General features: G+C 68.7%; 46 protein-coding genes, 1 tRNA gene and 3 pseudogenes. 12 read left to right on the top strand and 38 right to left on the bottom strand.

Annotation, left to right across the window (positions count from 1 at the left end; all coding sequences use genetic code 11):
• The first annotated feature begins 387 nt into the window (after nt 1-387).
• Nucleotides 388-924: an RICIN domain-containing protein gene (locus tag KBX43_RS17915; protein WP_209960850.1), complete on the top strand. Its 537-nt coding sequence runs from the start codon at nt 388-390 to the stop codon at nt 922-924.
• A gap of 256 nt (nt 925-1,180) precedes the next feature.
• Here KBX43_RS17915 and KBX43_RS17920 read toward each other — a convergent pair whose 3' ends face one another.
• Nucleotides 1,181-1,657: a DUF6326 family protein gene (locus tag KBX43_RS17920; protein ID WP_209960849.1), complete on the bottom strand. Its 477-nt coding sequence runs from the start codon at nt 1,655-1,657 to the stop codon at nt 1,181-1,183.
• Between the two features lie 274 nt (nt 1,658-1,931).
• Between KBX43_RS17920 and KBX43_RS17925 the strand changes: the two genes are divergently transcribed.
• Together KBX43_RS17925 and KBX43_RS17930 are read left to right on the top strand one after the other, a co-directional pair.
• Complete coding sequence (locus KBX43_RS17925) at nt 1,932-2,978, top strand: histidine kinase (RefSeq protein WP_307851549.1); 1,047 nt, start codon at nt 1,932-1,934, stop codon at nt 2,976-2,978.
• Entirely contained in the window at nt 2,975-3,631 is a 657-nt protein-coding gene (locus KBX43_RS17930) for a response regulator transcription factor (protein ID WP_209960845.1), read from the top strand. The genes KBX43_RS17925 and KBX43_RS17930 overlap by 4 nt, the downstream gene beginning before the upstream one ends.
• A 56-nt stretch (nt 3,632-3,687) precedes the next feature.
• Here KBX43_RS17930 and KBX43_RS17935 read toward each other — a convergent pair.
• Together KBX43_RS17935 and KBX43_RS17940 are read right to left on the bottom strand one after the other, a co-directional pair.
• Nucleotides 3,688-4,407 (bottom strand): annotated as a pseudogene (locus KBX43_RS17935) (hypothetical protein); the annotation flags it as partial.
• A gap of 353 nt (nt 4,408-4,760) precedes the next feature.
• Nucleotides 4,761-5,660 (bottom strand): hydroxymethylglutaryl-CoA lyase, encoded by a 900-nt coding sequence (locus KBX43_RS17940; RefSeq protein WP_245255153.1) that lies wholly within the window; start codon nt 5,658-5,660, stop codon nt 4,761-4,763.
• Between the two features lie 78 nt (nt 5,661-5,738).
• Between KBX43_RS17940 and KBX43_RS17945 the strand changes: the two genes are divergently transcribed.
• Nucleotides 5,739-6,395: a GntR family transcriptional regulator gene (locus KBX43_RS17945; RefSeq protein WP_043325395.1), complete on the top strand. Its 657-nt coding sequence runs from the start codon at nt 5,739-5,741 to the stop codon at nt 6,393-6,395.
• Nucleotides 6,396-6,475: 80 nt separating this feature from the next.
• Here the strand turns inward: KBX43_RS17945 and KBX43_RS17950 are convergent, their stop codons facing one another.
• From KBX43_RS17950 to hydA, 18 genes are all read right to left on the bottom strand, one after another.
• Entirely contained in the window at nt 6,476-7,435 is a 960-nt protein-coding gene (locus tag KBX43_RS17950) for an ABC transporter ATP-binding protein (protein WP_209960843.1), read from the bottom strand.
• Nucleotides 7,432-8,463 carry an ABC transporter ATP-binding protein gene (locus KBX43_RS17955; protein ID WP_104114752.1) on the bottom strand — a complete coding sequence of 344 codons (1,032 nt, stop codon included), beginning with the start codon at nt 8,461-8,463 and terminating at the stop codon, nt 7,432-7,434. The genes KBX43_RS17950 and KBX43_RS17955 overlap by 4 nt, the downstream gene beginning before the upstream one ends.
• Entirely contained in the window at nt 8,460-9,326 is an 867-nt protein-coding gene (locus KBX43_RS17960; protein WP_073827217.1) for an ABC transporter permease, read from the bottom strand. The genes KBX43_RS17955 and KBX43_RS17960 overlap by 4 nt, the downstream gene beginning before the upstream one ends.
• A complete protein-coding gene (locus tag KBX43_RS17965; RefSeq protein WP_210885683.1) occupies nt 9,319-10,332 on the bottom strand; it encodes an ABC transporter permease in 1,014 nt (337 codons plus the stop codon). Before KBX43_RS17965 ends, KBX43_RS17960 begins: the two co-directional genes overlap by 8 nt.
• Entirely contained in the window at nt 10,332-10,967 is a 636-nt protein-coding gene (locus tag KBX43_RS17970; RefSeq protein ID WP_210885695.1) for an isochorismatase family protein, read from the bottom strand. The genes KBX43_RS17965 and KBX43_RS17970 overlap by 1 nt, the downstream gene beginning before the upstream one ends.
• A gap of 11 nt (nt 10,968-10,978) precedes the next feature.
• A complete protein-coding gene (locus KBX43_RS17975) occupies nt 10,979-12,190 on the bottom strand; it encodes a CaiB/BaiF CoA-transferase family protein (protein WP_043330443.1) in 1,212 nt (403 codons plus the stop codon).
• 155 nt (nt 12,191-12,345) lie between these two features.
• On the bottom strand, nt 12,346-13,767 hold the full coding sequence (locus KBX43_RS17980; RefSeq protein ID WP_073827215.1) for an FAD-dependent oxidoreductase: 1,422 nt from the start codon (nt 13,765-13,767) through the stop codon (nt 12,346-12,348).
• Nucleotides 13,764-14,570 (bottom strand): alpha/beta fold hydrolase, encoded by an 807-nt coding sequence (locus KBX43_RS17985; protein WP_210885697.1) that lies wholly within the window; start codon nt 14,568-14,570, stop codon nt 13,764-13,766. Before KBX43_RS17985 ends, KBX43_RS17980 begins: the two co-directional genes overlap by 4 nt.
• 1 nt (nt 14,571) lies before the next feature.
• Nucleotides 14,572-15,093 carry a BMC domain-containing protein gene (locus tag KBX43_RS31600; RefSeq protein ID WP_307851550.1) on the bottom strand — a complete coding sequence of 174 codons (522 nt, stop codon included), beginning with the start codon at nt 15,091-15,093 and terminating at the stop codon, nt 14,572-14,574.
• A 1-nt stretch (nt 15,094) separates the two neighbouring features.
• Complete coding sequence (locus KBX43_RS17995) at nt 15,095-15,382, bottom strand: EutN/CcmL family microcompartment protein (RefSeq protein ID WP_043325403.1); 288 nt, start codon at nt 15,380-15,382, stop codon at nt 15,095-15,097.
• Nucleotides 15,383-15,402: 20 nt separating this feature from the next.
• Complete coding sequence (locus KBX43_RS18000) at nt 15,403-16,035, bottom strand: hypothetical protein (protein ID WP_043325405.1); 633 nt, start codon at nt 16,033-16,035, stop codon at nt 15,403-15,405.
• 1 nt (nt 16,036) lies between these two features.
• Entirely contained in the window at nt 16,037-17,197 is a 1,161-nt protein-coding gene (locus tag KBX43_RS32105) for a class I SAM-dependent methyltransferase (protein WP_051611136.1), read from the bottom strand.
• The gene (locus tag KBX43_RS18010; protein WP_051611138.1) at nt 17,194-17,961 is read right to left on the bottom strand and encodes a hypothetical protein; all 768 of its coding nucleotides are present in this window, start codon (nt 17,959-17,961) and stop codon (nt 17,194-17,196) included. The genes KBX43_RS32105 and KBX43_RS18010 overlap by 4 nt, the downstream gene beginning before the upstream one ends.
• Nucleotides 17,962-17,995: 34 nt before the next feature.
• On the bottom strand, nt 17,996-18,295 hold the full coding sequence (eutM, locus tag KBX43_RS18015; protein WP_104114777.1) for an ethanolamine utilization microcompartment protein EutM: 300 nt from the start codon (nt 18,293-18,295) through the stop codon (nt 17,996-17,998).
• Between the two features lie 90 nt (nt 18,296-18,385).
• Complete coding sequence (locus tag KBX43_RS18020; protein ID WP_210885700.1) at nt 18,386-20,407, bottom strand: hydantoinase B/oxoprolinase family protein; 2,022 nt, start codon at nt 20,405-20,407, stop codon at nt 18,386-18,388.
• Nucleotides 20,404-22,464 carry a hydantoinase/oxoprolinase family protein gene (locus KBX43_RS18025; RefSeq protein WP_198033292.1) on the bottom strand — a complete coding sequence of 687 codons (2,061 nt, stop codon included), beginning with the start codon at nt 22,462-22,464 and terminating at the stop codon, nt 20,404-20,406. Before KBX43_RS18025 ends, KBX43_RS18020 begins: the two co-directional genes overlap by 4 nt.
• 134 nt (nt 22,465-22,598) lie before the next feature.
• Nucleotides 22,599-24,212 carry an ABC transporter substrate-binding protein gene (locus tag KBX43_RS18030; protein WP_083664652.1) on the bottom strand — a complete coding sequence of 538 codons (1,614 nt, stop codon included), beginning with the start codon at nt 24,210-24,212 and terminating at the stop codon, nt 22,599-22,601.
• A gap of 146 nt (nt 24,213-24,358) precedes the next feature.
• Nucleotides 24,359-25,738, bottom strand: coding sequence for a dihydropyrimidinase (gene hydA, locus KBX43_RS18035; protein ID WP_245254710.1), 1,380 nt, complete (start codon nt 25,736-25,738; stop codon nt 24,359-24,361).
• A gap of 292 nt (nt 25,739-26,030) precedes the next feature.
• On the opposite strand from hydA, the gene KBX43_RS18040 reads away from it, so the two are divergent.
• Together KBX43_RS18040 and KBX43_RS18045 are read left to right on the top strand one after the other, a co-directional pair.
• The gene (locus tag KBX43_RS18040; protein WP_043325411.1) at nt 26,031-26,819 is read left to right on the top strand and encodes a cupin domain-containing protein; all 789 of its coding nucleotides are present in this window, start codon (nt 26,031-26,033) and stop codon (nt 26,817-26,819) included.
• Nucleotides 26,816-27,274: a dimethylsulfonioproprionate lyase family protein gene (locus tag KBX43_RS18045; protein ID WP_209960831.1), complete on the top strand. Its 459-nt coding sequence runs from the start codon at nt 26,816-26,818 to the stop codon at nt 27,272-27,274. The genes KBX43_RS18040 and KBX43_RS18045 overlap by 4 nt, the downstream gene beginning before the upstream one ends.
• 40 nt (nt 27,275-27,314) lie before the next feature.
• On the opposite strand, the gene KBX43_RS18050 is transcribed toward KBX43_RS18045, so the two are convergent.
• From KBX43_RS18050 to KBX43_RS32115, 10 genes and pseudogenes are all read right to left on the bottom strand, one after another.
• Nucleotides 27,315-27,698, bottom strand: a complete 384-nt coding sequence (locus tag KBX43_RS18050) for a hypothetical protein (RefSeq protein ID WP_187692762.1) — start codon at nt 27,696-27,698, stop codon at nt 27,315-27,317.
• A 101-nt stretch (nt 27,699-27,799) separates the two neighbouring features.
• Nucleotides 27,800-29,089, bottom strand: a complete 1,290-nt coding sequence (locus KBX43_RS18055; RefSeq protein WP_210885715.1) for a signal peptidase I — start codon at nt 29,087-29,089, stop codon at nt 27,800-27,802.
• A gap of 14 nt (nt 29,090-29,103) precedes the next feature.
• A complete protein-coding gene (locus KBX43_RS18060; RefSeq protein ID WP_307851551.1) occupies nt 29,104-29,745 on the bottom strand; it encodes a SipW-dependent-type signal peptide-containing protein in 642 nt (213 codons plus the stop codon).
• Nucleotides 29,746-30,363, bottom strand: coding sequence for a SipW-dependent-type signal peptide-containing protein (locus KBX43_RS18065; RefSeq protein WP_209960825.1), 618 nt, complete (start codon nt 30,361-30,363; stop codon nt 29,746-29,748).
• Between the two features lie 417 nt (nt 30,364-30,780).
• A complete protein-coding gene (locus tag KBX43_RS18070) occupies nt 30,781-31,107 on the bottom strand; it encodes a hypothetical protein (RefSeq protein WP_209960823.1) in 327 nt (108 codons plus the stop codon).
• Nucleotides 31,104-31,442 carry a hypothetical protein gene (locus tag KBX43_RS32110; protein WP_280841851.1) on the bottom strand — a complete coding sequence of 113 codons (339 nt, stop codon included), beginning with the start codon at nt 31,440-31,442 and terminating at the stop codon, nt 31,104-31,106. The genes KBX43_RS18070 and KBX43_RS32110 overlap by 4 nt, the downstream gene beginning before the upstream one ends.
• Before the next feature lie 177 nt (nt 31,443-31,619).
• Nucleotides 31,620-32,815 (bottom strand): annotated as a pseudogene (locus KBX43_RS18075) (helix-turn-helix domain-containing protein).
• Nucleotides 32,816-33,104: 289 nt separating this feature from the next.
• Nucleotides 33,105-33,560, bottom strand: a complete 456-nt coding sequence (locus KBX43_RS18080) for a hypothetical protein (protein WP_210885718.1) — start codon at nt 33,558-33,560, stop codon at nt 33,105-33,107.
• A 410-nt stretch (nt 33,561-33,970) separates the two neighbouring features.
• Nucleotides 33,971-34,144: a hypothetical protein gene (locus tag KBX43_RS18085; RefSeq protein ID WP_210885721.1), complete on the bottom strand. Its 174-nt coding sequence runs from the start codon at nt 34,142-34,144 to the stop codon at nt 33,971-33,973.
• Nucleotides 34,141-34,359, bottom strand: a complete 219-nt coding sequence (locus KBX43_RS32115) for a flavin reductase (RefSeq protein WP_307851552.1) — start codon at nt 34,357-34,359, stop codon at nt 34,141-34,143. The genes KBX43_RS18085 and KBX43_RS32115 overlap by 4 nt, the downstream gene beginning before the upstream one ends.
• A 418-nt stretch (nt 34,360-34,777) precedes the next feature.
• Between KBX43_RS32115 and KBX43_RS18090 the strand changes: the two genes are divergently transcribed.
• The gene (locus tag KBX43_RS18090; protein ID WP_210885724.1) at nt 34,778-35,017 is read left to right on the top strand and encodes a GntR family transcriptional regulator; all 240 of its coding nucleotides are present in this window, start codon (nt 34,778-34,780) and stop codon (nt 35,015-35,017) included.
• A 601-nt stretch (nt 35,018-35,618) separates the two neighbouring features.
• On the opposite strand, the gene KBX43_RS18095 is transcribed toward KBX43_RS18090, so the two are convergent.
• Genes KBX43_RS18095 through KBX43_RS18110 form a run of 4 tightly spaced genes read right to left on the bottom strand, consistent with a single transcriptional unit; the run spans nt 35,619 to nt 43,393 of the window.
• Entirely contained in the window at nt 35,619-36,743 is a 1,125-nt protein-coding gene (locus KBX43_RS18095) for a winged helix-turn-helix domain-containing protein (protein WP_210885726.1), read from the bottom strand.
• 20 nt (nt 36,744-36,763) lie between these two features.
• On the bottom strand, nt 36,764-39,733 hold the full coding sequence (locus KBX43_RS18100; RefSeq protein WP_210885741.1) for a type I restriction endonuclease subunit R: 2,970 nt from the start codon (nt 39,731-39,733) through the stop codon (nt 36,764-36,766).
• A gap of 5 nt (nt 39,734-39,738) precedes the next feature.
• Nucleotides 39,739-41,127 (bottom strand): restriction endonuclease subunit S, encoded by a 1,389-nt coding sequence (locus tag KBX43_RS18105; RefSeq protein ID WP_210885744.1) that lies wholly within the window; start codon nt 41,125-41,127, stop codon nt 39,739-39,741.
• A complete protein-coding gene (locus KBX43_RS18110) occupies nt 41,120-43,393 on the bottom strand; it encodes a class I SAM-dependent DNA methyltransferase (protein ID WP_210885749.1) in 2,274 nt (757 codons plus the stop codon). The genes KBX43_RS18105 and KBX43_RS18110 overlap by 8 nt, the downstream gene beginning before the upstream one ends.
• A 729-nt stretch (nt 43,394-44,122) precedes the next feature.
• Here KBX43_RS18110 and KBX43_RS18115 point away from each other — a divergent pair.
• From KBX43_RS18115 to KBX43_RS18130, 4 genes and pseudogenes are all read left to right on the top strand, one after another.
• Entirely contained in the window at nt 44,123-44,485 is a 363-nt protein-coding gene (locus KBX43_RS18115; protein WP_210885751.1) for a nuclear transport factor 2 family protein, read from the top strand.
• A gap of 563 nt (nt 44,486-45,048) precedes the next feature.
• Nucleotides 45,049-46,671, top strand: a complete 1,623-nt coding sequence (locus KBX43_RS18120) for a replication initiator (RefSeq protein ID WP_247677488.1) — start codon at nt 45,049-45,051, stop codon at nt 46,669-46,671.
• On the top strand, nt 46,668-46,865 hold the full coding sequence (locus KBX43_RS18125) for an excisionase family DNA-binding protein (RefSeq protein WP_210885754.1): 198 nt from the start codon (nt 46,668-46,670) through the stop codon (nt 46,863-46,865). Before KBX43_RS18120 ends, KBX43_RS18125 begins: the two co-directional genes overlap by 4 nt.
• A pseudogene (locus tag KBX43_RS18130) lies at nt 46,865-48,077 on the top strand (tyrosine-type recombinase/integrase). The gene KBX43_RS18125 and the pseudogene KBX43_RS18130 overlap by 1 nt, the downstream one beginning before the upstream one ends.
• Before the next feature lie 78 nt (nt 48,078-48,155).
• Here the strand turns inward: KBX43_RS18130 and KBX43_RS18135 are convergent.
• Both KBX43_RS18135 and KBX43_RS18140 read right to left on the bottom strand, forming a co-directional pair.
• Nucleotides 48,156-48,227, bottom strand: a tRNA-Val gene (locus KBX43_RS18135).
• 50 nt (nt 48,228-48,277) lie between these two features.
• Nucleotides 48,278-48,817: a TIGR02611 family protein gene (locus tag KBX43_RS18140; RefSeq protein ID WP_210885757.1), complete on the bottom strand. Its 540-nt coding sequence runs from the start codon at nt 48,815-48,817 to the stop codon at nt 48,278-48,280.
• Between the two features lie 274 nt (nt 48,818-49,091).
• Between KBX43_RS18140 and KBX43_RS18145 the strand changes: the two genes are divergently transcribed.
• Nucleotides 49,092-49,523, top strand: coding sequence for an SsgA family sporulation/cell division regulator (locus tag KBX43_RS18145; protein ID WP_007457244.1), 432 nt, complete (start codon nt 49,092-49,094; stop codon nt 49,521-49,523).
• A 22-nt stretch (nt 49,524-49,545) separates the two neighbouring features.
• On the opposite strand, the gene KBX43_RS18150 is transcribed toward KBX43_RS18145, so the two are convergent.
• The coding region (locus KBX43_RS18150; protein WP_210885818.1) for an SDR family oxidoreductase at nt 49,546-49,658 on the bottom strand (113 nt) is incomplete at its 5' end.

Genomic DNA, 49,658 nt, shown 5'->3' on the forward strand with positions numbered 1-49,658 from the left:
CGGGGCCCATCCCACCGGCTTATCCGCCGCGGGCCTGCGCGACCGTCGCCCGGCATCGGCATCGGCCCTCGCGACTCCGGATCCTCGGCAAGGGCACCGGCAGCCTCGGTCCACCCGAGCCGGGTGACCCCAGAACGACAGGCGGTACGGACGGCCTGAGGACCGGTGTCGGCGACGAGCAAGGTCGCAGGGTCCCAACCGCGCTCCTACGCGTACTCATATCCAGGTTTCCGCTTGCTTCGACCGTCGCCGGCCGTCACGACACCGCCAGCCGCACCTTGAAGGCAAGCCTGAAACGTCTGGCCGGCGCCTGCCGGGGCGTCTCAGGATGGCGTCATACGCGGTGCCGAGGCCCGCACCGTCCCGACCCGAGATGGAGTGCCGAAGATGCGTACCCGAAAGGTTTTCAAAGCCATTGCCGCCTGCCTCGTCGTGTTGGCGACCGTGTTCGCCATGCCCACGCCCGCCAGCGCAGCGGTCAACACGTACATCAGCGTGCTGCCGCAGAACGGCCCCAAGATGGTGCTCGACGTGCTGAACGGCAATGCCGCGAACGGGACCCCGGTCCAGTTGTGGCGACTGAACTACAACACCCAGCAGTACTGGACCATCCACCACGTCGCCTACTACAACGGCTTCGATGTCTACGAGTTCCACAGCAACATCGCCGACAAATGTCTCGACATGGCCACCGACGGTTCCGTGGGCAATGGCACCCGCGTGCAGACTTGGTCGTGCAGCCACGCGTCCAACCAGAGGTGGTACGCGGAGCCCGTCCAGGAGAACGCGAACTGGCGCCCGCTCCACAACATGCGGAACAAGGAGCTGTGCCTCGACGTCCTCAACGCTCAGTACAGCGACGGCGCGAGGCTGCAGGTCTTCACGTGCAACAACAAATGGAACCAGCGCTTCAACGTCTACTGACGAAGCCACTCCATATGAGGTCGGGCCCGAGGCGCATCAGCGGCCTCGGGCCTGTCTCGCTAACGGCACCTCTCTGTGTCAAGGCGTCGGCAGCAGAGGGGTTCCCCGTTCGCTGGTAATAGTCACGGCCCGGGGTCGCTCGTTGGCTGTTGCCATGGCGTGCGGGGCGTAGTTCAGATGCCGGTCGCCGGCGCGCGAAAGGCGGTGGCGTTGGACGTCACCGGATGATCCCCGCCGACGGGGCGTGCCTCGAGCGTCACACCGGGACCTGGGCGAGGTCGCGGCCGGCGGTGGCTCGAACGGCCCGGGGCCAGGTCCATGCGGTGCGCAGGATGAAGGCCAGGAGCAGCAGTTCGAGCCCGATGGAGAAGCCGTAGAAGTAGAGGTAGGCCCAGGACTCGCCGTCCGCGTTGTACGCCGTGACGGGGATGTAGAGCGTTGCCACGACGAGGTTGGTGGCGCGGTTGACACGGGCGGGGAGCGTCGTGGAGAGCAGGATCATGAGGATCGGGACGGCCATGAGTGTGAGCGCGAGGGCGACGAAGGTCGGGCCCGTGTCGAACCCGTGCACGGCGCCGGCCAGGATGTCGTCGATGAAGCCGGGCTTGTACAGGGCGAGGTAGTCGACGTAAATGTAGAGGAACATGAAGCTGGCCCAGGCCGCGGCGAGCTTCGCCTGGACCGGGAGGTGCGCTTCCTGGAGCGCACCGGCCCGTCTGTCGGTTCTGGTCATCACGTCTCCTGTCTGCTGGCGTCAGCCGGGTCGGCTCACTCGATGTCTCCACACTGACCAGCGTCGGCGGGCGTCACATCCGCTTGCGGGCTCGGGCTGTCCTGGCCCCGGGCGCGGGAAACTCGCCGTACTTTCGGCTGATCCGCCCGAGGGGCGGCCCCCTTACGTTCTCGGAAAAGGGGGAAGCATGCTTGCTGGGATCTGGGCTGAGCCTCGCCCCACAGGTGCGCCGGTACGTCTGTGGCGGGACTGGGCGCTGTCCTCGGCTCTTGTCGTGATCTCGGTCGTCGAGATGCTGCTGCGCGACGACAGGGCATGGGCGCCGCTGCTGGTCGGTGTCAGCGTCGTGGTCGCGGCGTGCCTGCTGTATCGACGCACGCGACCGCTGGCCGCGGTAAGCGTTGCCTTCGGAGCCGTTCTCCTCTTCGACATCGCGAGGATCGCGGTCATCGACGCCACCGGTCTGCTGGGCATCGCAGGGCTGCTCGTGTTGCCCTACGCCCTGCTGCGCTGGGGAGCAGGTCGTGAGGCTGCCCTCGGACTCGGCATCATCCTCATCTGGCTACCCGTCACCCTCGTCGCGGAGTCGACCTCACCCGCGGAGAAGGTCGCCGGTTACGGCTTCTTCCTGTGCTCTGCCGCGCTCGGAGCGGCAGTGCGCTACCGCACCAGAAGCCACGAGCGCGACGTCGAGCAGGTCCGGCTCCACCAGCGCAACGAACTCGCCCGCGAGCTGCACGACACGGTCGGCCATCACGTCTCGGCCATCGCCGTCCAGGCACAGGCAGGTCGCGCGCTGGCCGCCGCAGATCCGGAGCGCGCGCTGGCCACCCTGGTCACCATCGAGGAAGAGGCGTCCCGGACGCTCAGGGAGATGCGAGCCCTCGTGGGCGTGCTGCGCGACGGTACGGACGCCGATCTCACCCCTCGGCGAGGAGTGGCGGACATCGAGCGACTCACTCGTCCCGGCGGCGAGGTGCTGGGCGTCCGCGTGCAGGTCTCCGGTGACGCCGAGGCCGTTGAGCCGGCAGTCGGCACCGCCCTCTACCTGATCGCCGCCGAGGCGGTCACCAACGCGACCCGCCACGCCCGCGGCGCCACCGGAGTCACCGTCGACGTCACCGCATCCCGCGACCAGGTGCACCTGCGGGTACGCGATGACGGCGAGGCGACCACGACCAGCTCTTCGCACGCCGGCTACGGGCTGCGCGGCATGGCCGAGCGGGCGAGCCTGCTCGGCGGCACCCTCCGGGCGGGACCTGCCGCGGACGGCGGCTGGAGCGTCGACGCCTCGCTGCCTCGGACAGCGCGCACGTCATGACCATCCGCGTGCTGGTCGCTGACGACCAGGACATCGTCAGGGCAGGGCTCTGCATGATCCTGAACGCCCAACCGGGCATCGCCGTCGTCGGCGACGCCGCCGACGGCCGCCGGGCGATCTCCATGGCCCGTTCGCTGCGTCCCGATGTGTGCCTGCTGGACATCCGCATGCCCGAGGTCGACGGGATCGAAGCCACCCGCCGGCTCGCCGGGGCCGACGTCGCCGATCCTCTGGCCGTCGTCGTCATCACCACCTTCGACCTCGATGAGTACATCTACGGCGCGCTCAAGGCAGGCGCCCGCGGCTTCCTCCTCAAGGACGCCGGCGCCGAGATGCTCACCCAGGCCGTCCATGCCGCGGCCCGCGGCGACGCCCTGATCGCACCGAACATCACCGCGAGGCTCCTGTCCTCCTTCGCGAACAGCCGCCCGCGCTCGGTGCCACCTGAGCCTGTCGAGCCGCTGACCGCTCGCGAAGAACAGGTTCTGCTGGCTGCCGCTCGCGGGCGGACCAACAGCGAGATCGGCGATGAGCTGTCCATCAGCCTCAGCACCGTCAAGACCCACATCGCCGCCCTGATGCGCAAGCTCAACGCCCGCAACCGCGTCGAGATCGTGATGTGGGCCTACGAGACACGCCGCGTCGGCACCTGACCGACGCCCGCAGGCCCGGGTCGCGGAACCAACGCCGACCGCTTCGGTGTGAGCTGTCGGCACCAGTTCGACGGCACCACTCGCCCGGATGCCACGGCCTGCGCCCCGAGCGCAACCGCTTCGTCCGGCTGACCGGCGGCGACGAGAGCAAGTCCGAGGTCGAGGCCGCGCTCTCCCGTCACCGCGCGGATCCAGATCGGCCAGTACGGCCCGCGCCACCTGCGGCAAATTCGCCGCCAATCAAGGTCACGAGCAGCTCGCAGCTGAGCAGCCGCAGCATTTCGCTGCCGCAGGTCGATGTGAACCGTGGCCCGCAGCACCGCCGACCAACCGCCGGCAACCAACAGCCGACGCTGTTGAGCAACTGTTACCCGTCAGTGCAGCAACCGCACCACATAGGAGAGGTGCCGTCGCACCAACGGCAACAGATCCGCCGGGGCCATTGTCGGATAGGAGCTGGCGAGGTCGTCGACGCCCTGCTCGATCCGTTCGAGCATGTCGTTGCTGACATCACTGGCGGCGACTCTCGCCCGCAACTCGCCTGCCTCGACCGGCATGGTCGATCGGCGCATCCACCTGCCGAGCGAGCACTCCCCCGGCGTCAGGGATCCGGTCCAGGTGGCGGGCTGTGTCGACCGTCGGAGCTTTTAGCCCTGCCCTCCAACTTTGTGGAGATGGCTCTTGCTCCGGTGAGCGAGTTGCCCGAGAGACCGAAGCGACAGGCCACGCCGCTCCCGGCTCAAGGGGCCTGGCGAATCAGCCGGCCGCCACCCCATCGACGGTACCTAGACTCTTCACACGTGGATCTCCCATGCTCCTCACTTCTCGGTGAAGTGGCCTTGGACCTACCCCGGTCGACCTCGGACTCGTCACCGGTTCACCCCACTGACGCAGTGTGACGCGCGGGGCGGGGCGTGGGGTTCGGCCCGGCTGACTTTCCGCCCCGGCGCCGTGGGCAGCCGGGGTGGTCGCTTCATCCGTAATCGCATCGACGGCGACAGGTGCGGGCGGCACCTGCGCCGGGATGAAGACCTCGTCCACCTGGTCGAACTTCCAGCGGAACAGCGCTCGCCCGGCGACCGCGTCGAGTAGTGAAGGGCGGGCCGGCCCACAGCCGGTCCCGATGACCTCAGGCCGGCTCGTCCGGGAACCAGCCGGCCCGGCCGAGGGCACCCGGCAGGCTGGCCTTGCCGAGCCGGTCACCGATCCAGGCCGCCGTCTCGATCACCGCACGCGGGTCGAGGCCGGTCTGGTGGCCGGAGCGGTGCAGGGCGTAGACCAGGTCCTCCGTGGCGACGTTGCCGGTGGCCGCCGGGGCGAAGGGGCAGCCACCGATGCCGCCGACGCTCGCGTCGAGCACGCTCACGCCGGCCTCGACAGCAGCCAGAGCGTTGGCGATTGCGGTGTTGCGGGTGTCATGCAGGTGCAGGCGCAGCGGTACGCCCGGCGCGGCCGCGCCGGCTGCGGCCACCAGGTGCCGCACCTGGGCGGGCACTCCCACACCGATGGTGTCGGCCAGAGCGATCTCGTCCGGCTCGCCCTCAGCGAGCCGGGCGACGAGCTCACCGACCGTCGACGGGGCGACGTCGCCCTCGAAAGGGCAGCCGAACGCCGCAGCGACGGTGACGCTGGCCCGACGGCCGGCGGCGTGGGCGGCTGCGGCAATGTCGGACCAGGCCTGGACCATGGTGTCGACCGAGGCGCCCTGGTTTCGCCGGCTGAACGTCTCGGTGGCGACCACGACGCAGTTCACCTCGTCCACCCCGGCGGCGAGGGCACGGTCGAGCCCGCGTCGGTTGAGCACCAGACCGATGTACGATACGTCGCTGCGGCGCGGCACCTCGGCCATGACGGCTTCCGCGTCGGCCATCTGGGGCACCCGGTCGGCGCGGACGAACGACACCGCCTCGACCCGCCGCGCTCCGGCCTCGACGCAGCGCCGGATCAGCTCGATCTTGCTCGCTGTCGGGAGGACCTCGGACTCGTTCTGCAACCCGTCCCGGGGGGACACTTCCACCACGCGCACCATCATCTGTATACAATCTCAGAGCGGCAGGCGGTCGGCAAGGTACCGGTCGCGACATCGCTTCAGACCACGGAGGCACGGGTGACCAATGCCGGGCAGGACGCCTACGAGGCGTTGCGGAGCGCGATCCTGAACGGATCCATCCGCCCGGGGGAGCGGCTGGGCGAGGTGGAGTTGTCCTCGCAGTTCGGGGTGAGTCGGACCCCGATCCGGGAGGCCCTGCGCCGGCTCACCGCCGAGGGCCTGGTCGTCTTCCAGCCCAACCGGGGGGCCCGGGTGGCCGAGTGGTCGCTCAGCGATCTGGAGGACACCTACGAGATCCGGGCCCGGCTGGAGAGCTACGGCGCGGCCCTGGCCGCCCAGCGCATCGACGCCGACTGCCTGCCGAGGCTGAGCCTGCTCTGCGACGAGATGGATCAGCGGGCGCAGCGGATGACCCCGCAGGATCTGGACGACATCGCCGACCTCAACGCCGAACTGCACGGTCTGGTCATCGGCGCTGCCGACAGCCCTCGACTGACCTCCCTGCTCTCGGCGGTGGTGGAGGTCCCGCTCGTGGTTCGGGCGTTCCGTCTCTACACCCCGGAAGCGCTGGCCCGCAGCATGGCCCACCACCGTGACCTGGTGGCAGCCCTCCGCGCCCGCGACGCCGAATGGGCGTCGAGCACGATGCGCGCGCACGTGCTGGCCGCCCGGCGAGTGCTGCTGGACGCCATGTCCGACAACCCGGATCTCTGAGCGCTCGGGGCGCGCCGTTCCGACCGCGGTCCAGCCTCCGGGCCCGGTGGCCCGGAGGCTGGACGGGCCTCCGGGCCCGGTCAGCTCCCGGGTGCGCCCGGCTTGATGCAGGCCACCGCGCGGTCGGCGTCGAAGGGGGTCAGGCGCACCTCGTTTTGTACACACCGGTCCTCGCCGACCGGGCACCGACCGTAGAGGACGCAGCCGCTCACCTTCTCCGTCGGGCTCACCGGGTCGCCGACCAGGCGGGCCGGCGGCAGCTCCTGGTCGGGGTCGACGGGCAGCGCTGCGGCCAGCAGAGCGCGCGTGTAGGGGTGCTGCGGGTCGGCGAACACCCGCTCCGACGGGCCGGTCTCCACCACCCGTCCCCGGTACATGACCGCGATCCGGTCGCTGACGTAGCGAACGGTGTGGATGTCATGGGAGATGAACAGATACCCCATGCCGAGTTCGGTCTGCAGGTCGGCCAGGAGTTGCAGGATCTGGGCGCGGACCGACAGGTCGAGCGAGGAGGTGGGTTCGTCGAGGACGATCAGGGAGGGCTCGGTGACGATGGCCCGCGCGATGCCGACCCGTTGCTGCTGTCCCCCGCTGAGTTCACCGGGAAATCGGCGGGCCATCTCGGGTGCCAGCCCCACCTGCTCGATGACCCTGGCGACCCGGCTCCGGCGGTCGGCCGCCGGGGTCTTCGGCTGGTGGATGGCGAGTGGCTCGCCGACGATGTCGGCCACCCGCATACGCGGGTTCAGCGACTCGAACGGTTCCTGAAAGATGATCTGCGCCTTGGCGCGCAGCTGGCGCAGTCCGGCTGCGGGCAGCGCGAGCATGTCGGTGCCCTGGAAGTGCACCGAGCCCCGGGTCGGCTCGATCAGGCGTAGGGCCAGCCGGCCCAACGTCGACTTGCCCGACCCGCTCTCGCCGATGACGGCCAGTGTCTCGCCGGCGTTCACGGTCAGCGACACGTCGTCGAGGGCGTAGACCGTGGTGGTCCCGCCGACGGAGAACTCCTTGCTGACGTTGGTCAGCTCCAGCAGGCTCACCGAGCGGCCTCCCTCTCCTGCGACAGGTGACACCAGTACGTCCGGCCCGACGCAGAGGTCGTCGGCTCCGGGAACACCTGCCCGCAGGGCTCGAAGGCGTGCGGGCAGCGGGCCTGGAAGGGGCAGCCGGCCGGATAGTCGACGAGATCCGGCAGCCTCCCGGTGAGGTGCACCAACGGATGGCCCGGCCGGGGAACGGCCCGGACCAGCGCCTGCGTGTACGGGTGCTGCGGGCTGGTGAGCACGTCACGGACCGAGCCGTGCTCGATCACCTTGCCGGCATACATCACGACCACCCGGTCGCAGTACTGGGCCACCACGCCGAGGTCGTGGGTGACCAGCAGCATCGAACGGCCGTGCTGCTGGACCAGGCCCCGGATGAGGTCGAGGATCTGCCGTTGCACGGTCAGGTCGAGGCCCGTGGTCGGCTCGTCGGCGATGACGAAGGCCGGGTTGAGCAGCATGGCCATGGCGATGACGACGCGCTGGGCCATCCCGCCGCTGAGCTGGTGGGCGTAACCGTCGAGGACCCGGTCCGGGCCCGCGATGCCGACGTCGGCCAGCGCGTCGCGGGCCCGGTCCCGGGCGATGGCGTCGGAGCGGATGCCGTGCGCAGCGAGGATGTTGGCGAACTGCCGGTGGATGCGCATCACCGGATTCAGCGCGCTGAACGGGTTCTGCGCGATGAAGCCGATCTCGGCGCCGCGCAGCCGGCGCAGTTCGGCCGCACGCAGACCGAGCAGGTCGACCCCGTTGAATCGGGCGGTGCCCTCGACCACCCGCCCCGGGGGACGGACCAGGCCGAGAATCGACCGGATCGTCACCGACTTGCCGCATCCGCTTTCGCCGACCACACCGACGATCTCGGCCCGGTCGACGTGGAAGTCGACGCCGTTGACCGCGTGTACCAGCCCGTCGGGGGTGTCGAAGCGGGTGGTGAGGCCGCTGACCTCCAGCAGGCGGGGCTCCCGGTCCGCGCCCTGGCCGGTGTTGGTGGGGCGGCTCAGCGCCTGGCGGGGGGCGCTCATCGCTGCCTCGCCCGTCCGAAGGAGTCCTGCAGCTCGTCGCTGATGGCGTTGAAGCAGAGCACGGTCAGGAAGATGGCGAGTCCGGGGAAGACCGATACCCACCACTGGCCGGTCGTCATGTTCTGCGCTCCTGTCTGGATCATCGCTCCCCAGCTGGCGTCGGCGGCGTTGATGCCGATGCCGAGGAAGGACAGCGAGGCGATCACCACGATCGAGTGGGCCACCGCCAGCGACGCCTGGGCCAGGATGATGCCGGTCATGTTCGGCAGCACGTGACGGAACATGACCCGCGGCCCGGTCGCGCCGATGGCGTGGGCGGCCTCGACGTAGCGGCTCTCCCGGATGGTCAGCCCTTCGCTGCGGACCAGACGGACGAACCGGGGGACGTTGATGATGGCGATGGCCACCACGACGTTCTCGATGTTGTTGCCCATCAGGGCGACCAGTGCGATGGCGAGGACCAGCAGGGGGAAGGCCTGGAAGACGTCCAGCGCGCGGACCACGCGCTCTCCCCACGGCCCTCGGTGCAGGGCGGCCAGCCCGAGCAGTACGCCGACCACCAGCGAGATCAGCATGCCGGCGAGGGCCAGCGGGATGTCCACTCCGGCCGAGGCCACCAGGCGGCTGAAGACGTCGATGCCGAACTTGTCGGTGCCCATCCAGTGCTCGCCGTCGGGTGCGGCGAGGGTGTCGGGCAGCGGCTCGGCCGGGTCGTAGGGCAGCGGCGCGAGGTAGGCCGCCGCCAGCATGCCGGCGAGGATGCCGCTGGGCACCCACAGGCGCAGGCGGCGACGGCCACGGCGGGGCTTGCGACCCTTCGGCGCGGTGACCGTGGTGGGATCGGCGGCCAAGGTTTCAGTCATAGCGCACCCTCGGATCGAGCACCGCGACCAGGATGTCCAGTGCGGTGAAGGCCAACAGGGTTCCCAGGCCGGCGGCGAGGATGAAGCCCTGCACGGCCGGCATGTCGAGCTGGAGGATGGAGTCGATCGCCCACTCCCCGAAGCCACCCCACGAGAAGATCGTCTCGATGATCGCCGCTCCGCCGAGCAGAGCGGCCAGCAGGATGCCGCCGTAGGTGAGGATCGGGGTGCGGGCCTGACGGAAGGCGTAGGCCAGCACGGTCCGCTCGGGCAGACCGCAGGCCCGGGCGAATTCGACCTGCTTGGACTCCAGGGCGGGCACCAGTGAGGCGTAGGTGCTGCGGGCGAAGTACGCCGAGTAGTAGATGCCCAGGGTCAGCACCGGCAGCATCGAGTGCGCCACCGCCGAACGGAAAACCGTCATGTCACCGGCGATCAGCGAGTCGACCAGCAGTGCCCCGGTCACCGCTGGCGGCGGCTCGTCCATCAGACCGAGCCGGCCGACCGGGGCGGGAGCCCACCCGGCGAGATAGAAGCAGAGGTAGATCAACAGGAGGGCGAGGAAGAAGTCGGGGATCGACTGGAAGGTGGTGACCACAAATCGGGAGCCCCGGTCGGCCAGCCTGCCCTTGTGGTACGCGCCCAGGGTGCCCAGGCCCACACCGAGCGCCGCGGCCACGATGAGCGAGAGGATCACCAACTCCAGGGTGGCCGGGGCGAAGCGCAGGATCTCCGACAGGATCGGCCGGTCGGTGTAGTACGACGATCCGAGGTCGCCGCGGACCAGGCCGCCGAGGTAGTCGACGAACCGCTCCCACAGTGGCCGGTCCAGACCGAGGCGTCGCTCGATCTCGGCCAGTTCCTCCGGGCCGGCGGCCGGCCCGGCGATGACCCCGACCGGGTTGCCCGGCAACGCGTTGACCAGGAGGAAGGCCAGCACGACGACCGAGAGCAGCCCCACGGGCAGGAAGAGCACCCGCCGTCGGGCGTAGCCGAGGACCCGCATCACAAACCTCCCGGTCCGAGCAGCGCCGTGGCTTCGTCCAGAGCCAGCACTTCGGCGTACTTGGCACCGAGGTCGAACAGGGCGGCCTGGTGCGGTCGCGGGTCGCGGTCCAGGCATGCCTCGGCGACGACGAGGGGGACGAAGCCGTGCTGCAGGGCGTCCACCGCGCTGGCCCGGACACAGCCGCTGGTCGACGCGCCGCCGATGACGAGGGCGTCCACCCCCAGGACACGCAGGGTGCTGGCCAGGCTGGTGCCGAAGAAGGCGCTGGCGTACTGCTTGGTCACCACCGTCTCGCCGGGCGCCGGGGCCAGGCTCGGCGGGGCGTCGGCGAACGCGCTGCCGTGTTCGAAGACCCGCAGGGCGGGCACCTTGCGGGCGAAGAGGCCACCGTCTGCCCCGCCCGGGCTCAGTTCCACCCGGGTGTGGATCACCGGCACGCCGTGGCGGCGCGCGGTGTCGAGCAGTGTGGCGCAGGCCCGCAGGGCCGGTGGGTCGGTGTCGCCGGCGTAGAGCGGTGAGGCCGGGTCGAGGTAGGCCCGGACGAGGTCGACCAGGAGCAGTGCTCGACGTGATCCGCGACCCAGGTCCCCGCCGAAGCCGGCCCTGCGGTAGTCGCCCTGGAGGTCATCCACCGTGTCCACCCCTAGATGACGCCGCTGGTTCGCAGCGCGTCGATCTCGGCGGACTCCAACCCGACGATGTCGGTGAGCACCTCGTCGGTGTGTTCCCCGAGCCGCGGCCCGGCCCACTTGATCCGCCCCGGGGTCGCCGACAGTCTCGGTACGACGTTCTGCATGGGGAACTCGCCGAACTCGGGGTGGGCGACCCGGACGATGGCTTCCCGGGCGGCGAAGTGCTCGTCCTCCAGCATCTCCGGGGCGCGGTAGACCCGGCCGACCGGGACGTCGTGCTTGACCATCGTGGCCATCAGGTGCTCGGTGTCGTGCTGCGCCGACCAGGTCGCGATGATGGCGTCCAGTTCGACCTGGTGGCGGCCCCGGGCGGAGTGCGTGGCGAAGCGCTCGTCGGTGCCGAGTTCGGCCATGTCCATGGCTGCGGCCAGCCGCCGGAAGACGGTGTCCTGGTTGGCCGCGATGAGCACCAGCCCGTCGTCGCGTGTGGGATAGACGTTGGAGGGGGCGATGTTGGGCAGGATGGCACCGGTGCGTTCGCGCACGTGACCGGCCAGGGCGTACTCCGGCAGCAGCGACTCCATCATCGCCAGCACCGCCTCGTAGATCGCCGAGTCGACCATCTGGCCCCGGCCGGTGCGGTCGCGGACCCGCAGCGCGAGCAGGGCCCCCAGAGCGGCGAAGGTGCCGGCCAGGGAGTCGCCGAGGCTGATGCCGACCCGGCTGGGCGGCGTCTGCGGGTCGCCGACGACGTAGCGCAGGCCACCCATGGCCTCGCCGACGGAGCCGTAGCCGGGGCGGGCGGAGTAGGGACCGTTCTGACCGAAGCCGGAGACCTGGACCATGACCAGCCCGGGATTGGTTTCGGACATCTGCTCGTAGCCCAGGCCCCAGCGCTGCATGGTGCCGGGCCGGAAGTTCTCCACCACCACGTCGCACTGGGCGATCAGCCGCTGGGCCACCGATTGGCCCTCGGGGGTGCGCAGGTCCACGGTGATGGACTTCTTGTTGCGCGCCACGATCGGCCACCACAGCGACTTGCCGTACGGCTTCTCCCGGCCCCACTCGCGCATCGGGTCGCCCTGGCGCGGGGGTTCGCACTTGATGACCTCGGCGCCGAAGTCGGCCAGGAGTTGGCTGCAGAACGGCCCCGCGAGCAGGGAGCCGAACTCGACCACGCGTACGCCGTGCAGCGGTCCCTCATGGTGCAGATCGCTAGACATGAACACCTCTCATAGCAGCCACTCAGTGGTCGTTGTATACAACAGGGAGTCGGGACTCGCTGTCAACAGCAGTTTGGGCCGATCAGCCGCGCGCCAGCGCGCCCACATTCCCACGTTTCTGCATACAGAAGCGGCCCGGGCGGCCCCGACGCCTGTCACGCCCGTGCGCCCAGCCGACGGCCGAGCAGCCGCCCGAACGCCAGCGCCGGCGTCACCGCCATCCCCCCGCAGAACGCCGCGCCACTGGTGGCCCCCATGCCGATGGCCTCGCCGACGGCGTACAGCCCGGGCACTATTGCGCCACCGGGCCGCCGGACCCGCAATTCGGTGTCCACGTCCAGTCCGCCGAAGCTGCACAGCAGCGCGGCCACCGAGCGAAGCGCGTAGTAGGGCGGCCGGACCAGGGGATGCGCGGGAGCCCGGCGGCCCAGCGGGTCCACCCCTTGCCGCACCGCGAGGTTGTAGGACCGCACGGTGTCGACCAGCCCTTGCGCGTCGATGCCCGCCCGGCGGGCCAGTCCAGGAAGGTCGTCGGCGACCCAGGCCACGTCCCCCCGCTGCGCCTCGACCCGGAACCGCTCGTGCCCCCAGGCCGGTACCAGAGGCGGCCCCGCCGCCAGGGCTTCGGAGTCGCAGACGATCCAGAACTCGCCCCCCGGCTGCTCCTGCACGGCCCGCTCGTGTCCGGTGACGTCGTCGAGGTCCTCGGCGACGAACCGTTGCCCGGCCGCGTTGACCCAGATCTCCCGGGGCGGGCGCTCGACCGGTGCGAGGTGCGCCAACTCCGACCAGAAGTCCACCCGCCCCGGCTGGGAGCGGCGTTCGAGCAGGCCGAGCCGGGGCGTGTGCAGATCAGCGAAGCGGACCTCGGCCCCCAGGGGCCTGGCCATCTCGATCGCGGCGCCGGTGGAGGTCGGCACCGCGTTGGTCACCAGCCGAGGGCCGCCCGGGGTCAGCGCGCGGAACAGCTCCGGGTTGGCGCCGTACCCGCCGCAGGCCAGCACCGTGACCCCGGCGCGGACCTCGCGGGGGCCCTCGGGGGTGTCCAGGAGCGCGCCGGTGACCGTGCCTGCGGCGCTGGTCAGCCGGGTGGCCCGCGAGCGCAGCCGCAGGGCGACCCGGCCCGCGGCCACCTGCTTGTCCAGCAGTGGACGCAGCGTCTCTCGGATCGACCGACCGTGCCCGATCCCCCAGTAGGTCCGCGGCCGGGAGTACGGGGAGTGCCCGTGGTAGACCACAGGTGTGCCCGGGGCGAACGGGAAACCATGCTCGTCGAGCCAGTCCACGACGCCGGCCGCCTCGTCGACCGCCAGCCGGATCAGCGCCGGGTCGCCGCGGTGATGACCGATGCGCAGCACGTCGGCGTAGTGCCGGTCCGGGTCGTCGTCGATACCCGCCTGGCGCTGCCGGCGGGTGCCCGCGGCGCTCATGTGCCCGGCCGAGACACTCAGCGTGCCACCGATGTCGGTGCCCCCGTCGACCAGCTCGACGCGGAGCCCGGCCCGCGCCGCCTCGATCGCGCAGGGCAGGCCGGCGGTGCCGGCCCCGATCACCAGCAGGTCGACCTCGCCGCTCATCGCGCGCTTGCCCGGTCGGATCCCAGCCGGCCCGTGGTGACGAAGGACGACAGCACCGCGGCGAACTCCTCGGGCACCCGCCAGGGCAACTGGCCGGTGGTGTCGGTCAGCCGCACGGCGACGGCGTCCGGACGGATTGCCTGCGCCAACGCGTCGCCGTCGGCCAACATGTCCCGGGCGGCGGTCAGCAGCAGCACCGGGCAGGGCAGGGCGCGCAGCGGCTCGGTCGGGTCGTAGGCGAACGCGGCCCGGTACGCCCAGTTGTACCGTTCGAAGACCGAGGCGATGTTGGCCACCGCGAGGTTCACCAACTCCGGAGGCCCCTCCCAGATGTCGAGGTAGCGGGCCCAGAGATCCTGCAGGTGCCGGCCGGCCGGGTCGATCGGCTTGTCCGGCGCCCAGGAGGCGCCGAGGCGCTCCCGCTCGGCCTGGTCCAGCACCAGCCCCGACAGGATGGCGTGAGTGACCCGGTCCGGCCCGGCGAGTTGGGCGACCGCCAGGGCCAGCGAGGCTCCGGTGTGCTGTCCGGCGACGGCGAACTCGGTGATACCGAGGGCGTCGACGGCGTCGAGCAGCAGGCGCGCGTAGCCGGGGATCTCCAGTGGGTCGCGGGGCGGGTCGGACAGCCCGTACCCGGGGGTGTCGAAGGCGAAGGCGCGCAGTGTGCGGCCAAGGGCGGGCAGGGCCGGGGCGAAGACATTCGATGCCTGCGGCGACTCGTGGAACAGCACCAGGGCAGGCCCGCCGGTGCCGGCGGTGCGGTAGTGGATCTGCCCGCCGGGCGGGCCGACGTATCCGCGCATGTCACTTTCCTCGGGCTCGGGGGGCGGGGGGTTCGGGTGGTGGCTCGTACGGCCCGGCGGCGGGCGGACGCCGTTTCGGGGCGGTCGAGCGCGCGGCGCGCCGGGTGGGGCTCCCGCCGGCCTTTTCGGCCGATCGGCGGGCGGGCACGGCGGGCGGCGCCGTGGCGGGTCCGGGCTCCAACTCGGCCCCGGCCGCGGCGGACGGTGGAGCGGTGGCCGGTGGCTTCGGCGCCCCGCCTGTCCGGGGCTCACGCAGCAGGTCCGTCGGCACGGTCGGTCGACCGATCACGGTCGTCACGACAGTCCCGCCGATCGCAGCCACGGCCTGCCGGGCGCTCTCCACCGCGGACGTGACCGAGGCCATGTCGCCGACGAGGGAGACCGTGACAATTCCATCGCCGATGCGTTGCACGCCGATCAGCCGTACCTCGGCCGCCTTGCCCATCACGTCGACGGCGACGATCGAGGCGGTCAGCCCTTGTGTCTCGACCATGCCGAGCGCACCCGCATCCCACAGATCCACGTCAGTCCTTCACGTAGTTGAGCCACGCCTCGGTCTCCAGCCGGTCGACGATCGCGACGATGCTGGAGTCCACGGGCGCCTGACCGGGTTGCCGCAGCGCCAGCCGCGCGGCGCCACCCGTGGCGACCAGGACGACCTCTCCCCTGCCGGCGCCGACGGTGTCGACGGCGACGTAGGGCTCTCCGGCGGGCGCATCGCCCAGCGGCGCGACGACGAGCAGCTTGGCCCCGGTCAGCGCCTCCGACTTGACGGTGCTGACCACCGAGCCGATCACGCGGGCGACACGCATGCCGACACCACCTCGTTTCTCTAGCGTCGGTGCGACCAGGGCTTCGTCTCGAACGCTCGACGGACCGCGTCGCGCGCCGCCTCCACCTCCGAGTGCAGTCCGGAGATCCACAACCTGCCGAACTGGCCCACGCCCCGGACGTCGATGATCTTCACACTGGCGGACTTCTCCACCTCGTTGCCGACAGCGGAGATGTAGGCGGCGGGCTGACACTCGACCACCAGCATCGACTCGCCGGCCACCAGCAGGGAGCCCTTGCGGGAACGGTTGACCAGCTGCGCCTGGTAGGCGTCGATGTTGGAGACGACCTTCGCCGAGACCAGCTCCGCCGGCTGCGCGTCGGCCTCGGTGATCCCGAGCAGGTCCAGGATGGTCTGACCGGCCTGGCGCACCGCGTCCTGCGACATCGAGTGCAACTCGGTCATGCCGTACTGCCGCTCGACGACCTGAGAGCCGGGGCGCACCCCGGTGGCCTTGACGGCGGCGTCGACCAGGGCGTACACGTCGCTGCCCGGGGAGATCTCCAGGTAGAGCTCGGACATCCCCTCGACCACCGGGTCACCCGACATCACGCTGCCGAGCAGGGCGGCCATCTGCGGTTGGAGTCGGTCGACGAACGCGAAGGTACGCAACTCGACGTCGTTGTGGGCCATGTCAGCGCCGGCCCACGAGCAGCGCGAGGGTGCCGCTGCTGCGCCGCTCACCGCTCTGCAGCACCCGGCCGGTGGGGGTGGAGACCTCCTCGACGCACTCCCGCTTGCAGGACAGTTCGGTGCAGTCGCCGGTGAATCCGGCGTCCCGGGCGGCCTGGACCAGGTCCATGTCCCGCATCGGGCCCCAGAACGGCTCGTTGTTGTTCCAGGTGTCCCAGTCGATGAGGAACTGCACCAGCGGGTCCAACCCGGCGTAGCCCGGGAAATCCGCGTGGATCATCATCCCGCCCGGGGCGAGCAGCCGGTGGCATTCCCGCAGGACGGCGCGGACCGCCTCCGGTGGCATCTCGTGCAGCAGGATGTGCGAGACGACCAGGTCGAAGTGCCCCGACGGGAAGCCCGTGTCCTCGCCGTTGCGCTGCGCGAAGTGCACCTTGCGGCCCAGGGACTCCGCCCGGCCGTGGGCGTAGCGCAACAGAGCGGCACCGACGTCGATGCCGTGCACCTCCGCCTCGGGATAGGCGTCGACGTAGGGCAGCGTGGAGTTGCCGACTCCGCAGCCGATCTCCAGGATCCGCCTGGGGCGGAAGTCCTTGTGCACGGTCTTGAGGTAGTTGTTCACCACCGACTGGCCGTAGTCGTCGTTGAGCTCGCCCATCTGGCCCATGGCGTAGACGTAGACGCCGCGGTCGTAGAGCGCCCCGGCGGTGACGTCGCCGGGGACGTACTCGCCCCGGTAGCCGCCGGGCATGGCGTGGATGTCGATGCCCCAGAAATACCAGGGCAGGACGAAGTCGGGATCCAGCTCCAGCGAGCCGAGGGTACGGCCGGTCCGTTCCGCCCTGGCCCGCAGGTCGTCCAGTTGCCGGCCGATGCTGTCGGCCACCACGTTCCAGAGCAGGTCCTGGCTCGCCCGCCGCACCGAGCTCCAGAGCTGGTAGTACGGCTCGGGCTCCATCGCCCGGCGGACCGTCTCCCGGTCCCGGGGCGGGACGCCCATCTCCTGCTGGTACCTGGGCAGGACGCGGTGCGCGTACAGCTCCCGTACCCCCGGGGTCACCTCGGTGGAGATGTGCGACTTCAGGGCCCGGACGAACGTCTCCCGGGCCAGTTCGTCGTGGTTCTCCGTCGGCAACAGGCCGTGTCGCTGCTGCTGTTTCACTTGTCCTCCCCCACCTGTGCGAAGGCCCGCCGGATGACCTCCCGGTAGGACTCCGGGGTCTCCTCCCGCACGATCTCCTCACGCCACTCGTAGAAGACCCGCAGCACCCGGGCGACGAACGCCGCCGCCTCGGCGTCTCTGGTCTCGGCGTCCTCGGCGGAGAGCGTGAAGCCGTCCACCGCGCCCCCCTCCACAACCCGCCGGTCGGCCAGCAGTTGTTCCAGGGTCATCACCCGCTCACGCAGCACCCACACCTCCGAGGTGAGGGTCACCATCGTCGAGACCAGGGCCTCCATACCCGGCTCAGCGAAGAACTGAGGGCGGGCGCCCTTGGCCTTCTTGGGCAGCAACTGTCCGGGCAGCGGTTGGGCCTGCTCGGGGCTGCCCACCCCGGGCCCGCCGTAGGCGCCGAGCGCCCGCAGCGTCTCGGTGGCGACAGTGGAGGCGTCCGCGTCGGGGTTGGCCGACACGACCGCGGCGGCGATGGTACGGATGGTCCGCTCCGCCTCCTCCGCGGCCTCGCAGCCACACGAGCAGCCGTCGGCGTCGTCGCAGCCGCCCTGGGGCTCGCCCCCGCCGGGGCCGGCCCCGGCGGGGGCGGCCGGCGCCGGTGCCGCCGACCCGCGCCGGACGTCGATGCCCAGCCCTTGGGCGATGTCCTGGGCGTGCGGGGAGATCAGGTCGCCCGGGCCCAGCAGGACTTCGCGCGGTCCGTCCGACCGGGCGATGTCTTCGATATCGACTGCAGTCCACACCCGACTCATGTCTCAGCTCCTTCGATGAGCACGCGGGCTCCGGTCAGGACTTCGTTCCGCCTCGACTCGAACCGGTCGGCAGGATCGCCTCGACCTCGTTGTGCGGGCGCGGGATGACGTGCACCGAGACGACCTCACCGAGCCGGGAGGCGCTGGCCGCACCGGCGTCGGTGGCGGCCTTGACCGCGCCGACGTCGCCACGGACGACGACGGTGACCAGGCCACCGCCGATGTACTCGGTGCCCACCAGGACGACCGTGGCGGCCTTGACCATGGCGTCGGCGGCCTCGACCGCCGCGACCAGGCCCCGGGTCTCGATCATGCCCAGCGCGGACATCTGCAGGTCAGCCATGACAGTTCTCCTTTGCGAGTTGGTTGGCGTGCGGGTGCCCGCCGTTGCCCAGGACCGTGGTGGTCTGGAAGTGGGGTGGTCTCATCGCACGGTCACCTGCCGAGCGATGTGGTGCACGAGCGCCTCCAGCGGGGACTGCGCCGGTTGCTGGGCGCGGGCGGGCCGGTCGCTGCCGCCTGCGGGCCCGGCGTCGCGATGGCGGGCCGGCGTCGCACCGGGCCGTGGGCCGGGAGGCGCCGGCTCCGGCCGCGCCCCGGCGCCCGCCGGTTCCCGGGGTGGGGTCAGTCCGGTCTCGGCGAGGCAGCGCGCCCGGAGTTCCTCCACGGTGCCGCCCCGGTTGAAGCGGGGCAGGTCGCCTCGGCCGGCGGCGAGTTCCGCGCGCCGGGTCCGGGTGCGCTCGGCATCGACCCGGCCGTCGACCAGGACCACTCCGTAGCGCCGGGCGCCGTCGACGGTGACCAGGCCCCGCTCGACGTCGTGGCGGACCTGCTCCGGGTCGCGCTCGAGCGGGTCGCCCCAACCGCCGCCGCCCCAGGTGACGAAGTGCAGCAGGTCGCCGGGGCGGACCGCGACGTGGTCACACTTGGCCGGTACCACCTGCCGGGAGCCGTCGGCGCGTTCCAGGATCTTCGTGCCGCGTTCGCCGGGCTCGCCGCCGAGCACGCCCCAGGGTTTGGTGAACCATCTGTCGTCGTGGATCGAGACCTCACCCGGTTCCAGGAACCGGTAGCCGACCCGGATGCCGTTGCCGCCCCGGTGCCTACCGATGCCCCCGGAGTCGGGGACCGTCTCGTAGGACTCGATACGCAGCGGGTAGTAGGCCTCCAGGTACTCGTTGGGCACGTTGGTGAACGAGGGCCACATGGAGTGCCCGTCGAACCCGTCACCGACCGGTCGGGCGGGCACACCGCCGAAACCGATCTGGTAGAGCTGGAACCACTTGCCGTGCCGATCCAGGCCGGAGTACATCAGGTGCGGGCTGGAGGAGAACCCGGCGGCGGCGAGGAAGTCCGGCTGACACTGCCCCAGCAGTCCGGCGAGCACGTCGAAGAGCCGACCCAGGGCGTGGGTACGACAGGAGACGGCCGCCGGGCGCCGGGGCTTGAGCAGGCTGCCCTCGGGGATGCGGACGTCGACCAGGGGGTAGAACCCGTCGTTGAAGAGGATCATCGGGTCCACGGCCATGATGGTGTAGACCCCAAAGAACATCCGTAGGACGTTCTCGTTGAGCAGGAAGTTGATCGACCCCTCGGCCTGCTCGCTGGTACCGGTGAAGTCCAGCACCACCCGGTCGCCCTCGCGCCACAGCGAGCAGCGGATGCGGAACGGTCCCTCGCCGCGTCCGTCGTCGTCGACGAAGTCCTCGAAGGTGACCGGCTGCTCGGGCACGACCTGGCGGAACAGCTTCGCCATCGCCTGCCGGTTGCGCTCCAGCAGCAGCTCCAGGGTGGACAGGTAGGTGTCAGCGCCGAAGCGCTCGCAGAGTTCACGGACCCGGGTCTCGGCGGTGCGGCAGGAGGCCAGGACCGCGTTCAGGTCGGCGCGGTTCCAGCTCGGCAGGCGCACCTGGTTGAGCACGGTGTCCAGGAGCTGTTGGTCGAGGGTGCCGCCGCGGAACAACTTCACCGGCGGGACGATGACGCCCTCCTCGTGGATGGACACCGCGTCGGTGGGCAGGCTGCCGGGCACCTTCCCGCCGACGTCGCTCATGTGACCGAACATCGCCGCCCAGCCGACCAGCGCCTTCTCGAAGTAGATCGGCAGCAGCACCAGCCAGTCGTTGGCGTGGCTGATGGCGCCGTCACAGGCGTACGGGTCGGAGGTGAAGAAGACGTCGCCCTCCTCGACCGTGCCGTCGTATCCGGAGAGGAAGCCGTCGATGAAGGAGCCGAACTGTCCGGCGACCATGCGCCCGCGCCGGTCGGCGATCAACGGGAAGGCGTCGTGCTGCTCGCGGATGCCCGGTGACATCGCGGTACGCATCACCACCGCGTCCATCTCGAAACGGGCGTTACGCAACGCGTTCTCGACGATGTCGAGCACCGCGGTCTCGACCTCGACGCCACGCTCCGGGCGTACTGTCTCGACGATGACCGCACTCATCGGTTCCCTCCCTGCTCGGCGGGCAGGATGAGCAGGTTGCCCAGCCTGTCGACGCGCGCGACACAGCCCGGCAGGACCAGGCTGGTGGAATCCATCTCGACCACGATCGCCGGCCCGGACAGCTCGTTGCCGGCCCGCAGGGCGGTGCGGTCGTAGAGGGTGGCCTCCTGCCAGCCGCCGTCGACGTAGACCTGCTGACGGCCGACGATCGCCTGCGCGGCGTCGCGGTCACCGGATTCGATCTCGACCGGGGTGATCCGTTCGGCGTGGGAGACCCCGACCGCCCGGATGTTGACGATCTCGTGCCGCTCATCCAGTGCGAAGCCGAACAGGCGCTGGTGGGCCTCGTCGAAGCCGCTGCGCAGGCCGGGGATCACAGCCATGCCTCGGCCCGCGTCGACCTCGACGGAGACCTCGAAGCCCTGGCCGTGGTAGCGGACGTCGGCCTCGTATCGCACCGACCGGGCGTCGCCTGGCACCCCGGCCCGGTCGAACTCGGTGTCGATCTGGGCGGCGAGGTCGGTGAACTCGCGCCGCAGCAGTTCCTCGTCGACGTCGTCGAGAGGGCGCACCAGGGACCGGTTGGCCTCGGCCCGCACACCTGTCGAAGCGTCACCGTAGGCGCAGAGCACCCCGGGCGACTGCGGGATCACCACCGGCCAGGAGCCGAGAAGCTTGGCGAGCGCGTTGACGTGCAACGGGCCGGCGCCGCCGAAGCCGAACAGCGCGAAGCGCCGGGGGTCGTAGCCGCGCTGCACCGAGACCAGCCGCAGCGCGCCGAGCATGTTCTCGTTGACGATGTCGATGATCGCGGCGGCGGCGGCCTCCACCGACACCCCCAGCCTGCTCGCAACGGTGCCGACCGCCGTGCGGGCCTTCTCCACGTCCAGCGGCATGGCGCCGCCGAGCAGGGCGTGCGGCAGGTAGCCGAGCACGACGTTGGCGTCGGTGACGGTGGGCAGTTCGCCGCCGCGTCCGTAGGTCGCCGGACCGGGCAGGGCACCCGCGCTGGCCGGGCCCACCCGCAACGCACCGGTCAGCTCGGGGACGTGGGCGATGGAGCCGCCGCCGGCGCCCACGGTCTGTACGTCGATCGACGGGGCGCGGACGGCGAGGTCGGCCACGGTCGTCTCGCGCCGGATGGCCGGGGTGCCGTTCTCGATCAGCGCTACGTCGGTGGAGGTACCCCCCATGTCCAGGGTGAGCAGGTCCGGGTGGCCGGCGGCCGGGCCCAGCGCCACGGCGGCGGCGACCCCGCCGGCGGGTCCGCTCATCAGCAGACTGACCGGGATGTCCTCGGCCCGCTCGAAGGTCATCAGTCCGCCGTCGGAGCGCAGCACGCGGCGCTCGCCCAGGAGTCCCTCGGCGACCAGTTTCGCGCTGAGGTTGCTCAGGTAGGAGCTGACGCCGGGGCGGACGTAGGCGTTGGCGACGGTGGTCAGGGTCCGCTCGTACTCCCCGAGCTCGGGCAGGACCCCGGCGGAGGTGGAGACCGGCACACCAGGGGCCTCGGCGGCGGCGATCTCGGCGGCCCGCTGTTCGTGGGCGGGGTTGGCGTAGGAGTTGACGAAGCCGATGGCGAGGGCGTCCACGCCCTGGTCGACCAGCTGGCGGACCGCGGCCCGCACGGCCGCCTCGTCGAGGGGCTCGACCTGCTCGCCTCGGGCGTCCATGCGGCCCCGGACCTCGCGGACGTCTTCGAGCGCGACCATCTCGGCCGGCCGGTCCCAGACGATCCAGCCGCCCAGGCCGCCGGGAACGAACGAGCGGGCGATGTGCAGGATCTGCCGGTAGCCGACGGTCACCACCAGGCCCACCCGGGCGCCCCGGCGTTCCAGGACGGCGTTGGTGGCCACCGTCGTGCCGTGCAGGAACTGGCGGACGTCCGCGGCGCGGGCCCGGGCGTCGGTCAGCACCCGGGTTACGCCCTCGATGACGCCGACGGACTGGTCCTGAGGCGTCGAGGGCACCTTGGTCCGTCGGGTCTTCCCGGTCGCCTCCTCGATCAGAAGAACGTCCGTGAACGTGCCACCGACATCGACTCCTAGGCGGTACATCAGTGCACATCCTGCTTTCTCGAGTGCCGGCTCTTCTCGGGTTGCCGTTCTGCGTCGTCGCTGTGTGGTCCCCGGCCCCTGGGGTGCTGCCCACCGGGGCCGGGGATCACCGCGCCGGTGGGACGCCGGCGAGGTCAGGAGCCGCTGATGTCGTAATAGTTGACGTGGCCCTGGGAATAGCTGACGAACCCGGTCACGCCCTTCTTGAAGACGTAGTACTTCTGGGAATCGACCAGCGGGATGGCCGGCATGTCACCCACCAGGAAGTCGTTGACCTGCTTGATCAACGCGTCGCGGTCGGGACCCGGCTGGGTTTCCAGGATCTTCCGGGAGAGGTCGTCGAGGGTCGGCGAGCTGTAGTTCTGCAGGTTGGTCAGTCCACCCGTGGAGTAGAAGACCTGCAGGTAGTAGGCGGGGTCGGGCACCAGCGGGGTGCTGGTGGCCAGCCAGCTCTGCAGCTTGCCTTCACGCTTGGCGGTGTCGAAGTCCGCGCCGGAGGCGACGTTGTTGAGCTTGACCTGGATGCCCACCTTGGCCAGTTGCGAGCGCAGCAGGACGGCGACCTGCTCGCTGTGCGCTCCGACGTTGGCCGCGTTGTAGGCCAACTCCATCGGGAAGCCGTTTGGCAGGCCGGCCTCGGCCAGCAGTTGCTTGGCCCGGTCGAGGTTCTGGGCGAAGGGCTGGCTGGCCGCCGGGGCACCGAAGTCGTCGTGGATGAAGTCGTTCGAGGGCGCCGAGTAGCCCTGGTACGCGGAGTCGACGATCGCCTTGCGGTCGACGGCGTAGGAGATGGCCTCGCGGACCCGCTTGTCGTCGAAGGGCTTGGCCTTGAGGTTGGGCACCAGCACGTCGATGTTCGGGTAGAGCACACGCTCGAGCCGGGCCTGGTCGCTCTCCTCCAGCGAGGAGAGCTGGTCGAACGTCATCGCGGTGGCGACGTCGACCTGCCCGCTCTGGGCCAGCTGGAGCCGGTTGGAGGTGTCGGGGACGGCGCGGACCACCACGTCGGTGACCTTGGGCTTCCCGCGGAAGTAGTTCTCGTTGGCGGTGAGCCGGACCTCCTTGCCGGGGTCGAACGAGCGCACCTGGTACGCGCCGAAGGTGGCGGTGTTCTCCCCGAGCCACTTGTAGGCGTACGGATCGTCGGCGGTGGCGTGCTTCTTGGCCTCCACCGAGTCGTAGATGGTCATGAAGAAGGTGCTCAGGATCGACACGCTCACCGCGTTGGGCTTGGCGACGTTGATCGTGAACTTCTTGTCGTCCGTGACGGTGATCGGGTTGGCGGTGTCCCAGCCGCCGACGCCCATGAGGATCTTGGCGATCGGCACGCCGGTGCTGTTCACCATCCGGTCCACCGACCACTTCACGTCTTGCGAGGTGATCGGGTTGCCGAACTGGCTCTTGGCCTCGCGCAGCGTGAACGACATCTTCCTGCCGCCGTCGTCAAGCGTCCAGGACTCGGCGAGCTCGGGCTCGATCTGGTCCGGCGTCTGAAGTTTGGTAGCGCCGGCCTCGGGCTTCTTGAAGCGCACCAGGGTCCCGGCGGTGTTGGGGAGCAGGTCGATCGAGATGAAGCCCTGGTAGCGCTCGGAGTCGAGACTCGACAGCACCCCGGGCGCGGCGATGGTCAGCGCCTGGCCGGTGCCGGCGTCAGACTTCCCCGCATCGTCGGCGCCGCAGGCCGCGAGCGACACGCTCGCCACGGCGAGCACTGCCACGGCTCGCACCCGCACGGAACGTATTCCCATGCCGACACCTCCAAAATTGTGTGCAAGCTTGAATAGGTCTAGCGCAACAACCCAGGTAGGGCGACTAACACGAGCGATGCTTGTATACAAACTTGACCCTGTCAAGGCTCCGAGCAGTCAGATCCCGCAGCCAGCCGCGTCGACACTCACGCCCGGCGACGGGCCAGGAACCGACCGGCGTCCTGCCGGCCGACAAATCGTCCACGCTGGGCGATCAGCTCCCCGCGCAGATAAACCGCTTCGACCCGGCCGGGCACGTGCCACCGCTCGAACGGCGTGTAGTCACAGTTCTGCGTCATCGTCCGGGCGAGCACCACGGAGGCCGCCTCCGGGTCGAGCACGACCAGGTCGGCGTCGGCGCCCCGCCTGATGACCCCTTTTGTCGGGTACAGCCCGAACCGGCGGGCCGGCTCGGTGCAGGCCACCTCGACGAAGCGCGACAGACTCAGCCGCCCAGGGCGTACACCGTGGCCGTAGAGCAGGGGAACCCGGTGTTCGATGCCCGGCGCTCCGTTCGGGATCCGGCGAAAGTCCTCGGCTCCCAGGCTCTTCTGCCCGGACATGCAGAACGGGCAGTGATCCGAGCTGACGACACCGAGGATGCCTTCCCGCAGCCCTTGCCAGAGCGCCTCCCGGTGCTCGGCGGTGCGCAGCGGCGGGCTGACGACGTACTTGGCCGCCTCGAACCCGGGCTGGTGGTAGAGGTCGGCGTCGAGCAGGAGGTAGTGGGTGCACGTCTCGCCCGCGACCGGGCGGCCGGCCCGCTGGGCCTCGGCCACGGCGGCGACCGCCCCGGCGGTGGACAGGTGCACGAAGTACAGCGGGGCGTCGGCCAGGTCGGCGAGCGCGATCGCGCGGCGTACCGCCTCCACCTCGGTCTCGGGTGGCCGCGACAGCAGGTGCGCCAGCGGTCCGGTGCGGCCGGCCCGAACCAGCCGCTCGGCGAGGACGTCGATGACGTGACCGTTCTCGGCGTGCACGCAGAGTGTGGCGCCCAGGCGGGACGACTCGGTGAGGATGGAGAAGAGCTCTCCGTCGTCGAGCATGGCCAGCCCCTTGTAGGCCATGAACACCTTGAAGCTGGTCACGCCGTCGGCCACCACAAGCGCCATGTCAGCCACCATGCCCGGGTAGGGCGAAGTGACAGCCAGGTGGAAGCTGAAGTCGATGGCGGAACGACCGTTCGCCCGCCCGGCCCACCGGGCCAGCACCTCCGGCAGACGCTCACCGGCGCGCTGAAAGGCGTAGTCGACATACGTCGTGGTGCCGCCGACGGCAGCGGCCCGGCTGGCCGAGGCGTGGTCGTCGGAGGTGACCGTCCCCATGAAGGGCGTACCCATATGTGTATGCACATCGACGCCACCCGGAATGATGATCTTTCCTCGGGCGTCGACCTTCTCGACATCAGCCGATGGCGGAATCCGGCCGACACTTTCGATGCGGCCGGAGTCAACGAGCACGTCAGCGCGGTGGACACCGTCCTCGGCGACCACCGTGCCTCCGACAAGACCAATCCTTCGGGGCATCTCTTCCCCGTTCGCTGCAGATGAGGAAACGCGAGTGACAGGCGGGCTAGGCAGTGGACCGTATACAACTCGACGGGACGGCACAAGGAGTCGACTCAACCCCGACCCGACGCCGACCACCGGGAGGCAACTCCTGCCCGCAAGCCAGCCTTAGGCATTTTGCATACATTATGCCTCGATGAGGTCAGCGGCGGCGGCCGACTTTGCTGCTCAGACCCGAGTATTCACGACGACGCCCTAGACGAGCTGCGCCAGATTACATACAGTCTGGCGCAACCTGAAGGAGGTCGCCATGGCTCATTCCGGCAAGCGACGGGTCACCATCGAACAGGTACCCCAGCGGGTGTGGCGGGCATCGGGCCTGCCCTTCGGCCTACTCGTGCGGCAGATCAACGCCGACCCGGAGACCGGCGCGCAGACGCTCGTCGTCGACGTTCCACCCGGCTGGCAGATGCCCGAGCACTGGAACAGCGCCGACATCGAACTCCTGGTCCGCGACGGCGACCTGAGCATCGCCGGACGCCAGTGCCGGCGCGGGCACTACCTCTTCCTGCCCTCCGGCACCGAGATCGGCCCGGTCTCCTCGACCGAAGGCGCCACGTTGATCTTCTGGACGGACTCGCCGTTCGAGGTCCGCACTGACGAACGACCCCCGCCGTCGAAACCGCTCGGAGAGACCGTCGACCTGTTCGACCCGGCCAACTGGCGACCCGTCCAGGAGGCTTTCGCGGGAGTGACCGACACCAGCAGTCACGGCGACCTCGATGTGCCCACGCAGTGCATCCGGTTGCGCAAGGTGGAGGAGACCGGCAAGGACACCATCCTGTTCGTCCTGCCACGCAACTTCGCCAAGACCGCGTTGGAGTTCCACCACAGCACCGAGGAGATCTTCTTCCTCGGCGGCTGGTGCGCCACCGACCCGGAGCACGTCTACCGTGCCGGTGAGTACCTGTGCTGGGAGCCGGGCGTCATCCACGGCGTCGTGACCGGCTGGGAGGCCATTTGCCTGTCCAAGCATCACGGACCGCTGACCAGCCCACAGATCCCCCTCGGGGCGACAAGCGTGGACGCCGAGCGGTGACAGCATTGCCCGGCCGTGGACGCCGGATCGCCGCCGGGGACGCCGGGGCGGGCGCCGTACGCCCGGCGTTCGTCGTGCACCGCGACGAACTCGCCTACGAGCTGATCTCCAGCCTCAACCACAACACCGACGACGAAGGGCTGGTGCATCGCCTCGTCGACCGGCAGCTCACCGGCGACCCGGACTGCGAGTTCCTCAATGGGGTCTACCGCATGGAGCCCAGGATGACCCACCCGCTGCACCTGCACGCCGACTCGGCCGAGTTCTACTACGTGCTGTCCGGCACCGCGCTGTTCCGAGTGGCCGACGAGGAATTCGAGGCGGGCCCGGGCACCGCGATGTACATCCCCGCCGGTGTCGCCCACGCCATCACCACCGGCGGCGAGCACGCCATGGAGTTGCTCTACTCCTTCAGCACCCCGGACCTCAACGAGATCTGCACCAGGTGGCTGTAGCCGCCGACTGCGGATCGGCTCCCCCTGCCTACGTCCACCACTAAGGGACGCTGCAGAAGTAGAGCTCATCCGTCAGCATGCCGAGCGAACCGGTGACCGGCGTCGACGTCCAGCCGCCAGGGCCGTTCGCGTACAGAGTGAAGGTGCCGGTGCCGACAGCCAGCAGCGCGCCGGGAACGACGATCGAGGTGTCGTTTGGGCCGAGAGTGCCGCCTCCGGAGAAGCCGTCGCTCAGGGACCAGGTGAAGCCACTGCGGGCCAGGCCACCGGCGGGCAGGTTCCAGGTGAAGGTGGGCGGGGTGAGCTGGCCCGCAGTGCACGCCAGGTCGGTCGGTGGGTCGACCGTGCCGGCGGCGAGGGCAGTGCTGCCGTACTCGGTGTCGTTCCAGGCGGCCAGCGTCGACTGGGCAGGTGCGAGCGCCATGACATGGATCCAGAGCGAGAGGGCGAGGACACCCGCGAGCCGGCGTCGCCGGGCGTGGCTCTTACGTCGCCCGCTCGGCGTAGCGGGGATCCCTACGCGCCTCACGGCTGTTCCTGCCTGATCCGGTTCCTGCGCGTGGTGCCCACGAGCAGCAGACCGACGAGCAGGGCGCCCGCACCGGCGAGCATCGGCGTCCGCAGGTCGGTGCCGGTGCGTGGCAGCGTGTCGACCTTGCCGCCTGTCGCCGCCTTGTCGCCGAGCCCGGTCGCCGTGAGGATCAGGTCGGCCGAGCCCGCGGCCGTGGAGTTCGGGAGCAGGCTCGCGGTGACGAGTACCCAACGCTGTTCGTCGGAGCGCATCGTGCTGATGGGGACCGGGCGTTCGGCCAGTCTGGTGGCGGGGCCCTCGGCGAGAACCTGCTCTCCCCGCCCGCCGGGACAGGCGCCGTTCACCCAGCGGATGGCGCAGACGGCGGCCATGACCTGGAGTCCGTTCGGCGAGACCACGAGCGGGCCCAGCGCCGACAGCGTGATTGTCACCGTGCCCGGGTGCGGGGCGTGCGCGGTGACGCCCACCTGCCACGGCACCGGCTCCTTCGGTGTCATCGATGTCATGCGGGCCTCGTCGCGGATCGATATCAGGGTGAGGTACCTGCCCCGGATGACGTCCTCAGTCGGTTCTGCCCGTGCCTGACCGGGCGTGGCCAGGACCGCGGCGGCGACGCCCGGCAGCACGGCCACCATGACGAACAACCGCCGGGCGGTCGATTCGACGTGCGCCGCTGTCCGGCCCGGCGGGGCGCCGGCCTCGGGACCTGTTCCCGCCTCGTCAGGCGTCGGAGGGCCTGTTCGCCGTCGGCGCCACGCCGTACGCCGCCGGGTCGGCGGTTCCGTGGCGCGCGGCCAGAACGCCCAGGTGACGATCACGGCGGTCCCGACCGTGATCGCACTGGTCGCGTACGGGTTCGACACGGCCCGCACCGTGTACCCGAGCCCGGGCACCGACCAGGTGACGAGCCGTACGCGGGTCACCGCGTACGGCGCGGAGTCGTTGGAGTCGTTCGCGTCCCCGCGCAGGGTGAGCAGACGGGTGGGCCCGCCACCGTCGGCGATCTGAACGACCCGGTGGGTGATCGGTGGAAGCGGCGTGCGGTCGACGGTGACCACGTCGCCCACCTCGACCTCGGACGCGGGGATCTCACGCACCACCGCCAGCGACCCGGCGGGAATGGTGGGGCTCATCGATCCGGTCTTGAACAGGATGAGTGAGATGTCGAAGAAGAACGCCAGCGGGACGAGGACGACGCACACCGTCCCGCCGACGGCGAGCAGGGTCAGTGCCAGGTCTCCGACGCGGGCGATGACGCCTCGCCCTCGACGTGCTCGTCTCATCATGTGCAGGACCCTTACGTAGATGTGGCGGTGAATTCCCAGGTGACGGTGGCGCTCGTGCCCTGGTACGAGTTGTCTGCGCCGGCCTCGATCCGCACCTCGAAGCAGAACCGCACCTCTGGCGTCGCGCCGTCGGGAGTGGTGAGGACGGACGACACCGGTGAGCCTGGAACCGAGGTGACGTCCAGGTAGCCGGGGCCGGCGATCCACGTCGGCGCACCGGTGAAGGCGGTGGCGGAACAGGCGCTACCGGTGTCCGGGGTACGCACCGCGCGGTATTCGAGCACCGGAAGCAGGGCCCCGGAGCTGTCCGAGGAGCTCGTCAGCGCGACCGTACCGTCGACATTCGTCATCGTGGTCGTGCGGATGTCGATCCAGGCGTACGACGAGTCCGTGGGGGACATCGCGGTCGCGTTGAACGCCAGTGTCGCGGCGTTTCCCACCGGAGTGTGGCTTGCCCAGGCACTGGACGCGGTCTGCGACTCGGTACCGAAGACGCTTGCGGTGAACGACCCGGTGCCGTACTCGCTGTCGGTCCACGCCGCGAGCGTGGACGTCGTGCCCACGCCGAGGACGAGGGCGGCAGCGAGTACGGCACGGGTCCGGAGGAGCCGTGGTGATCCGGCCGGCACCCGGCGGTTGACCACGGCTGCCACCTACACGGACTCGGCGAGGAGCTGCCAGGTCTCCGTGACCGACGAGCCCTGCACCAGAGCGGCGTCCGCCGTCACGACGAAGCACAGGTACGCCGGAGCGCCAGGCGTCGTGGGAGGAGTGCCCTGCGTCAGGTTGAACGGCACCGCGCCGGCCACCGAGTCGAGCGCCGTGCCCTGCGCCACGATCCAGGTCGGGCTCGTGGGGGTCGCGCTGCAGTCCGCGAAGGTCGGCACGGTCGCGATCCCGTAGGTGAGCCCGGTGAAGGCGGGCAGGTCGGGAGTGGCCGAGCCCACCGTGACTGTCGCGTCATACGTGGTGGCTGCGGTCAGGCGGACGGCGAACGGTGCCGCGACCACGTCGCCGGGGCTGATGTTGTCGAAGCCGGTGCTGAAGGCCAGCGCCGCCGCCGTGCCGGACGTGGAGTGCTCCGCGTAGGTGGTGTCGTCCGTGCTGCCCTCGATGCTGAAGGAGCCGGCGGTGAACGTCCCCGTGGCGTACTCCGAGTCGTTCCAGGCGGCGAGGGAGATCGTCGCGCCGACGCCGAGGGCGAGCCCTCCGGCCAGGACGGCCTTGAGCTTGCGACGCCTTCCCGGGCTGCTCGATCCGCCCGATGTCAATCTTGTCGATCCAAACAACGTGTCCTCCTCGTGCGACGCTGTGGGCTGGCCTGGGGCCGGTGACAGCCGCGCGGTGGCGGTCCGGCCGGCTGGTGCCGTCGTGGAACCGCCGTGCGAACGGGATGACCCGGCTGGGCTGTCACGCAAGGAACACGATAGATCTCAAACCAGACAAAGCGGGCGAAAGCATCCAAATCACCTGGCGAACCGGGCCATGTTGGCCCGACGCGCGGCGCTGCACCTGGCCCCCGCCTTCCGGGCGGAACCTCATTGCGGTTCCCCTCGTAGCGTGGAGGCCAGAGCTTGAGGGATAGAGGTTCATGGCTGAGCCGAGACGCTAGTTCGATTCGGAGTTCCGGGCGGGCGCGGTGCCCTCTTCGGTGTGAACTGTCGGCGGCGGGCGAAAGGCCGGCCGGATCAGGCTCGACGCGAGGTCAGGGGGCCTGGTGAGGGCTCGTCTCGACCGGGTTCGGCTGGCACGGTTGCTGCACCTCCCTGCTGCACTACCGGCATGAGGTGGCCGCTTTCCCTGGTCCAGCCGAGGAAACGGCGGTGCAGCACGCCGGCCGGCATCCAGGGCATGTCCTCGGTGGCCTGGACGAGGTAGGCACCAAGGTAGAGGGCCAGCGACACCGGCGCATCCATGAACTCCGCCCGCAGCTCCCGCTTCCGGGTCGGGCAGGGCCAGGGCAGGTCGCAGCCACCGCAGCTCCAGACCGGCATGACCGGGCCGTGGGTCGTCACCGCACACCCTCCAGGAACCGCGCGGTGATCGCCCGCGCCTGCCGGCTGGTCGCCCATTCCACCTGCCAACAGGGGTACGGAGTCAGCCGCGCCCACCACGCCCGGCACCCGGCACACATGCCGTCGAGCCCTAGAATGTGTACCGCGAGGATCGCCTGTTCCTGCCCGCCGGTCACTGCTCGCCCTCCTGTGGCCAGTGGCCACGATTGATCGGTATCCGGTGCCGAGCGCGGCAGGGCAGGTCGGACCCACAGCGGCAGATACGCCGCCAGAGCCGCCACGACCACACCGGCCGGTGCCTGCGAGCAAGGGTCAGCGCGGTGGCAGAAAGGTATTCGTCATACGAGACGCGCCGCACGGACCCTCCCTCGCTCACGAACGAGGGCGGTCTCCTGCCCCCGAATCTGAGGGGGACGCGGCGACCAGGCGATACCCGCACCGCCCGCCGCATCCCGTAAGCAGGACGCTACGGTCGGTCGCGAGGCGGAACGGGTAGGGTTCCTACCCCTGGATCACGAGAGCAGCCCGACCTTGACCGCGAGGTCACGGGCGTCGTCACGGGTGGAGCGTGGGCCGTCGAGCAGGTCCAACGTGATCTGGCGGGCGTACCCGTTGAAGCGGATCGTCTCGGGGGCCGCCTCGTACGCCTGCCGCAGGGTCTTCACGGCCGCTTCCTTGTCGTCCTTGCCGTAGTGCGCCCGCGCGACCTCGATGAGATGGCGTGCCCGGCGCGGTCTCGACGGGATGGCCGCCGAGTCGTGGCGGCGTGCCTGGCGTACCGCTTCCCCGGACTTCTGCAACTCCACGGCCACTGTCACCGCGTGGGCGCCCATGATGACCCGGGAGAACGACGTCTGCGGCTGATAGAAGCCCTCCGGCAGACGCTGCGCCACCAGGTTTGCACGATCCCAGTACCGCCAGGCCCGGCCTTCCTCGCCGGCACGCGCGGCGGTGTAGGCGGCCTCGAAGTTGAGCGCACCCCACAACGCCAGCAGATTCGTGCCCGCGTCGGCCGCCCTCGGCTCCAGAGCCGACAGGACGTCGTGCGTTACCGCCATGGCGGTGTCCCAGTCCCCCGCGTCCCGATGCACCTGACACAGGAACCATGCCGCGAGGGCCACCGCCTCCGGGTCACCGGAGTCCTGCGCCGCCACCATCGCCCGGTCCGCGACCCGCCACAACAACTCGGCAGCCGGCTGGTACGCAAGGAACATCTGCGTCAGCCCGAACGTCTCCGCCAACAGCGACTGTGCATGCCGACGCTCAACGCCCTCATACAGCAGCGCGGCGCGCTGCACGTCGTGCAGAAGTCTCGGCAGCAGCCCACCGAGCACCGTCCGGTGATCCGACGCCTGATGACGCGCCCGCCACGCCGCAAACCGGCCAACGACTCCGGCTCAGCATCGTCGGCGAGCACGACGCGGTTCACGGCGTCCCGCACCGACGCCAGCGCCGGGTGTTCCGGCCCGTTCACCACAGCCGACCGGTCGCTCAGCTCGCCGGCCAGAGCAGACACGTCGACCTTGAGCGCACGCGCGATGCGATCCAGCATGTGAATGCGCGGAGGCAGGATCCGATCGGTCTCTACCGCCTTGACCCACTCGGCGCTGCGACCGACCAGCCCACCCAGCACCGCGCGAGTCTTCCCGGACCGCTCCCGGTAGACCTTCAGCCGCTGCCCGAAGGTCAACTCCGGCAAGGATTCCATCCCGGACCTCCTCAAAGCGCGGGATGCGCCACCGGCCTCTTAGCCGCCGTGGCACCAACGCTACCGACCTACGTGCGGCCGCATAACCCCGAACACACTGGCATGCTGTCCGGCGCCCCCCGCTGGCTCCGACCTCCAGATCAGGAGTAGGGCTAATGCGAACGGTTCAAGGCCGAACTGCGGTGAGTACTTCGGTGTGAACGTCGATAACAACTATCGCGGAATGCCGATGATCGCCGTCTGCTGCGGTTGACTGCCTCGGGAGTCCGGCGTTCAACGGGGCGGGTCCTCAGGTGGCCGGACGCTCCAGCTGGGAACGCGCCCGCACGAACATGCTGGCCGCGCTACCGGTAGAAGGCAAATCGAGGAAGGCCACCATGCCGACGCTGTGGTGGTCAGCCCACGCACAGACTTCGACGTTGACGCCCTGGGTTTCACCCTTGCCGCAGCGGGCATCGCCGCCCATTGGCCCCGGCCGGGTCGGCTTGACACCGGACAGCCTCGGCAGGGTCGCGAAGAGTCTGTCGAGGGTCGCCTTCGGATCTGTTATCTTTCCGGACACTCCGCTGACTAGGGCGCTGTACTGCTCATCCGCAGTGGTGTAGGCCGCTGCGACCGCGCTAGTTGGCTCACCGTCGAGGAGTTCTTTGAGCCCGCCCATGTTCTGCTGGGCTTGTTCGCGCAACTTCTGGCTCTTCGATTCGGGCCAACTGCTCAGCAACTTCTCCGGTTTTTCGAGACGCATGGCCGCGGTCGGTGAGGGCGACGCCGACCGCGCTTCCGTCTTTCGCTCCGCGTTGTCGGCGGGTTGTGAGCAGCCGCTCGCCACTAGCAGGCCCGCGAGGGCTAGCGCGACACTCGCTCGGCGCGGCCCGGCGTTGGTATGCCCTGCACGCATGCGTCACTCCCTCGTCTCACGTCTACGGGCGCACGATATCCCAAAAGATCACGACGAAGGGTCCTGACTTCCGGCCAGCCAGAAGGGGCCTTTGACCTGCGTGGGCGATACTGGGATCGAACCAGTGACCTCTTCGGTGTGAACTGTCGGCGAGCCGGTCGGATCAGGCTCGATGCGAGGTCAGACGGCCTATTGGCACACTGCTCGGTCTGGTTCGGCTGGCCCGGTTGCTGTACTTCGCTGCTGTACTACCGGCCTCAGATCAGGCGTTGGATGCGGACCTTCGGTCGCTCATTTCTGAGGTGGCTCTGCTTGTGCTGGCGGACCTGCTCCTCCCAGACCTCCTGGTCGTAGTCCGGGTCCGGCGGGGTCCACCTGTGGGAGCCGTCGCTGTAGTGGAACTTCTCGTCGCCGCGTCGAAGGATGCTCATCGGGTCCAACCCAGGAAGCGGTGGTGCAGGTGGCCGGCGGGAACATTGGCCAGGTCCTGGGCGGCGTCAACGAGCTGAGCGGCGAGGTAGAGGGCCAGCGAGACAGGGGCGCGATCATATTCGGCTCGCAGCTCGCGCCGCCGGGTTTGACAGGGCCACTCCCCCGCACAGCCGCCGCAGGACCAGGCCGGTTTGATCGGATGGTGGGTGGTCATCACTGATCGCCCTGGCCGGGCCAGTGGCCGCGGTTAATCGGAATGCGATGACGGCTTCGGCAAGGCAGGTTGCTTCCGCAGCGGCAGACGTGCCGCCAGTGCCGCCATGACCAGACGGGCCGATGACGGCGGGCGAGGGTGAGCGCCACCGCCAAGACGTACTTGTCGTACGAGACGCGCTTCATCGGCTCGCCGGAGCCGTTGGGGCGACTCTTCGCCGCGTCAGGGGATCGGAAGGGAGCACTGCCGCCTCCTCGTGCCGCAGGTGTCCGGAGGCGTGGATGCCCGATCACGGGGGATGCGTCGGGCACCCACGCCGGCGAGGACGGCCCACAGCGCCAACCGAGGGAATCGACCTCCTCGGCAACCTCCCATAGGTACCGTTGGGTAGTCAAGGGCTGACGTAGGTGGTCTACTCGTGTTGCCAACCGAGGGGAACACCGTGCCACCGCGTTACCGCTACGAGCAGATTGCCGACGACCTCGTCGAGCGCATCGCCTCCGGCGAGTTCCCGCCGGGCGCCAAGCTGCCCAGCCGTCGAGAGTTGATCGAGCACTACGGGGTTACCGAGCCGGTAATCGACCGCGCCATGCAGGTGCTACGGATCAAGGGGATGACCGAGACGCTGCCCGGCGTGGGCGTCTTCGTCGCCGAATAATCGCCCAAGGTCAGCTAGCCGCCTGAACCCCTCGCTTGTAAGCTCTGTGCGTCGCGTCCGCACCCGTCCGGCAACGGCTGCACGCTCGGAGCTTCGTCCGTGCCAGTGCTCGTCAGACTGCTGCCGTCCGGCGCCGTTGCTGTCAGCGTTGCTGTCGACAGCCGCCGTTCCGCCGGCAACCCGTGCCGACCCCGTCGGGGGGAGCTGATCGTGGTTGTCAGCCGGCGCCAACAGGTGCCCTCCTACGCGCTCACGCTCGGCGGCATTGTCGCTCCTTTCCGACCGGCATCGTCGCGTGGCGCGCTCGTTGCTGACTCGTTGCTGACTCCGCCTGACGACGGCTGGCCCGTGCGTCCCTGCTTCTGGTCCTGGTCCCGATCGTCGCGGATGTCCTGAACCTAGGGATTGCCGGCGAGGCGGTTGCTGATGGTCCAGTACGCACGTTGCGAGCCTCGTCGGGGCTGTCGAGGGCTGCGACGGTAGCGTGGGTTGCTGTACTTGCGTGCTGTACGGCGACCCGGCTCCCCCTGGCGGGGATCGGATCTCCGGCCCGGCCTGGTCGCCGTACTCAGCCAGTGCCAGCAGGCATCTTCCGGTGCGCTTACACTCGGCGGCCTTCCTCAGTGGCGTCGATCATCACAACGCCAGCCAGATCAGACCATGGCTGCAGGGCGCGAAGTTCACGAAGGAAGTACGCCTCCACCTGACCTGGCGGCTGGGTAGCGGGTGGAGGTATTGAGTACTGTCGGTCCAAGCCATCTTCGGCCCCATCCCTAACAGCCATTTCGGCTGTTTTCAATCCTGAGAAGAGATGGTGGATGCCGGGGGTTAAGCCGGTGACGGGGTGATGACAGACTAAGTGGTACCAGGGGGTTCCGGCAGCCAGAACCGTCTCGACATCCAAACATCTCTCAAACGCTAGCCGCAGGGCCGTTTCGGCCAGCACGAATGTACATCCCCATTGGCCAATATCGACTGGCCCGTGCGGGCACGGGCCGGCTGCGGGGAGGTCCGGTCTCCACGCAGGCTGGCCGTCGCTGTAGACGCAGTACAGGCCGGCGATGCCATCAGCGACGCACCGCTCGACGAAAACCTCAACTTGGTAGCCGGAGGATACGGATGGCGCCGCGCGCTGGTCGAGGCCAATGCGGCCTGTCCTTGGATGGGCACGCTTTGCCTGGGTACGGAATCCCACATATCCATGCAGGTCGCGGATCCACCACTCCCAGTCCGCCCCGGTCTCCGCTTCCCGTTTGGAGGTGAATCGCTGAATCGCAATGTCCGCAGGGTGGCTGATCGCCAAATGAAGCAGGGCGTTGTCCGTGAAAGTCGTCTCGCCAGGCACCAGCCCCACCGAGCGTCCCACTTGGGTGCGCCATATCACGTCAGTGGCTATCGACCGGAAGGTCGGGCAAAGCGCCGGAATCCGACGCGACCGCAGCGAGGAGGATTCTCGCGCTCCGCTGGACGTCAACGACCAGATACCGTGGCCGGAAATCTCCATTGAATGGAGCAAACCCTGCTCGATTAGCTGGTTCCGCGCAAAAGATGCTTTGTTCTTCCAGACGATGGCCTGACCGCTCGGACGTAAAGCAAGATCGTCGGTCTTCAGGCGGCTTCCAAGTAGCCGTTCCATAAGGCGAAGAACGTCAGCCCTCTTAGCGGTGCCACCAAGCTCACCTACGGCAACCAAAATCCACGTAGCGAGTTCGTCAACGTCAATCATGTGAGATCTCGTAGAAGCGGCTATGAGTAGGTGATACCGAAGGTAGTTTCGGCGAGCCATCTCTTGAATTCCGGGTTGTCCATGAACTGCTTGAAGAGTTCGGTGTCGTCCGCTATGAGGTTGAGGATGACCTTCTCAAGGGCCTTGTCGTGCTCGATCCGGGCATTTTGCTTGTCGGAGTTGTTCTTGGCAGCCTGATAGGCCGGGTCCGAGTTGACCTTCTCGGGGATATCTTTCGTGATCAACTTCCGGATCCGGTCCTCGTCGGTCCAGGCGATGTTGCCGAACAGGTCGTTGAAGGTCTTGAGTATGTTCGACAGCCTGTCGAGTTCGGGCTCGGGCTTGCGCCCAACACCACTGGCCGGAACAGGATCGATCTCGGCGTCAGCGTCCGGGAGGAGAAGGCGCACCGCAGCCTGCTTCTCGACACGGTAGCTGTCCATGTCGATCGCCTCGAGGATCCCCTTGGAGAGATCGTCCTCCTTCGGCGCGGGAAGCTTTGGGACGAGGAAGTTGAGGAAGATCGACAGCTTCTCCCAGGCTGCGTTGGAGTACGGCAGGATCGACGCGAGGAAGTCGTAGGTGCGGGCAAAGCTCTTGGCATCGCCCTTGAACTCGACCTGCGCGTCCTCGTCTAGGTCCGTGTTATACCGGGCGACACAGACATCGAGGATCGGGTCGAGCTCGTCACGAGGCGCTTCAGTGAGATACTTTGTGACGAGGGCATCGATCTCGTCCTGGTCGTAAACCTGATGTCCGTCGAGGGTGGCCTTGAGGTCGTGAAGCTTGTTGGCGTCGGTCTCGTCCGAAAGGACCGTGGTCCGATAGAAAGACTCGAACGACTTGCATATCGTCTCGACATCGTTCTGAAAGTCGAGTACGAATACGTCGTGCTTCTTCGGGTGCGCCCGGTTCAGGCGCGACAACGTCTGGACTGCCTTGACGCCCGACAGCTTCTTGTCGACGTACATGCTGTGTAGCAGCGGCTCGTCGTAGCCCGTCTGGAACTTGTCGGCACAGACGAGGAAGCGGTACGGCTCCCTACGGATTCGCTCGGCGATGTCCGCAGACGGAAACCGGTTGAGCTTCGCCTCGTTCACCATCTCGCCGGCGTACTCGTGTTCCCCGGAGAACGCCACGATCGCCTTGTACTGGCTGCCAAGCTTCTCCAGGTACTCCCCGATCGCATAGAAGTACTCGATCGCCCGCATGATGTTGCCGGTGACGATCATTGCGCGGGCCTCGCCACCGACCTTCTGCAGCGCGATGACCTGCTCGAGGAAGTGGTCGACCATGATTTGGGCCTTCTTCGCGATGGCCGTCTGGTTACCCTCGACGTAGGCCCGCAGCTTCTTCGTGGCACGCTTCGTGTCGAACTCCGGGTCGCCCGCCACTGTCTTGACGAGCCGGTAATAGCTCTGGACGGGTGTGTAGCACTTGAGAACGTCGAGGATGAACCGCTCCTCGATGGCCTGCTTCATCGTGTAGGTGTGGAAGGGCTTGTGCTTCGTCTTGCCGTCCTCGACGTAGGCATCGCCGAACATCTCGAGCGTCTTGTTCTTGGGCGTAGCTGTGAAGGCGAAGTAGGAGGCGTTCGGCAGCATCCTTCGTGCCTCCATCGCCTCGTTGATGAGGTCTTGGACGGGGTCGTCGTCGCCTTCGCCGGACCCGTCGTCGTCCACCTTGGTTGCCAGCGCCTTCTTGGCGGCCAGAGCCTTCGACACCGCCGACGCGGTTCTGCCACCCTGGCTGGAGTGGGCCTCATCGATGATGATGGCGAAGTTGCGCTCGCGGTGCTTGTCACCGATCTCAGCGAGAATAAACGGGAACTTCTGGACCGTCGTGATAATGATCTTCTTGCCAGCCTCAATCATGTCCCGCAGGTCCGAGGAGTGCTCGGCGTGGCCGACAGTGGCGCCGACCTGAGCGAACTGCTTGATCGTGTCGCGGATCTGCCGGTCGAGGACCCGCCGGTCGGTGACCACGATGATTGAGTCGAACACCGGCTTGATCTCAACCTTCGGGTCCTCGACGCGGATCAGCTGATGGGCGAGCCAGGCAATTGAGTTCGACTTGCCGCTGCCTGTTGAGTGCTGAATCAGGTAGCGGCGTCCAGCGCCATACTTCCCAGCGTCGGCAAGCAGCTTGCGGACGACGTCGAGCTGGTGGAAGCGAGGGAAGAGCTGCTTGATCGACTTCTTCCCGGTCGTCTCGTCAACCTCCTCGATCACCTGCGCGTACGCCTCAATGATCTTGGTGAGGCTCGCCGGGGTGAGGATCTCCTCCCACAGGTAGGCGGTCTTCAGACCGTTTGGATTCGGCGGGTTGCCGGCGCCGTCGTTGAACCCGCGGTTGAACGGCAGGAACCAGGGCGGCTTGGCGGCGAGATTCGTGCAGAACTCAACCTCGGCGTCGTCGACGGCGAAGTGAGCGAGGGTTCGCTTGAACCCGAAGATAAGCTCCTTCGGATCGCGGTCGCGCTTGTACTGCTCGACGGCGTCGGCGACGGTCTGCTTGGTCAGACTGTTCTTCAGCTCAAACGTGCTGATGGGCAAACCGTTGATGAACAGGCCGACGTCAAGGGCGAGCTTGGTCTCGTCCTCCGAGTAGTGCAGCTGCCGGGTGACGGTGAACCGGTTCTTTGCGAACAGCCCGGCACTCTTGGCGTTTCCCCTCGACGGGGTGCCGTAGAAGAGGGTAATTTCGTGCGGGCCATGCTGGATGCCGTTGCGCAGGACGTCGATGACGCCGCGCTTGGTGATAGCGCCCTGGATACGCGATAGCGTCTTTAGCCCGGCGGGGCTGGACGGATCGAGGTCCAGCACACCTGCCAGCGCAGGCTGGGTGTCCTCGAGGAAGCTGCGGAGTTGGACCAGATCTAGGCCGAACGCCGGCGAGTAGTCGGCAGACTTTCCGTGCATCCACCCGTGGGCGCATAGGCCCTCGACGAGGATGGTCTCTAGCCCCTTCTCGGACGTGTCTGCCGGCATCCCCACTACTCCCTGTCGTCCTCGTCTATATCATTGTCGTCAGTGGATGCTGCCGCGAGGACAGCGTCCAACTCCTCGGGGTCGACATCAGGTAACGACGCCGCCTGGGCCCGCACGTCCCGACGGCCGGTGACGACGTCAGCAATGAGGCGGGCCCGATACTCTTGGAGAAGCTCGATCTCGCGCATGGTTGCGGCAATGGCAGCGTTGAGATCGCGCGTAGCGTCAGCGACGCGCAGGACAATCTCCTGCTGCTCCTCTCCCGGCGGGCAGACGATCGGGACGGTGAGGAAGCGGTCTGGGTAGAGCCGCAAGCGTGACGAGCGAATGCCGGTAGAGCGGCACGTGTACTCGTCGATATAAGGGCGCGTGCGAAGCAGGAGGTCGGCGTAGGCCGGGTGGAGAGAGCTGCCAGGTAGGGGCCGGTAAACGCCGTAAGCTGGACTGATGATTCCAGTGTCGGCCGCCACACCAAGGGCACCCATCCAGGCCCACATGGTGTTGATCACCAGATCGCCTGGCCGACAGAGTTTGTGGCCAGCGTATGACGCGGCCATAAACATGGTGACGTTCTTGGAGGCGCGCGGGGTCACGCCGGTGAGGTGGGAGACGGACATGAGTTGCTCGTCGCCCCGCTGCGAGCGCTCATTCACCTCGCGGTAGAACCACTTTGCTGGCCGCACGTCCCAGTGCGCTGGAACCTCGCCCAGCCAGTCGACCCCGGAAGCGCGGCTTTCGCTGGGATGCTGAAGCCCCCGAGTGACCAGTTCCTGGCTTACGACCCGCCGTCGCTCGTCCAGAAGCTGAACGAGCTGGTGCTTCTTGTTAACCGCTCGTCCGACCCGAAGGTCGAGGTGGTCCAGGTACCGAGTGATCGCCTGCTGGACGTCCAGCGGCGGGACCGGCACAAGCGCGGACTTGATGCCTTGCTGGGTCAGGCCGAACCGCGTGACGCCCTTCGCGGCCAGGTGCAGCTGCACTGCCACCTCTGGAACACGCAGTGCACGGGCAAGATATCCGGGCCACATGAGCTGCTGTCGGGCTCGCAGCATCGTCAGGTGGTAGCCGCATACAAGGTCGTCCGCTTCGACCTTAACGATTGCCGGGACGCCGATGTCAGTCCAGAGCTCGCTGTCCTTCGTGATCAGCACGTCGCCTCGGCGCAGCTTGAACTTTGCAACTTCCTCCGCGGTCGCAGTCGCGCGCATGAACTCGATCCGACCGGTGATGAGGTCGTTGCGATAGACGTCGACGTAGTTGCACAGCCTGACTGGAACCTCGCCGGGGTGTGAGAGCTTGTCGACGTTGCTGTTGCGGACCTCCGCGACCCGGCGCAGGGGCATGGTCGGCCACCGGATCTCGTGACTGCCTTTGATCGCCGCCATCTCAGGCATCCAGCGCTCGCTCGACGAGCCCGTCGCTCTCGACAAGGAGCTTGCGAATGTCGGCCTCGATCTCACTGAGAGGCCGCAGCGTGGCGGGCTTGTAGAAGTGGCGGGTGAAGGAGATCTCGTAGCCGATCTTGCTCTCGGACTTCTCGTCGACCCACGCGTCCGGCGCGTACGGCATGACTTCCCTAGCGATGAAGGCAGCGACACCGCCTGGTTCGAGCAGGGGCACCTGCTCGAAGTCCGACAGCTCAGGGTCAGCCTCGTACTCCATCACTGTCGGCTTCCCCTCGACCTCCACCTCGAATCTGCCGTGCAGCGGGTCCGAGACCGCCTTGACTCCCTTCGACACCTTCTTGACGACCGGTGGCGCCTGCTCGTCTCGCCACGAAAGGCCTCGGAGGAGGGTCTTCCTGTCTGCCGCGCCAAGCTTCTCACCCCAGCCGGTCAGGGCGGCATTCACGCGCAAGGCAAACTCGTTATGGTCGTCGAACACCTCGGCTCCGAGCTCCTCGGCGAGTCGCTCGCCCAGGGCATGGAGGCGCTTGTCGCGGGCCCAGCGCTTCTCGTCGAGCAGTCGCTTGCGCACCGCTGGCTTTACTCGCGGCTCGGCGTCCTCGTCCTCGTCGTCGCTGCCGCCATCCAGGTACTCCTCGACCACCGTCCTGACCTTTGCGAAGCCGTCGAAGAGCTGGTCGCCGAACTGGTCGTGCAGCTCGGAGCGCAGCGCCTGATCACCGGAGGCGAAGCGCAGCTGCTCGACGAGCTCCGGGGAGCATTGGCTGCGCAGCCGCAGGGGACGCTCGACCCTCACCTTGCGGTAGCCGAAGTAGGCGTTGTCAAAAATCTTCGACTGCTCTGTCTCCTCGAACGCGAGGAATGTCTCGACGATGCGCTCGGTGTCAGCGTCCGAGAGCTCACAGTTCTTCTGGCCGAGGTTCCGTCGCAGCGGGGAAAACCATCCGCTGGCGTCGATCAGCTGCACCTTGCCCCTGCGCTGCTCGGGCTTCCGATTGGACAGCACCCAGATGTAGGTGGCGATGCCGGTGTTATAGAACATGTTCAGCGGCAGCTGGATGATCGCCTCGAGCCAGTCATTCTCGAGGATCCAGCGCCGAACGTTTGATTCACCTTGTCCTGCGTCTCCGGTGAACAGCGATGACCCGGAATGGACCTCTGCGATACGGCTCCCGAGCGTGGAGTCGTGCTTCATCTTCGAGATCATGTTGGCGAGAAAGAGCATCTGACCATCGTTGGAGCGGGTGATCAGCGAGAACGCCGGGTCACCCGCATGATCGACAGTGAATCGCCGGTCCGTGATCCCGCCCTTGCCGCCCATGCGCTCAAGGTCCGTCTTCCACGACTTGCCGTAGGGCGGATTTGAGAGCATGAAGTCGAACTTCCGGCCCTTGAACGCGTCGTTCGAGAGCGTGGAGTGCTCGGGCCCGCCGACGATGTTGTCTGCGTTCTCGCCTTCGCCGGACAGGAGTAGGTCCGCCTTGCAGATGGCGTACGTCTCGGCGTTGATCTCCTGGCCGTACAGGTGGGTCGAGACTCGCTTGCCGCGCTCCTCGGCCAGCTCGGTCAAGGTGGCCTCGGCGACGGTGAGCATCCCACCGGTCCCGGCCGCCGCATCGTAAAGCAGGTACGTGCCGTCGGTGATCTGGTCAGCGATCGGCCGAAAGATGAGATTGGCCATGAGCTTCACAGCGTCCCGGGGGGTCCAGTGCTCGCCAGCCTCCTCGTTGTTCTCCTCGTTGAACCGGCGCACCAGCTCCTCGAATACCGATCCCATGGCGTGGTTGTCGAGGGAGCTCAGCTTCAGGTTCGGGTCAAGGAACTTCTCAATCAGCGTGCCGAGGGCGTCCGACTTGGACAGGCGGGGCACCTGGTTGCGGAACTCGAAACTCGTGAGGATGTCCTGGACGTTGCTGGAAAACCCCTCGAGGTAGTCCTCGAAATCGGCCTTCAGCTGCCGCTGGTCCGTTCGGCTGCGGAGGTCTCGCAGAGAAAACCTCGACGTGTTGTAGAAGGGCTGCTTGGCTGCCACCTTCAGCGCCGCCTCCTGGTTCACGATCCCCTTCGTGTCCAGGTTCTCCTTCATCGCCAGCACTTCAACCTTGTTCGGCTCAAGGACCGCATCGAGGCGGCGAAGCACGATCATTGGAAGGATGACGTCGCGGTACTTCCCCCGAACGTACAAGTCCCGCAGGACGTCGTCGGCGATGCCCCAGATGAAGTGTGCGATCCAGGCAACCTCGGCGTTCGTCATGGGGCGGCAATCTCCGTCGGGTGAAGGGGAGCAAGTCTTACGATGCTAGACGATGGGTTGCTCCCGAAAAAGCCGTCCTCGTCATCCATCGAGGGACCCTTTACTCGTCACATAGGGTCGCGATCCCCGCCATCCCGTCTGCCGTCGACCCGCCCTCCTGGGGAGCGGGGCGCCGCCCGGCCCGCCATGTCAAGCGGACCTTGACGGCTCGTTCGGACGCTGGCGGGTTGGGCGGTGGTCTGCTCGGCTTGTCCGGGTCGATGGCAGGCGGGATGGGCCACCGCAACCACCCACGGACCCGGCGGCTGCCGACGATCTTCGGCCATCCTGGAGCCGGAGCGCCCCCGCCGGAGGCGCCCTAACCGCAACCCCGCGACCGCCGCCAGCTCGCCGACGTGGCCGCCGTCCGCTTTCTCACGCCGCGCGGTTCTGGCGCGCGGCCCGGCCGGCTGCCGGCCCACCACCTCACCGTCAACGCCCCTGTCGTTCTGCGGCGGCCCTCCGGGCTCCCCGCTCTCCGCGCCAGCCGCCGGGCGTCAGGCGTGACGGCCGCAGAGCGACAGCGGCAGCGGCCGGCGCGCGCCCAGGCGGCGGTGCGTGCGGCCCGTCAAGGGCCGCCTTGATAGACGTACAGAAAGTCCTCCCACACCGGCTGGCAGCCGACCTGTCTTCCGCTGGCTCTTGCGGGGTCGGCTTCCACCGGAGCGGACGGTCGGGCAGGATCTGACCGTGGTCTCCGACGTTCATCGGCTCCAACGCGCCTTCGACGAGGCCGAGCTGCGGGCCGACACCGATGCGCTCAACGCATTGCTGGCCGACGACTTTCGGTCCATCGGTGAGCAAGGCTATGTGCTTGACAAGGCACAGTGGATCGGCAAGTTCGCCGAGTTTGCCTACACCAGCCTGGAGAGTGGCGAAGTAGAGGTGTCCCTCTACGCTCACGCGGCCATCGTGCGGTGCGTGCAGCGCAGCCGCTCGACCTGGCGCGGGCAAGACATGGCCTTGACCGTCCGCGTCAGCCAAACCTGGATCGAGTTGCCCGATGGCTGGCGCCTGGCCGGCATCCAGTTCAGCTCTCTTGCCGGCGTGTGACGAGCACATCCGAGGTGCCGTGATCCCGTGAACGTCGCAGGTCAGGTGGCGGACGACTGTCGCCCGTCATCCGACTGAGGACAGCCCGGCGGCTGGCCGTCTCATACCGGCCTGGGAGATCCCGGCGGGTTGACGTGTCGGTACCCGGTGCTACTCTGACGCTCGTCGAGCACACCAGCGCGGCCTTCCCGCCGGACCGCTGGACTCGATGTCGGAGATGCCGAGCGGCCTTCCTGCCGCTGATGCGGGCCACGTCCCGTCGGCTCTCGATCGCACCGGCCGCTATGCCGGTCCCCTGAATCCGATTAACCGGCCCAGCACGGTCTTTCCTGCCGTCCACGGTGGCCCGGATTCGCTGATCTCCACGGGTGGGGGCAGCCTGCGGCAACCCGCCGGATGCTGATATCCCAGGCTCCCCGCCCGTGCCGGCCCTCAATTGCCAAGTCCACGAGCGTGAAAGGACATGACCAATCAGCGGGAAGTGGTGCAACCACGATTCCGCCCTCCGGCGTCAGCCGCCCTCTCGGCGGTGCCAGGAGACACGACGAACACCACCAGCGGACATGCGTCCACGGCTGGTGGTGCCTCGTCTCCCGTCCCTGACACCCCCGCACGAGGAGACAGCCATCTTCACCACCTACCGCCCCGGCCTCGCCTCCGGCCGTGACGCCCAGGCCCTGCACCGCGCCGCCACACCGGAGTTCTCCGGCTGGCTGGAGCACACCCGCCCCGCCGGCGGCTGCTCCCGCCCGATCCGCCTCACCGGCACCATCACCGCCGTCGACCGCGACACCGGCCGAGTCCTGAGCGAGCAGCACACCGACGAGCTGCCCGATCGGACGCTCTACAAGGCGTGCGGCAACCGCCGCGAAGGGGCGTGCCCGGACTGCGCCTGGGTCTACCAGGGCGACGCCTACCAAGTCGTCTGTCGCGGCCTGACCGGCGGCAAGGGCGTCCCCGCCTCGGTCGGCCGACACCCGGTCGTCTTCGCCACCTTCACCGCCCCGTCCTTCGGCCCGGTCCACCACCGCCACGTCCCACGTCACACCTGCCGTAGCCGGCATCGCTGCGACTGCCGCCCCGCTCCCTGCCTCGCCCGTAGGGCCGCCGGCACCTGCCGGCATGGGCAGCCCGCGGCGTGCTTCGCCCGCCACGACGCAGACGATCCGCGCCTGGGCCAGCCGCTGTGCCTCGACTGCTACGACCACGCCCACCAGGTCGTCTGGAACTACTTCTCCGGCGAGCTGTGGCGACGCACCAAGCAGGCCATCGACCGCCACGTCGCCGCGCGCTGCCGCCAACGCGGCGTCCCCAAGGTCGGCATCGTCACCGCCTCCGGCAAGGTCCGCTGGGTGCCGCCCGTGCGCGTGTCGCACGGAAAGGTCGCCGAGATGCAGCGCCGGGCCGCCGTGCACTTCCACGCCCTGCTACGCCTCGACGGCATCGACCCCAACGACCCGGACGCGCTCGTACCGCCACCGGCCGGCATCACCGTCGACGACCTGGAAGAAGCGATCCACGCCGCCTCCCGGCAGATCTCCGTCACCACGCCGCCGCACCCGGACCGGCCGCAAGGCTGGCTGATCGCCTGGGGCGAGCAGGTCGACGTCAGACGCATCAATAGCAGCGACGGCGAGTTGACCGACGGCAAGGTCGCCGCCTACCTCGCCAAGTACGCCACCAAGGCCACCGAAGCCACCGGCCACAGCTCCACCCGACTCACCCCGACCACCATCGACGACTACGCCGACCCTGAAGGCGACCACGTCGCCCGCCTCATCGACGCCTGCTGGCACCTCGGCCGCCCCACCCACACCGACACAACCAGCGGCGCCACAACCACCGACCACCGTCAAGACAGCCTTGACACCAAACCGAACGCCTACGCCGGACTGCGCCGCTGGGCACACATGCTCGGCTACGGCGGCCACTTCCTCACCAAAGCCCGCCGCTACTCCGTCACCTTCGGCCAACTCCGCGAAACCCGCGCTACCTACCGCCGCACCGAAGACGACCAACCCGACGACACCCTCACCGTCGCCACCCTCACCTACATCGGCACCGGTTGGCTCACCGAAGGCGACGCATTCCTAGCCAACACCGCCGCAAGGCAGCGACGCGAGAGCAGACGCATCGGCCGGGAAGAACTCGCCCACGAAGCCTGGCTCGTCGGAGCCGCCGCATGAGCAGACACCTCACCCCGCGTTGGTACTCGCCCGCCGAGGTTGCCGTCCTGCTCGGCTTCGGCGTCTCCAAGATCAAGATGAAGATCGCCACCGGCGAGCTGCGCTCCATCAAGGACGGCAAGTACCGCCGCATCCTCCCCGAATGGGTCGACGACTACATCCGCGAACAGGTCGAACGCCAGGAGGCCGCCTGATGCCCGGACGCGCCCGAGCCAACGGCGAAGGCTCCATCTTCCCCTACCGCAACGGCTTCGCCGCCTACGTCTGGGTCACCAAGCCTGACGGCCGGCGCACCCGCAAGTACGTCTACGGCAAGACCCGCGAAGCCGTCCACGACAAGTGGATCAAGCTGCACCAGCAGGCGAAGCAGGGGCCGGTGGCGACCAGTGTCCCCACGGTGGGCAGCTTCCTGACCTACTGGCTGGCCGAGATCATCCAGCCGAACCGGGCACCCCTGACCTACGCCACCTACGAAACGTTCGTCCGCCTCTACATCACCCCCGGCCTCGGCGCGAAGCGGCTCGACCGGCTCCAGTCACGCGACGTGCAGACCTGGATCAACCAGGTCGCCCGCAGCTGCCAGTGCTGCGCCCAGGGCAAGGACGCAGCCAGCCCCAAGCACAAGCGCCGCTGCTGCGCGGTCGGCCGCTGCTGCCAGGCCGTCCCGTCGACGCGGACGGTCAGCGACATCCGGGCCGCGCTGCGGGCCCACGCCCGGGCCGAAGACCTCATCACCAAGAACCCCGCCGTGCCGGTCACCCTCGCCACGGTCCGCCGCCGTCGGGGTAGGTCCTGGTCGAGCGACGAGGCACGGAAGTTCCTGGAGTCCGCGAGAGCCGACGACGATCCGCTCTACGCCGCCTACGCCCTGGTCCTCGTCACGGGTCTCCGCAAGGGCGAAGCGCTGGGACTCACCTGGGAGGACGTCGACCTCGACGCCGGAGAACTGACCATCGGCCGCCAGCTCCAACGCGTACGCGGGCAGCTCCTGCACCGCGACACCAAGACCCAGGCGTCCGACGCCACCCTCCCCCTGCCCGACATCTGCCTCACGGCCCTGAAACTGCGGAGCGAGCAACGCGACGAGGCGAGAGCAGCCGCCGGCAAGGCGTGGCACGAAAGCGGACTCGTCTTCACCACCCGCTTCGGCACCCCGATGGAGCCGCGCAACTTCCAGCGCTCCTGGGCAGACGCGATGCGACAAGGCGAACGTCACGCCGATCACCGTCCACGACGCCAGAAGAACCTGCGCCACGCTCCTGGCCGACCTCGACGTCCACCCCAGAGTCGCCATGCAGGTGCTGAGGCACGCCCGCTTCTCGGTGACGATGGAGATCTACACGCAGGTCTCATCGACAAAGACGAGAGAAGCACTCAAGCGCCTCGGCGACTCGCTGAGCCGCTGACGAGAACTGCTGTACAAAGCTGCTGTACGACAGCAGAAAGGCCACCTCCCGAAGCCGGGAAGTGGCCTTTGACCTGCGTGGGCGATACTGGGATCGAACCAGTGACCTCTTCGGTGTGAACGAAGCGCTCTCCCGCTGAGCTAATCGCCCTCAGCGCGCATGACTCTACCCGATCGAGAGCCCGGACCAAAAACCGGCCCTCAGTGCGTCGCGAGGTAGTGCAGCGCCTGCGCCACCACGTCGATGCCGAGGCTGTACTTGAGCGACAGCCACACCACCACGGACACGAACACGAGCCCGACCGCGCCCAACACGAACCGCACTCCCAGTGACTGCCGCTTCACCCATTGCGTCCACGAGTTGACGTGCCGGCGGGTGAACGCGAGCAGCCGTCGCGCCCAGTGGAACTCGACGGCCCAGACGCCGAGGCCGGCGATGACCAGCAGCCAGCCGGGCCCGGGCAGCGGGATCAGCGCGATGCCGACGGTGACCACGATCGCGCCGAGGATGCCGATGAAGATCTTCAGGGCGACACGGCCGGTGGGGTTGGCGCGGATGAGTTCGAGGGTGGTGTGCAGGCGCAGCCGCCAGCCACGTCGGCGCCGGCGCTGCTCCACGAGAGCGCCTCGCGACCGCCCTTCCACAGGCACCTCGTACCCCCGACTTTCGGCTGCTCGGGCCGCACCTTTCGGCGAATCTTCCCTGGTCCGCGACGTCACCGACCCGCCCCCCGTGACCATTTCCACCCCCAGTGTCGCGCGGGACCGTCACTCCTGCTGACGACTGGACGTTACCGGAGTAAGTCGACGACTGAACCACCCGTTGCCGGGCGGGACGACGGAGTGGGCGGAACCGGAAATTCTACGCGGGGCCGAGTGGTTCCCGAGGGCTTTCCGCACCCCTTCCCACCACTGAGTGAAGTCAGCGTATGGCGGAGCGTAGCCAGGAGCAGCACCTGAGTATGGGAAAAGCGGGACACGCGCGTTCCGCAGCGGTGCCGGGGGGAGAACGTCCATGAGTGTCATCCGACCGACGACCGTAGAGGTCGAGACGTCGCTAAGGCTCGTCGCGCCTGACGCCACCGCCTTGCCGGTGCGTGCCAGTCTGCGTTACGACCCTGCTGACCCGTATGCGGTCCATGTCCTGTTTCACGCCGAGTCCGCCGGCGGCGAGGCGGTGAGCTGGTCGTTCGCACGCGAACTGCTGGTCACCGGGCTCGACGAGCCGGCCGGCATCGGTGATGTGCGGGTCTGGCCGTGGGCCACACCGCGCGGCGACTTCGTCGCGCTCGCGCTGTCGTCCCCGGACGGCAACGCCCTGTTCGAGGTTCCGCGCAGCGTGCTGGTGCGCTTCCTGCGCCGGACCTACGTCGTCGTCCCGCGCGGCCGTGAGGCCGAGCACCTGGACGTCGACACCGCGGTGAACCGGCTGCTCGCCGGTCGCTGACACGGCAACACCGGGGTACGCCTCAGCCGCGCGTGGTGATTCCGCCGTCGACCGGGATGACCGCGCCGGTCAGGTACGCGCCGGCGCGCGACGCCAGGTAGATCGCCGTGCCCGCCATGTCCTCGGGCCGTCCGA

Origin of the sequence: Micromonospora sp. C41 (assembly GCF_018070485.1) — a bacterium.
Classification (GTDB): Bacteria; Actinomycetota; Actinomycetes; order Mycobacteriales; family Micromonosporaceae; genus Micromonospora; species Micromonospora chalcea.

What these genes read in the sequence shown, in the direction of transcription:
- KBX43_RS17915 (WP_209960850.1), top strand. Translation starts at nt 388, where the DNA reads ATGCGTACCCGAAAGGTTTTCAAAGCCATTGCCGCCTGCCTCGTCGTG.
- KBX43_RS17920 (WP_209960849.1), bottom strand. Translation starts at nt 1,657, where the DNA reads ATGACCAGAACCGACAGACGGGCCGGTGCGCTCCAGGAAGCGCACCTC.
- KBX43_RS17930 (WP_209960845.1), top strand. Translation starts at nt 2,975, where the DNA reads ATGACCATCCGCGTGCTGGTCGCTGACGACCAGGACATCGTCAGGGCA.
- KBX43_RS17940 (WP_245255153.1), bottom strand. Translation starts at nt 5,660, where the DNA reads ATGGTGCGCGTGGTGGAAGTGTCCCCCCGGGACGGGTTGCAGAACGAG.
- KBX43_RS17955 (WP_104114752.1), bottom strand. Translation starts at nt 8,463, where the DNA reads ATGAGCGCCCCCCGCCAGGCGCTGAGCCGCCCCACCAACACCGGCCAG.
- KBX43_RS17960 (WP_073827217.1), bottom strand. Translation starts at nt 9,326, where the DNA reads ATGACTGAAACCTTGGCCGCCGATCCCACCACGGTCACCGCGCCGAAG.
- KBX43_RS17965 (WP_210885683.1), bottom strand. Translation starts at nt 10,332, where the DNA reads ATGCGGGTCCTCGGCTACGCCCGACGGCGGGTGCTCTTCCTGCCCGTG.
- KBX43_RS17975 (WP_043330443.1), bottom strand. Translation starts at nt 12,190, where the DNA reads ATGTCTAGCGATCTGCACCATGAGGGACCGCTGCACGGCGTACGCGTG.
- KBX43_RS17980 (WP_073827215.1), bottom strand. Translation starts at nt 13,767, where the DNA reads ATGAGCGGCGAGGTCGACCTGCTGGTGATCGGGGCCGGCACCGCCGGC.
- KBX43_RS17985 (WP_210885697.1), bottom strand. Translation starts at nt 14,570, where the DNA reads ATGCGCGGATACGTCGGCCCGCCCGGCGGGCAGATCCACTACCGCACC.
- KBX43_RS17995 (WP_043325403.1), bottom strand. Translation starts at nt 15,382, where the DNA reads ATGCGTGTCGCCCGCGTGATCGGCTCGGTGGTCAGCACCGTCAAGTCG.
- KBX43_RS18000 (WP_043325405.1), bottom strand. Translation starts at nt 16,035, where the DNA reads ATGGCCCACAACGACGTCGAGTTGCGTACCTTCGCGTTCGTCGACCGA.
- KBX43_RS18010 (WP_051611138.1), bottom strand. Translation starts at nt 17,961, where the DNA reads ATGAGTCGGGTGTGGACTGCAGTCGATATCGAAGACATCGCCCGGTCG.
- KBX43_RS18020 (WP_210885700.1), bottom strand. Translation starts at nt 20,407, where the DNA reads ATGAGTGCGGTCATCGTCGAGACAGTACGCCCGGAGCGTGGCGTCGAG.
- KBX43_RS18025 (WP_198033292.1), bottom strand. Translation starts at nt 22,464, where the DNA reads ATGTACCGCCTAGGAGTCGATGTCGGTGGCACGTTCACGGACGTTCTT.
- KBX43_RS18030 (WP_083664652.1), bottom strand. Translation starts at nt 24,212, where the DNA reads ATGGGAATACGTTCCGTGCGGGTGCGAGCCGTGGCAGTGCTCGCCGTG.
- hydA (WP_245254710.1), bottom strand. Translation starts at nt 25,738, where the DNA reads ATGCCCCGAAGGATTGGTCTTGTCGGAGGCACGGTGGTCGCCGAGGAC.
- KBX43_RS18040 (WP_043325411.1), top strand. Translation starts at nt 26,031, where the DNA reads ATGGCTCATTCCGGCAAGCGACGGGTCACCATCGAACAGGTACCCCAG.
- KBX43_RS18050 (WP_187692762.1), bottom strand. Translation starts at nt 27,698, where the DNA reads ATGGCGCTCGCACCTGCCCAGTCGACGCTGGCCGCCTGGAACGACACC.
- KBX43_RS18055 (WP_210885715.1), bottom strand. Translation starts at nt 29,089, where the DNA reads ATGAGACGAGCACGTCGAGGGCGAGGCGTCATCGCCCGCGTCGGAGAC.
- KBX43_RS18080 (WP_210885718.1), bottom strand. Translation starts at nt 33,560, where the DNA reads ATGCGTCTCGAAAAACCGGAGAAGTTGCTGAGCAGTTGGCCCGAATCG.
- KBX43_RS18085 (WP_210885721.1), bottom strand. Translation starts at nt 34,144, where the DNA reads ATGAGCATCCTTCGACGCGGCGACGAGAAGTTCCACTACAGCGACGGC.
- KBX43_RS32115 (WP_307851552.1), bottom strand. Translation starts at nt 34,359, where the DNA reads ATGACCACCCACCATCCGATCAAACCGGCCTGGTCCTGCGGCGGCTGT.
- KBX43_RS18095 (WP_210885726.1), bottom strand. Translation starts at nt 36,743, where the DNA reads ATGATTGACGTTGACGAACTCGCTACGTGGATTTTGGTTGCCGTAGGT.
- KBX43_RS18100 (WP_210885741.1), bottom strand. Translation starts at nt 39,733, where the DNA reads ATGCCGGCAGACACGTCCGAGAAGGGGCTAGAGACCATCCTCGTCGAG.
- KBX43_RS18105 (WP_210885744.1), bottom strand. Translation starts at nt 41,127, where the DNA reads ATGCCTGAGATGGCGGCGATCAAAGGCAGTCACGAGATCCGGTGGCCG.
- KBX43_RS18110 (WP_210885749.1), bottom strand. Translation starts at nt 43,393, where the DNA reads ATGACGAACGCCGAGGTTGCCTGGATCGCACACTTCATCTGGGGCATC.
- KBX43_RS18120 (WP_247677488.1), top strand. Translation starts at nt 45,049, where the DNA reads ATGCGTCCACGGCTGGTGGTGCCTCGTCTCCCGTCCCTGACACCCCCG.
- KBX43_RS18125 (WP_210885754.1), top strand. Translation starts at nt 46,668, where the DNA reads ATGAGCAGACACCTCACCCCGCGTTGGTACTCGCCCGCCGAGGTTGCC.
- KBX43_RS18140 (WP_210885757.1), bottom strand. Translation starts at nt 48,817, where the DNA reads ATGGTCACGGGGGGCGGGTCGGTGACGTCGCGGACCAGGGAAGATTCG.
- KBX43_RS18145 (WP_007457244.1), top strand. Translation starts at nt 49,092, where the DNA reads ATGAGTGTCATCCGACCGACGACCGTAGAGGTCGAGACGTCGCTAAGG.